We start from the raw sequence: 54,845 nt of genomic DNA on the forward strand, positions 1-54,845 counted from the left end.
GGGCACGAGCACGAGCGACCCCTACGGCACAAGCACCGGCACCGGCACGGGCACGGGCACAGGCACGGGCGACGGACCCCACATCAACCCCGACAGCGCCATCGAACTCTCCGTCCACACCGCCCTCCAGAACCACCTCAACCCACCACCCTTCTGACACACACAACGCAGAGGTGAGCGACGCGGCGACGCGTACGCGGTCAGGTGTCTGATGTGTCGGCAGCCCAGGTCGAGGGACCCGGCACCTGTGAGGCCAGCGAAAGTCTGACGGCGAGGGCGGCGAAGGTCTCCCTCAACTCATCCGGCGACTCGACGACGAATGGGCCGGGAAGTCGGGCCAGGTACCAGGCGAGAACCTCCAGGTCGTCCGCTCCTGTGTCCAGCCTGCATGCGGGGCCATCTGGGTGACTGGCGTCCCGGACGGGCATCACGGTGCCGTAGGCGGGAGGGAAACGCTCGGACACCTTCTCCGCGCGTGCATGGACCACGACTCTGGCCTGATATCTGTACGGCGCCAGCGTGACCGACTGCTGCACGTGCAATGCAGGATCGGGGACGTCCGACCGAGGAGTGAAGCGCCACCGAGAACGGTGGACGTCGCCCATGCGGTCCAATCGGAACGTTCGCCAGTCCTGTCGGTCGAGGTCGTATGCCAGCAGATACCAACGACGGCCCAGCACCACGATCCGATACGGCTCGACCCGGCGCTCACTGTCCCTGCCGGCCCGGTCCCGATACTCCAGACGCACCTGCTCCGTCCCGCGCACAGCATGGCCCAAGTCGATGAGCAACTCCGGCTTGACCGGGGTATCCGCTCCGGGCACCGTGACCATCGACTCGGTGACATCCGCGACCCGCTCACGCAGTCTGCCCGGCATCACCTGGTCTAGCTTGGTCAACGCCCCCAACGCGTGCTCACCAACCCCCGCCACCGCGCCCCCGGCAGCCAGGCGGAGGGCGATGGCCACGGCGACGGCCTCGCGGTCGTCGAGCAAGAGCGGCGGCAGCCTTCGGCCCGAGCCCAACCGGTACCCGCCGCCGGCACCGCGCTCGGACTCGACCGGATAACCGAGATCACGCAGCCTGTCGACGTCCCGTCGCACGGATCGAATCGTCACACCCAGCTCGTCGACCAACTCGGAACCGGTCCACACGGATCGTCTCTGGAGCAGGTCCAGAAGGGTCAACACTCGCTGCGTCGTAGGCGTCCGGTCCGTCGCTGGTGTCCGGTTTGTGGTCATGCTCAGGAGTCTTCCACGCACAGAGGACAGTAACTGTCCGGTTTACGTGTGATGCTTCTGCTTGACCGCAAAGCCACACATCACGAGACGCTCGATCAGCCCGGGAGGATCCGATGAACACCAACCTCACGATCGACTGGACGACTCAGCTCGTCGACCAACTCGAACGCCACTGGACCGACCAACTCCGCCCCCGCCTGGACGGGATGACCGACGATGAGTACCACTTCTCCCCTGCGCCCGATGAGCGGACGTGGGGCGTGCGCCCCCGGGGCACCGGCCTCGCTGCGGTCCAGGGAGGATCCGGCGACTTCACGATCGAGTTCGCATTTCCTGAGCCCGATCCGGCCCCGTTGACGACGATCGCGTGGCGCATCGGTCACGTCGTCGTCGGCGTCCTCGGGGCACGCTGGCACTCCCACTTCGGGGGACCACCGCACGACTACATGACCCACGACTACGCCGGCGATGCCGCCGGCGGTCTGGCCCAACTCGACACCGTCTACGCCGGCTGGATGGACGGGTTACGGGGCCTGGACGCCGAAGCACTCGCCGCACCCGTCGGCCCCGACGAAGGACCGTGGGCCGACGCGCCCATGGCGATGCTCGTGCTCCACATCAACCGGGAGGTCATCCACCACGGAGCCGAGATGTGCCTGCTACGCGACCTCTACGCCACGACCCACTGACCACGTCGGCGCGTCAGTTCGCCGGCGCCTCGCCCCGTCGACGAACCGTCCCGGCGACACGTCGGCAGGCCGCGAACTTCACGCTCGAACACCCCACCACGCCCACATCAGCACCACCGACACCAAGGAGTAGTCATGCCACTATTCGCAGCAACGACGACCACCGAGCTCGACAGCCTCATCGAATGGGTCGATGTCACGCTCACCAACGCACGATCAATCGTCTCCGGGCTCACCGGCGACCAACTCCGAGCCCGCCCGATCGGGACGAGCGAGCTCACACTCGGATGGCTGATCCTGCACATCGGTGAGGTGGCCGAGACCTGGATCGCGCGCGCCGCCGCCGGGCCCGGACCGCTCGAGACCGGCCGGACGCTCCTCGAGTCCTTCGAGCACGCGGCCACCGTCAACGAGGTCGCGCCTGACGCGACCGCCGAGGACATCCTCGCCGAGTTCGACCGACGACATGCTGCGGCGCTCGAGCATCTTCGACGCGTCGACCTCGACGTGGCCGTGCCCGTTCCGGCTGAGATGCCGTGGTTCCCGCCGGACCTCCCGGCGTTCAACGGACGCTGGGCAGTGCTGCACGCCGTCAACGAGATCGGGCGGCACAGCGGACATGCCGACATCTTGCGGGAAGCGATCGACGGCAGCACGATGTACGAGCTCATCGCCAGCGACCAGGGTATCGACATGTCCTACATCGGCACGTGGTTCGCCGAGCACCCCGAGGTCCCGGCGCCGCAATGGTGAGGAGTTCTGCGGGGGCTCGGGACCAGCGACGGTGAGGGTCGGGGGTCGGTGAGGTCCGAGAGCCTGTGAGAGCTGATCCGCTTTGTGATCTCCGACGGGCTACTCGTTCCACCCGGCGAAGGTCTCGAACTGCTCGCCGATCATGCGCGCCAGGACGCCGGGCTCGGGAACGAGTCCGGCATCGGTGGCGATACCCACGGAGACCTGGCCGTTGTAGCTGTAGATGCAGACGCCCAGGGACTGGTCACCTGTCATCGGCACCCACCCCAGCAGACCGCCGACAGGAACACCGCCGAACGTCACCGGCCCCGACGGACCCGGAACCGAGGTCAGCTGCCCGATCGACTTGTTGGCCACCACATCGACGAGTGAATTGGTGAGGCCGCTCGGAACCGCTGCCGAGCCGACGATGGCCGCGTAGGTGGCGTGCGGCTCGAACGAGTACTGCACTCTGGTCATGGACGACGTGATCTCGTTGATCAACTGCTGCGAGTCGTCGACCCCGAGAGGCAGCCGGAGCAGGATGAGCGTGATGTGGTTGCCCAACTCCGCGGGAGCGCCCTCGCCGACCGGGGCCACCGACATCGGGATCATGAGGTTGATGGCCGCAAGGGGCTTGTCGCCCTGTGTCCTGAGGTACTCGGTGAGGGCACGTGACACCGCTGCGGTCATCACGATGGTCACGGTGGAATCGTGTGCCTTGGCGACCCGCTTGACGCCGGCCAGGTCGACACCAGAGATCCACGACACCCGCTTCTCGGCTCCCGGACGCCCACTCCACGAGCGGCGCGGCGTCCTGGGTTCCCACAGCAACCGGAAGAGAGCTCGGTAGGTATTGGCCGTCTTGTTGGTGGGGCCCACGATCGAGGTGAGCGACTCGACGACCCGCGTGGGCACCCGGGTGACCTGGAAGCCCGGGGCAGCAACGTCCTTGACGAGCTTGGTGAGCGTCAGCGGGAACACTGCGGCAGCTCCACCGAGCCCCGTGGCGATTCCCAGCGAATCCTTCACGAGACCTGCGCCGGCCTCGGTCGCGGTCCGCAGGAGACCTCCGCGTGGGGCGAGATCCCGTCCGACCTTCGGAGGCAACGCATCGTCATCGATCTCGCACAGGCTGAGCAGGAGTTGGGTGAGACGGACACCGTCGACGAGTCCGTGTTGGACGCGGAAGAGGACGAGGGCACCTTCCTGCCCGTCCGGGCCGTCGTGTCCGTGGTAGTTCTCGATGTACTCGATGCTCCACATCGGCCGCCCTGCAGGCAGCGGGACACTGATGCGCTCCGAGATGAGCTTCTCCGCCTCGTCACGCCCTCCGTCACCGGGAAGCGTGGAGCGGGAGAAATGGGCATCAAAGTCGAACTCCGGGAAATCCACCCAGTACCACCGGCGGCCACGCCGCTCGGAGACACGACGGAACACCGGATACGGATCGACGATCTTCTTCGCGATCACCGTCGTGATGGCATCCCAGTCGGGAATCTCTTCGAACCACATCAACGAGTTGATGTACATCAGGTTGTCCGGAGTATCCATCTGCAGCCAGAGCTGATCCCGGAACGGAATCTTCACGCTCGCCTTCTCCGCCATCCCCGGCCCCCTCTTGCGGTTCGCGTCACGCATAGTCGTACTCGACCCACTGCACCCCGAGCGTAAACAAGCAATGACGACCACCACATCGCCACCGTGGGATCCGCGGCAGAATGTCTCCATGCGCATCGTCCACTCGCCGGAGAACCCGCCGTCCAAGGGAATCTACGCGTTGCTCACCGCGTCGATCGCGCCGCGCCCGATCGCGTGGATCTCCTCGCTCTCCGCGGACGGCACCCCCAACCTGGCGCCGTACTCGTTCTTCACCATCGCCTGCACGGATCCGGCGATCCTCTCGATCACGTCGGTCGGCCACAAGGACACCTTGAGCAACGTCGAGGCCACGGGCGAGTTCGTCGTCAATATCGGCACCGAATCACTCATGGAGGTCATGAACGCCACCTCCGCGCCGTTCGAACCCGAAGTGGACGAGTTCGCGAAGGTCGGCCTCACCGCCGCGCCCTCGGACGTGGTGTCAGCGCCCAGGGTCGCCGAAGCGCCGATCGCATTCGAGTGCGTGCGCCACGACGTCATCGACCTGGGCACCAGCGCGATGATGCTCGGCCGCGTGGTGAGTGTCTCGGTCGAGGACGAGGTGCTCGCCGAGGACGGCCTGCCCGACTTCGGCTCACTGCTGCCGCCCTCCCGCCTGGGCCGTCACGAGTGGGGATACGCCCCGCGGACCCGCGAACTCCCGCGGCCGCTGAAGTAGGCCGAGCCGGCCGGACCCGAGCGGCGGGGTCAACACGCCGGGGCACCCGAGCTGAGGGGTCCCGAGCTGCGGGGTCCCGAGCAGCGAGATCAGATCAGCGGGGTCAGAGCAGCGCGAAGCAGCGACGGATCCGCTCCGTCCACCAGTCTCTGCGGTCACCGTCGGCACGGAGCGAGCCCACTCTGGCCGGATCCGGACACACCGGCCCCACCGGGAGATGTCCGTCTACCAGAGCGAGAGTGCCCGGATTCACGACGTCCTCGACGAAGAACCCGCCTGTGCCCAGTCCTGCGGCGGGGATGGTGTCGTCGTCGTCAGGACTAGCACCGCCATGACCAGCACCTCGGCCGGGCAGAGCGGCGGCCGCCGCGATGCCCGCCGCGACCCCGACCGCCGAGTCCAGCGCACTCGAGACCGTGACCGGCACGCCGAGCCGGGCGGCCACCGACACGAGGCGCCGCGGCCCACCCAGGGGCGCGGCCTTGACCACCGCACGGTCCGCACCGCCGGCCCGCACGACGCGGAACGGGTCGTCGGCGCGACGGATGGACTCGTCCGCGGCCACGTCCACTCGGACGCCATCGGAGGCCAAGCGCGCGCGCAGCTCGACCAACTCGTCCACCGTCGCGCACGGCTGCTCCACGTACTCCAGCCCCGGCCCGTCCAACGACACCGGTCCCGTGCCGGGCGTCCTCGAACAGTCGGCCGCCCGGACCGCCTGGTCCAACACCCGCACCGCGTGCGCGGCCTCGTCGACCGACCACGCGCCGTTGGCGTCCACGCGCACCCGGGCACCCGGTCGGGACTGGAGGACGGCGGCGACGCGGGCGACGTCATCGGCTAGATCCTCCCCCGCCTCCGCCACCTTGACCTTCACCGTCGTGCAGCCCGGGAACCGCTCGAGGATCCCCTCGACCTCCCCCGAGGAGACCGCCGGGACCGTCGCGTTGACCGGCACGCGCGTGCGCACCGCGGGCGGCGGGCCCTGCCAGGCCATCTCGATCGCCGACGCCAGCCAGGCCGCGGCCTCGGCGTCCGGATACTCGGGGAACGCACCGAACTCGCCCCACCCGACCGGACCGTCGACCAGCACCACCTCACGCTCGGTGATCCCGCGGAACCGGACCCGCATGGGCAGCGTCACCACGTGGACACGGTCGAGCAGATCGTCGATCGACTCGGGACCCGGAACGGATGTCATATGACCACGCTAACGTCGAACCCATGACAGAGCAGAGCAACACCGGGCAGGGCACCACCGAGGACGCAGCGCAGGACGCCGGCAACCCGTTCGATCCGTCGCAGTGGCGGGAGATCGAGGGCTTCCGAAACGGCGTCGACCTCACGGACCTCACGTACCACCGCCACGTGGGTGATGGCCGCGCCAACGGGATCGTGCGCATCGCCTTCGACCGGCCCGAGGTGCGCAACGCGTTCCGCCCGCACACCGTGGACGAGCTGTACCGGGTGCTCGACCACGCCCGTCGCACGCCCGACGTGGGCACGGTCCTGTTCACCGGGAACGGCCCCAGCCCACGCGACGGCGGCTGGGCGTTCTGCTCCGGCGGCGACCAGCGGATCCGCGGCCGCTCCGGCTACCAGTACTCGACCGAGCACGACTCGGACGTTGAGGCCGCGACCGCCGACAAGGTGGACGAGGCACGTGTGAAGGCCGAGGGCGGGCGCCTGCACATCCTCGAGGTGCAGCGGCTCATCCGCACCATGCCCAAGGTCGTGATCTGCCTCGTCAACGGGTGGGCCGCGGGAGGCGGGCACTCCCTGCACTCTGTCTGCGACCTCACGTTGGCCTCGCGCGAGCACGCCCGGTTCAAGCAGACCGACGCCGACGTGGGCTCGTTCGACGCCGGCTACGGCAGTGCCTACCTGGCGAAGCAGGTCGGCCAGAAGTTCGCGCGCGAGATCTTCTTCCTCGGCGAGGCCTACACCGCCGAGGAGATGTTCCACATGGGCGCGGTCAACCGGGTGATCGACCACGCCGAGCTGGAGAACACCGCCATCGAGTGGGCACGCAAGATCAACGGCAAGTCCCCCACCGCGCAGCGCATGCTCAAGTTCGCATTCAACCTCACCGACGACGGCCTGATGGGCCAGCAGGTCTTCGCCGGCGAGGCCACCCGACTGGCGTACATGACCGACGAGGCCGTCGAAGGTCGCGATGCGTTCCTCGAGAAGCGCGAGCCGAACTGGGACGACTTCCCGTACTACTACTGAGCCAGACTCGTACAGAGCCCAACCCGGAATCCGCTACCCTCCCGCCACATCCGCTACCCCTACAGCGGTAGCGGATCTCGAGCGGGAGTAGCGGATTTCGCAGAGAGGGAGAGAGGGAGAAGGCTGTGCCCACTTCCCGCGAACTACGCAGTCTGCCGGTGCCTGGGGGGGCCGCGGTAGCCGAATTGTTCCCCGCGTTGGAGGAGATGCTCGCCGACCGTGGCCCGGCGCTGCTGCCGGTCCCGGCCAACGACCCGGCGCGCACCCGCCTGCTCGTCGACAGCCAGCGCCCGGGCGAGCCGATCGATGACCGCGCCGCGCTCGTGGTGAGCACCTCGGGGTCCACGGGGACGCCGAAAGGCGCCATGCTGACGGCGGACGCGCTGGGGGCGTCGGCTGCGGCGACGGACCTGTTCCTCGGCGGGCCCGGCCGCTGGCTGCTCGCGCTGCCCGCCCACCACATCGCGGGCCTGCAGGTGATGCTGCGGTCCCTTCGCGCCGGGTACGCACCGACCGTGATGGACGTGACCAGCGGATTCGACCCCGCCGCGCTGCCGAGCGCCGTGGAGTCCGCGCTGGCCGGGGCGCCGCGCGTGTACACCTCACTCGTTCCCGGCCAGCTCGCGAAGGTCCTCGACGAAGGGTCACCGGAGGCCGTTGAGGCGCTGACGCGGGTGGAGGCGATCCTGCTCGGCGGGGCCGCGACCGCGCCCGGACTCCTCGCGCGCGCGTCTGACGCCGGACTCCGCGTCGTGCGCACGTACGGGATGAGCGAGACCGCGGGCGGGTGTGTGTACGACGGCCTCCCGCTCGAGGGGGTCGAGGTCCGGATCGAGAGTGACGGCGGCGGGGTTGACGGAGACAGAGCCGACGATCACCCGACCGGCCGCGTCTGGCTGCGTGGCCCCCAGGTCGCCCTCGGCTACCGGAACGCGCCCGCCCACCCGGCATTCGCGCGACCCGGCTGGTTCCGCACCGACGACGCCGGTCGGATCGGGCCCGACGGACGACTCCGCATCCTGGGCAGGCTCGACGAGGCGATCAGCGTCGGTGGTCTGACGCTCCTGCCGCAGACCGTGGAGGACGCACTCCGGGGGCATCCTGCGGTGGTCGACGTCGTCGTCGTCGGGATCACTGATGCCCGGCTGGGCGCCCGGCCAGTCGCCGCGGTGACCCTCCGCTCCCCCGCCACTGCGGAGGACCTGCGCGCCCACGTCCGCGCCGAGCTCGGCGCGCACTCCTCCCCCGCCCGCGTGGCGGTCCTGACAGAACTCCCGACCCTGCCCGGCGGCAAAGTGGACCGTCGCTCCGTCGCCCGGGCCTTCGCCGATGGGACAATCGACCAATGACCCGCCAGACCGCCCCGTCCACAGACCTCCCCGCCGAGCACGGCCGCGCCACGCTGGCCCAGTGGTTGGAGGGCGCCCGACCGCGGACCTGGCCCAATGCGTTCGCGCCGGTCCTGGTCGGCTCCGCCGCTGCGCACCTGGCCGGCGGATTCGCGTGGTGGCAGGCGCTGTTGGCGTTGGTGGTGGCGTGGTCGTTCATCGTGGGCGTGAATTACGCAAACGACTACTCCGACGGCATCCGCGGCACGGACGACGACCGCGTGGGGCCGCTGCGACTGGTCGGCTCGGGGCTCGCCCGGCCGGCCACCGTGAAGCGCGTGGCGTTCGCCTTCCTCGGACTGGGCGGTCTCGCCGGGCTGGTCCTCAGTGCCACGTCGGCGCCGTGGCTGATCCTCGTGGGGTTGGTCTGCATCGCCGCCGCCTGGTTCTACACCGGCGGGTCGCGGCCGTACGGCTACCGCGGTCTCGGAGAGGTGGCGGTGTTCGTGTTCTTCGGGCTGGTCGCCGTGCTCGGGACCCAGTTCACCCAGCTGCAGGGCTCAGGGGCCGGGACCATCACCTGGTACGCGGTGGTGGCGGCCGTGGCCGTGGGCAGCTTCTCCTGTGCGGTGAACCTGACCAACAACCTGCGCGATATCCCCTCGGACACCGAGGCCGGAAAGATCACGCTCGCGGTGCGACTCGGCGATCCGGGCACACGCGGGTTGCACGCGCTGCTGGAGATCTTCCTGCCGCTGATCGCGACCCTCGCCCTGATCCCGGCGACCCCGTGGGCGCTGCTGGGACTCCTCGCGATGCCGCTCGCGTGGAAGGCGAACGGCCCTGTCCGGGCGCGCGCCACCGGCGCCGATCTCATCCCGGCGCTCGGGATGGCGGGGCTCGCGATGCTCGCGTGGAGCGTGCTCGTCAGCGTCGGATTCGTGATCTCGACGCTGTAGTCGCCACAGCCCAGACCAGCCTAGTCCTGCTCAGTCCTGCCCAGTCCTGCTCAGCCCTACTCAACCCGGCTCGTGTAGCTGCTCCTGCGGCGACGCCGGGACCTCCACGACCAGGGGCGGCACCTCCGGCACCTCGGGCGACTCGGTTTTACCCGCCACGTACCCGGCCCCGCACATCGCCACGAGCACGATGGCGGATACGACGACCGAGCGTGAGAAGTGCACGGGGACCTTTCGACGAGCGACGGCGGGCGGTGACGCGACCCCCCCTACGCTAACCCCACCAGCACGACACCCCGGCGGTCACCTCAGATGTAGAGGTGACCGCCGGGGTTCACGTGGTCACCGACGGCCTACCCGGCCGCCGGGAGTTCCGGTGGGATCAGCCGCGACCGTTGGCGACCGTCGGTCCGGGGGCCTGCTTGGTCGGCGAGCCGGCGGCGACGATCGGGGCGACGGGCTGCGTCGAGCCGCTCGAGCCCTCGGTCGAGCCGGTGGTGCCGCCGGTCGTGGTGGACGAGCCCGGCAGCGACGGCAGGCTCGACGAGACGCCCGGGGTGGAGGAACCGCCGTTGAGGATGATGCTCAGGCCGGCGATACCCAGCAGCGCGGCACCGGTCAGCGCCAGGCCGGGGGCGAGGTCGCCGAGCGAGCCCGTGGTGCCGGTGGTCGACGAGCCCGGGATCTCCACACCGGGGACGGAGGAGCCGGGGACGGCCAGCTCGCCGCCGATACGTCCGTCGGTCTCCCCGGTGACCTCTCCGCCGGTGGTCGACCCCGGCATGGTGGTCTCGGAGTCGAGTACCGAGCCGAGCGGGCCGGTCGGTCCCAGGCTGTCGGTGGTGACGGTGCCGGTCGCGTCGCCGCCGGTCTCCCCGGTGGTGACCGAGCCGAGCGGGCCGGTCGGGGTGTCGGTGGTGGTGCCGCCGGTCGAGCCGGTGGCGAGCTCGCCCGCCGACCCGGTGTCGACGCCGAGGGCCGCGACGATGCTGGTGACGGCGCCGAGGAGCGCGTCGGTTCCGTCGGAACCGGTGGTCAGCTCACCGCCGGCGGTGGCCTCTCCGCCGAGGCTGCCCTGGACGGCGCCAGCCGAGCCAGCCGAAGCTCCGGCCTCGACGACGGTCAGGGGGATGACGTAGCTCCTGGGCTCGCCGTTCAGCGTGCCCAGGAACGTGATGTCGAAGGTGCCCGACTCGGTCGGGGTACCGCTGATCACGCCGTTCTCGTACGTCAGGCCCGGGGGAAGGCCCTCGACGCCGGTCACCTCGAAGCCGGCCATCTCACCGGCCCACTTGATGGTGCCAACGTCGAACGAGAAGCCGGCGCCTGCCTGGAAACCGGAGATGGTGGCGGCGACGGTCTGGATGTCCTGTCGGACGGTCGGGGTGTCAGGGGTGGCGACGACGACACCGCCCACGAGTGCGACTGCGGCGGCGGCAGCGACGGGGGCGACGAGGCGACCCCGGACGATACGACGGGGACGGGCGAGGCGTGCACGCATCGGCTGGTTCCTTCCGGAGGGGGTTCGGATCGCTCACTCCCCGGAATGGGAGCGGACCATTACTCGGGCCACTCTAGCCACTCACATAACTTCTGTCTACTTTTGCACCACCATTAACTTATGTCTCACTAATCACATCAGTAACATACCCCGCTACGTATAAGCGCTGGGCCCGGCGTGTGCTCTCGCGAGAAAATGCCGAACGCCCGACCCCACAGGGATCGGGCGTTCGGATGTCGGACTGTGCGCCGGCTGTACGCGAGCTGTGCGTCCGCGGCTGCCGGCGTCAGCCGACGGGGACCGGAACAGTGGTGGGGAGCGGAACAGTGGTGGGGAGCGGAGCTTCGGCCTCAGCCTCGTCGCCGACTGTGTCGCCGACCTCGGCACCATCGACGGCGCCGTCGACCGTGGTCGAGGCATCATCGGACTGCTGGGACGACACCGCGGTCGACGTCGAGGTCGCCTGCGCCGGCTTGGCCGCGATGGTGCCGGTGACCGTGGTGACCGGGTTTCCGTCCTGGTCCACGATCACGGTGACCGGGGGCATGACCATCTCGCCCCCGAAGATCGAGCTGCACAGCACGCCGTTCAACGAGCCCGTCTGACCAAGGAGAACCGTGCCCGCACCCTCGCCCGCCACCAGGTCGAGAAGGTTGGGGAACGAGTCGAGCGCGTCGGTGACCATGGCGATCACGCTCGTGGGGATGCCGGTGAGGCCGAAGAGCGGATAGAACTTGGCGACCGACCCACCGAGATCCGGCAGGTCGCACACCTCGCCCGTCTCTGGGACGACACTGGACAGCCCCTCCCCTTCCGAACCGAGCGAGCCCTCTCCCTCGGATCCGAGAGAGCCCTCCCCCTCCGAACCGAGCGAGCCCCACTCCAGGCTTCCACCGCCGAGTCCCTCGACCGACAGCGCGCCGGTATCGGCGACCTCGTCTTGCGCGTTGACGACTGGAGCTGCGGCCGCCGCAAGTGCGAGGGCTGCGACTGAAGCGGTGACGACCTGACGTACAGACATGGACTGCAGACCTCTCACGGATCACGATCGGTGGCGATGCCGCGGCCACACGGAAACGCTCTCCGAGGTGTCGGCGACGACACCCCTGAGATTAACGCCACCGGGGCGACCCTGGATAGAGGATCGCCCCGGCGGGGGAGAGTGAAGTTGTGCGTCCCGTACTCGGACCCTTGTACTCGGACCCTTGCACTCGATCCCTTGTACTGGACCCCTTATTACTCGCCGAGACTCCCCGTCGCGGTAGTGAGGAGCCCCGCCAGAGCCGACGGGTCGATCGGGAGCCCGGCGGCGCCGGTGGCGGTGGTCGCGGTGGCACCGTGGCCGGTGGTCGCGGTGGCACCGTCGCCGGTGGTCGCGGTGGTGCCGTCCACCGCAGTGGGCGCCTCACCCTGGCTGCCCAGCAGCGACGGGGCGAGCGTGCACAGCATCGTCCCGGCGGAGCCGAGGTCGCCGAGGGATCCGTCCTCGCCGAGGACCGAGGGCAGGAGGCTGACGACCGCATTGAACAGCGTCAGGACCAGGCCCGTCGAGGCGGAGTCCTCGTCACCGACAACCGCGGGGACCAGTTGCGCCAGCGAGGCGGCGTCGAGCTGCCCGTCACCGAGTGCGGCACACAGATCCGGGCTGGTGCCGACCTCGTCGTCGTCGGACTCGAGCCCGTCACCCGCGCCGTCGGTGCCACCGGTCCCGGCGTCATCTCCGGCCTGGGTGGTCCCCTGCGTGGCCGTGGCCGCGCCCTCGTCACCACTGCGCGCGGGATCCCCCGCGCGGGCGGAGAGAGTCGGCTCCGTCACCTCGGGGGACTCGCCGGACTCGCCCGTCTCCGGCGCCTCCGTGGACTCGGTCGTCTCGGGAGACTCGGCGGTCTCGGCTTGCTCGGTGGTCTCCGTGGTGGCGCCGGTCCCCTCGTCGGTGACCGTGATCGCGACCCTCTGGGACTTGGACACACCCGAGTTGGACACCGTGACGAGGACGTCGTAGTCACCCGCACGGGTCGGGGTGCCGGAGATGACCCAACCGTCCTGAGTCAGGCCGTCCGGCAGTCCGGTGATCTTGACGGTCGTTCCGGCCGGGATCGTTCCGCCGGCGGCCTCGGCCACGACCGGCTCCAGGTCGACGTTGACGGGCTCGCCGAGCGGCATCTCCTGCGCGGCCGCCTGATCGGTGGCGTTCTGGGCGAGGAGGATGTCGCCGGCGTCGACCTGCGCCGGTGAACTGACGACGGCCGCCGTGCCGCCGCCGACCACGGCGAGTGCGGCGACCACGCCGCCGAGCGCGAGGGAACGAGAGCGCGGAGCGTTGCGGAACGGGCGTCGCTGGAACATGGGGCCACCTTGTCATCGAGAAGCGAGGGCGGGGCGTGGCTCTGCACGCCAAGTCACTCTGGAACCATACGTCACTTCAACCACACAGACCACAGTCGCCACAGGGTTTCGCTCATCGTCGTGTCCGATCAGTCCTTCACGAAGCCTGATCAACCGCCGCCGCGGGGGGGGATTGCTGTGGCCCCACTGAGAAAGCAACCATCGGTAACATTTCTATCGTCATGCCCGATCACAGGAGTGAACGCCGACCCGGGCCCAACTCCGGGCCGGCACGGTCACGGATGCCGTCCCTCGGACTATCCGAAGTCTTTAACTATTGACCGGTAGCCATTCTTTGACAGAACTGAGACACTATCGTTATGCGAAATCGGGTGCTCCTGTCCGCCGGCGCTGTTGCGCTGCTGGCAGCGTCGTGCGCGCAGCCGGAACCGCAGGTCCTCTCCGAGGCGCCATGGTCCGCCTCCACGGCCGAACTCACGTCGCCCAGCCAGTCGGCTGAGGCCGAAGCCCAACAGGGCCGCTTCATCGCCCGGTGCGCCACCGAGGCCGATGGCGGGACCCCGGGCATGACGTTCTTCACCGACGGCTCCCAGAACGTGACCGACCACTGCCTCAGCCGCTACTACATCGGCGTGCAGCCCGCGCCCGGCGCCCTGTACGTCCCGGACGAGGACGCGGGCAGCCTCGCGCCGTCGACGCGGGAGTCGGAGAACTCCCCCTCGTCCGACACCTCGTCATGGACACCCGCTCAGCCGCGGACCGATTCCGGGTCGGAGTCGATCACGGACGCGGAGGACGACCCGGATTCGCCGGACGGCGACTCGGACGGAGACGAAGAGACGTCGACGACGGCCACCTCCGAACCCGGCGACCCGGACTCGCCCACATCTCCGGACGAGTCACCGACCTCGCCCACCACGACCACTCCCGGCACCAGCGAACCCGACACGAGTGAGCCCGACGACTCCGACGCCGGCACGACACCGCCGGTCGACGAGGGGACCTCTCCGACGGGCTCGACGGAGACCACCAGGCCCACCGAGGTGCCGACCGAGACGGCGCCGGATGCGCTGGCGCCGAACACCTCCCCGAGCACCGCGCCGGGGAGCACGCCGACCTCCGTGCGGTCCGCCAGGTTTCCGATGCCTTTCGGGTCGTTCGGCTCCCACTCCTGACCTACGGCGCTCGCGGCCCGGCCCGGCCCGATCTGACGCGGACCGGCCGGGCGCGCATCGACGCGTATCGGCGTGGCTCGGCGCGGTTCAGGCCTCGTTCATGCGTCGCCGCAGGTCGTCCCGCTTCTCCCGACGGTTCTCGTCGACGGCCGCGATATCCGAGTTGATCTGCGAGCGCAGCTTGCCGAACAGCACCATCGACAGCGGAAGCGCGATCACGACCGCGATGATCGCCGCGACCAGAACCGGGATCTGCACGTCCGCGAGCAGGCCGATACCGATGATGATCAAGGTCAGCGCCAGCACGACGAGCAGTCGTACGATCGTGTAGAAGATCATGTTCCGCGCCAGGCGAGCACCGGGAGAGCCAGCCCTGGCGTTCGCAGGTGCCGGTTCCACTGACTCGTCTCGCTCGCTCATACTCATCAGGATACGTATCGTGGTGGAAAGGAGGTTCGAGTGATCTGGCTGTTCGCTCTCATCGGGGTGGTGACCGTGGTAATTCTGCTCTGGCGGGCCTTCGGGCCCTCGTCCCGACCGGCGCCACCGCACGTGATCGCGCCTGACGACGACCCGGATTTCCTCCGGGACCTGGACCGGCGGAAACCGCTCGATCCGTAGGCACTCACTCACCGCGTCACTCACTCACCGCGCCACTCACTCACCGCGCCACTGCGGGGATCGCTTCTCCAGGAACGCGCTCATCCCCTCCTGCGCGTCGCAGGTCATGGCGTTGGTCGCCATGGTCTCCGCCATCTCCGCGTAGGCCTGCTCCTGCGGTAGATCAATCTGCCGATAGAAGGCCTGCTTCCCGATCTTCAGGGTCAGGGAACTGGCGTCGGCGATGCTCAGCGCCAGTTCGTCGACGCGAGCACGGAGCCGGTCCGCCGGGACCGCCTCGTTGACCAGGCCCCAGTCCACCGCTGTGGCGGCGTCGATCGTCTCGCCCGTGAGCAGCATCTGCAGCGCGCGCTTGCGTCCGATGTTCCGCGAGACGGCGACCATGGGCGTCGAGCAGAACAGCCCGATCTTCACCCCCGGCGTGCCGAAGCGGGCGGTGTCGACCGCCACGGCGAGGTCACACGTCGCCACGAGCTGACAACCGGCCGCGATCGCATGCCCCTGGACCTCGGCGATCACGGGCTGGCGGATGGACTGGATGCTCTCCATCAGGTCCACGCAGGTCGCGAACACCTCACGCTCGTGCTCGAGTGTGCGGTCGACCATCTCGCCGAGCTCGTGTCCCGCCGACAGTGCGGGCCCGGAGCCGGTGAGGACGACGACTCCGCACGAGTCGTCCTCCCCCAGAGAATGGATGGCAGCGGTCGCCTCGCGCATCATCTGCAGCGAGAGGGGGTTGCGACGCTCGGGACGATCGAGGATGACGCGCGCGATCGGGCCGCTGCGCTCGACGAGGACATGCGGGGACGAGGGGTCGATGCCTTGGTTCTACCCCTCAGCGGGCGGCGTCGGTAGCGAAAGCTCCGTGCCGCTCCCCCGTCACGGTGCGCCCGGCGGCGGAGACGGGCGTCACCGCACTGCGCGAGTCACCGCACGTACATCGCCTACTGCGCGGTGTCGTGCTCCCCGCCGCACCACTGGTCGGCGGGCACGTTCGCCTTGACGTCCTCGATGTGCTGGCCGCAGCCGTCCCAGGTGGTCTTGCCGCAGACGGTGCAGGTGACGGGGTAACACATGGTGATCTCCTTCAGGTGGTGCTTGTTCCAGCTGACGCTAGTTCCAGTTGCTGCTTGCTCGTCGGTGCGCCGCGCGCCGGGTGGCGGGTGCCGCGCGCCGGGTGGCGGGTGCCGCGCGCCGCTGCCTTCTATCCGGCGCCGCCCACACGACCGCTGTTCACGACGACGGACGCCACAGTCCGTCGGCCCGCGGGGTGGCCTCGCGCAGAGAGTCCACATAGGCGACGCAGTCGTCCCACTTGGGCAGGCGACCGGCGGCGGCCACGTCCAGCAGACTCGGGGCAGCGCGGTCCCGCTCACTCATGACGTGCTCGATCGGGGTGCCGTCCAGCGCGACGGCGGGCCAGTCGATCGCGATCTTGGGGTCGAATGCGTCGATCGGGTGCTCGGCGCCCGGCCGCCAGCCCTCCGAACAGAGGTAGGTGACCATCGACTGCGGCTCCAGCGCGAGGAACCCGTGCGCGACGCCCTCGGGAATGTAGACGGCACGGTTGTCGACGGAGTCGAGGATGACCCCGGACCACTCGCCGAACGTCGGCGAGCCCACCCGGACGTCCACCACGACGTCGAACACGGTGCCCGACGGGCACGAGACGTACTTGGCCTGACCGGGCGGCACCTCCGCGAAATGCAGGCCGCGAAGGACGCCCTCGCCCGAGACCGACACGTTGACCTGCGCGAGGTCGAACCGGTGACCGGTCATCTCCCGGAAGGCGGAATCGGTGAACGCCTCGTGGAACACGCCACGGTCGTCCGCGATCTGGCGCGGCGTGATCTCCCACGCGCCGGAGACGCTGAGTTCGCGAAGCTGCACTTCAGGGGTTCCTCTCGTCGGGGTGGCCGGTCCCGTCCCCGGATGAGGACGGGACGTGAGGACGCCTGCCACCCTAGCCGCGCATCGCGTCCACGATCTGTGCCGCGGTCCACTCGCCGATCAGCAGGCACTCCAGCGCGTGCTCGTGGAGATCGGCGTCCTCGCTCCACCCGGTCACGACGAACTGGAAGACGTACGTCGCCTCGGAATCGCTCCAGCCCACGATGAGGCTGGAGGTGGCCAGTGCGCCCGGCTCGGCCGTGTAGGTGCCGCGGAGGTAGCGGTACACGCTGCGCACGGCCCCGGCGCTCTCGTCGCCCTCACCTGCCACCTCGTCGAGCAGGGTCCAGTCGGCCAGCGCGTCGGCGGTCGAGACGATCATGTCGACCGCCGTGTCCGTGGCCATCGCCGGCGCCACGCGCGCGCAGGTCGCCACGGCGTTGGGCGAGAACCCGTCGCGGTGGGCACCCGGGTCGACGAAGATCACGGCCGCTGGTTCGGGCGACTCGATACGCTGCCATGGCGCGCTGTCCACCCAGGTCAGCGGCTGGGCGGCGACCGCCATCGGCGGGCTCGCCCCGAGTTCACGTCCGGTCGAGGCGCAGTACTCCTGGATCGAGGTCATGTCAGCCCTGCAATCCCGCGCCGACCATGTGGGCGCCGCCGTCGACGACCAGTGTCTGCCCGGTGATCCAGTGCGCGTCGTCCGAGAGGAGGAACGACACCGGTCCGGCGATGTCGTCCGGAACCCCCAACCGACCGGTCGGCAGCGCCGCCGACATCGCCTCCTCGCGTCCGGAGTACAGGGCCTCGGCGAACTTGGTCTTGACCACGCCCGGCGCGACCGCGTTGACCCGCACAGCGGGCCCGACCTCCACCGCCAGCTCCTGCGTCAGCCGCATCACAAGCGCCTTGGTCGCGCCGTACCAGCCGATTCCCGGTGAGGGCGCGAGTCCGGCGATCGAGGCGACATTCACCACGGCTCCGCCCCGCTCCCCCAGACCGGAGTGGTAGACCTTCTGGGTCCAGGCCAGGGTGGCCAGGTTGTTGACCTCCGCGATCTTGCGGGCGGCGTCCAGGTCGATGTCGATCGTGCGACCGAACACCGGATTGATCCCGGTGTTGTTCACCAGGAGGTCGACCGGGCCGAACTCCTGCTCCGCGCGGGCCACGGTGGCGGCGCGATGCTCGTCGTCGTCACTCTTCCCCGCCACGGCGACGACACGACTGGGCGCGTCGAGCTCGGCCAACGCCGCGTCGAGTCCCTCCTGACCGCGGGCGGTGATGACCACCGAGGCCCCCTCCGCGAGGAGACGGCGGGCGATCCCGAGGCCGATACCCCGGCTCGCGCCGGTGACGATCGCGGTCTTGCCGGCGAAGCGGTCGGGCACCACCGGCCCTGTACGGGGGGAGGGAAGTGGGGGGTTGGTCACGGGCCGGCTCCTTCGTCAGGTCACTGTCGTGTCGCGGGTATGTCCAGCCTAGATGCCGCGGGATCACCGTGGCGTGCCGGATCGCCTCCACAGATCGTGCCTGTAACCGGTCGGTGCCCGGGCCGGTCGCGCTAGAGTCTGCCCCAGGTTCACGCCGGTTGCTCAGCTCGACCTCGCATCCACATCAAGGGGGTATCCGTGTCTCCACTCGCTCCACGCGACGGTGCGGACGCCCGGGTGTGCACGGTGCTCGAGGTCCCCGGTCCGCGGTGGTTCTCGCCCGGCGACCCGATCTGGCGCGCGCACGGCGACGTCGCCACCCCGCTCGGCATCACCACCGCGCTGCTGATGCTGCTGGCCAACCCCTCGTTCGCCGCGATGGTGGAGTCCAGCGGCGCGATCGACAATCCGTGGCTGGTGGACGACTACCTGCATGACCTGGTGGAGATCACCACCTTCGGCACGGTCGACGACGCGATGGTGACCATCGAGCACGCCTACCGCGATCGCCGCTCGATGTCCGGCACCACCGAGCACGGGGACTACTACTACGGCACGGACCCCGACCTCCAGACATGGGCGCAGGCCGCCACCGCGTGGTCCCTCCTCGCCGCCTTCCAGCGGTTCACCACCCAGCCGCTCACCGCGACCGAGACCGACGAGTACGTCCGCCAGTGGTCCGGCATCGCCCACCTGCAGGGCGCCCGGAACTTCCCCCGGTTGGTGCGTGAGCTCGAGCAGCTCCTGCGCGGGTCACGCGGTCGGGCGCGGGCCACGGATACCGGTCGGCTCGCGGCCCGGAACCTGCGCGAGAGGGCCACAGCGTGCCCCGGCGTCGCCGAGAACTCCGTCACCGCGCACCGGTCCTGCACCACGGTCGTGGACGCCGCGGCCAGCCTCGTCCCCTCGGACGTGCGCCGCGCCCTGGACCTGCCGTACCGCCCGATGGATCGCGTCGCCGTGTTCGGCCGGATCTCCAAGGCCCACGAGGGTCTGAGCATGCCCCGCCTCGCCACGCGGGCCCCCATCGCGGCGCCGTCGGCGATGCGCTCGCACCCGGCTTGACCGGGGGCGGTCGGGCACGGCCCCGCGCCGCTCAGCCCGTCACCGTTCAGCCCCTCACCACTGCCCGTTGAGCTTGCCCTTGATCCAGCCGGCCGCCTCCCACACCAGGTGCACCGGCAGCATCGTCGTGTCGAGTCGCTGAACGGGTGTCACGCGCACGTCGAGGCCGGTCACGGTGCGCATCCAGGTCTTCACGCGCACCGTGTGCGGCCGGTTGGTGACCACCAGGATCCGCTCCCAGCCGCGCCGCTCGGCGATGGCCGAGACCATCTGCGCCTCGCCCCACGTCGTGCGCGGGTCGGGGCTGAAGCACACCACCTCGGCGTCGGCGGGCAGGGCGATCCCGGTGCACAGTCGACGCGCGACCTTCTCACTGTTGCCGCCGGGATTGCTCACCAGCAGGGTGTCGGCATAGCCGGCCTCGACGAGGTCGCGGGCGTAGAGGTGTCGGCCGTCGTCGGCGCCGGCGAGCATGACCACCGCGTCGGCGGGAGCGGGGTCGTCGCCGTGCGGCCGGAGGAGGAACGCGCCCCAGGTGGTGAGGACGGCGGCACCGGTCACCGTGAGCACGACGGCGACCACCGCCACGCGACGGAGGTGTCGGTTCACCGCGTCCCGTCACCGCCGGTGGGGGCGGAGGTGTCGGGAGACGACGACGACCCAGCATCCGTCAACCCCGGTGAGTCCTGCGCACCCAGCACCGACATCCCCCGCGCGAGCGAGGTCCGCCAGTCCTCGACCGGGGTCAGTCCCAGCTCACGCCAGCCGGAATCGGCGAGCACCGAGAACGCCGGCCGCGGCGCGGGCCGGGGGAATTCCTCGCTGCTGCACGGTCGCACCCGCTCCGGGTCGGCGCCGAGCTCGCGGAAGACGGCCCGGGCGAGCTCGAACCAGGTGGCCCGGCCCGCGTCCGTGACGTGGTGGACGGCGCCGCTGGTGTCGATCCGCTTGGCCTTCTCGGCGGCGAGCATCTCGAGGATCTGCGCGGTGAGCGTGGTGACGTCCGTGGGCGATCCCCACTGGTCGTCGACGACGGTGAGCGTCTCCCGCTGGGCCTCCAGGCGGATCATCGTGGCGACGAAGTCGCCGCCGGGGATCTCCAGGGCCACCCTGCGGGCACCGGTGTAGAGCCACGCCGTGCGGAGGACCGTCGCCTCGGGCAGCTCCTCGAACACGGCCCGCTCCCCCGCGAGTTTGGTGCGGCCGTAGACGGTGACCGGGCCCGTCGGGTCGTGGGGCTGCAGACCGGGCGCGGTGGCGGGATCGCCGCCGCCGGGCACCCCGCCGGGGAACACGTAGTCGGTACTGATGTGGATCATCCGGATCCCGCGGTCGGCACATCCTCGGGCCAGGTTGCGGGCGCCGTCGATGTTGATCTCGGCCGCGCCGTCCTCATCGGACTCCGCACCGTCGACATCGGTGTATGCCGCGGCGTTGACCACCACGTCCGGCGCGAAGTCGTCCAGCACCGAGGCGATCGACCACGGGTCGGCGATGTCCATCTCGTCCCGCCCCGGTGCGACGGCCCGGTCGCCGGCCTGACGGGCGAACTCCCGCCCGAGCTGACCGCGGCCGCCCGTCACCAGGATGCGCGGCAGTCCGCCCCGGTCGGTGAACTCCCCGCTCGTCGCACTCGTCATCGGCTCCCCCTCTGTCACGGCCGCCGACCCTGTTCCCGTCGCAGTATCTCCAGCAGATATCCGCCGTACCCCGACTTGAGCAGGTCATTCGCGCGGGCGGCGAGCTCGTCGTCGTCGATATATCCCATCCGCCACGCGACCTCCTCCGGTGACCCGATCTTCAGGCCCTGGCGGTCCTCGATCGTGCGCACGTAGTTGCCCGCGTCGAGCAGCGAATCGTGGCTGCCGGTGTCGAGCCACGCCGTGCCGCGCGGCAGCACCTCGACGTGGAGGCGGCCCTCGCGGAGGTAGTGGCGGTTGACGTCGGTGATCTCGTACTCCCCGCGCGCCGACGGCTCGAGCCCGCGGGCCACCTCCACCACGTCGGGGCTGTAGAAGTACAGGCCCGGCACCGCGAAATCCGAGCGCGGGTTCTCCGGCTTCTCTTCGAGGCTGGTCGCGCGACCGTCGGCGTCGAAGTCGATGACGCCGTACTCCTGCGGGTTGGACACCTGGTAGGCGAATACCGCGCCGCCGTCCGGATTCGCGAAGCGCCGCAGCTGCGTGCCCATGCCGGGGCCGTAGAAGATGTTGTCGCCCAGCACCAGCGCCACCGGCTCGTCGCCGATGTGATCCGCGGCGAGGACGAACGCCTGCGCCAGACCGTTCGGCTCCGGCTGCACAATGTAACTGAGCGAGATGCCGAACTGCGCCCCGTCCCCGAGCAGTCGGCGGAACTGCGGCGCGTCCTCGGCGGTGGTGATGAGGAGGATGTCGCGGATCCCCGCCAGCATCAAGGTGGACAGCGGGTAGTAGATCATCGGCTTGTCGTACACCGGCATGAGCTGCTTGCTGGTCGCGAGCGTGAGCGGCCGCAGGCGTGTTCCGCTGCCGCCGGCCAGGACGATGCCCTTCACCAGATCAGCTCCTTCACAGCACCCGCTCCGTCTGCGCGTATCTCGCCTCGACCCGCTCCTTGACCGGCTCCCACCAGTCGCGGTTTGCCGCGTACCAGTCGATGGTCTGCTGCAGCCCCTCGCGCAGGTCGGTGTGCCGAGGTTCCCAGCCGAGCTCCTCGCGCGTGACGGTGGCGTCGATCGCGTAGCGGAGGTCGTGGCCGGGCCGGTCGGTGACGTGGTCGAAGCCCCGGTCCCCACCTGATCCCGCGACTCCCATGAGCTCGCAGATGGCCGTCATCACCGCGAGGTTGGAGTGCTCCCCGTCCGCCCCGATGAGATAGGTCCGGCCCAGCTCACCGTGCGAGAGGATCCGCAGGACGGCCGAGTTGTGGTCGTCGACATGGATCCAGTCCCGCACGTTGGCACCACTGCCGTAGAGGCGCGGCCGACGGCCGTCGAGGATGTTGGTGATCTGCCGCGGGATGAACTTCTCCACGTGCTGCCGCGGGCCGTAGTTGTTGGAGCAGTTGCTGATCGTCGCGCGCACCCCGAAGCTGCGGACCCACGCACGCACGAGCATGTCGGCGCCGGCCTTGGTGGCCGAGTAGGGGCTCGACGGCTTGTACGCGGTGGCCGGGGTGAACTTCGCCGGATCGTCGAGCTGCAGGTCGCCGTACACTTCGTCGGTGGAGACGTGGTGCAGGCGGACGTCGTGGCGGCGGCAGGACTCGAGCACCGCGTACGTGCCCACGATGTTGGAGTGGACGAAGGGCCACGGGGTGGCCAGCGAATTGTCGTTGTGGCTCTCGGCGGCGAAGTGGACCACCGCGTCGTCCGGCCCGGTCAACTCGGCGATCAATCGGTCGGTCACCGCCGCGTCGGCGCAATCCGCCTCGACCAGCTCGACGCGGGCCGGTCCCCCGGCGAGGTGGGCGCGAACCTCGTCGTCGTCGGATCCACCCTCGCCGGGGACCTTGATCAGGTCCTCGAGGCTCGCGCGGTTGGCGGCGTAGGTCATCGAGTCGAGCACCGTGACGTGGGCGTGCGGGTGCTCGCGGATGACGGTGCGGACGAAGTTGGCGCCGATGAACCCGGCTCCCCCGGTGACGACGAGGCGCATGGCCACAACCCTACCGGGGTGAATCCGTCATGCCGTGGCCTCGGGCCCGGCGCCGGTCTCGGTCTCGGGCCCTGACTCGGCCACGGACTCAGGCTCCGCCCCGGACTCGCGTCGCAGCTCGCGGTACCGGGCGAGCATCGTCTCCCGCCGCCGGTCCCTCGCGACCTGCGCGCGTGTGTCCCGCGGCAGCACCACCAGCTCCTCTTCCGCCGGCAGACCCGCGCGGAGTTGGCGGACGCGCATCACCTCGGCGTCGAGCCGGGCGCCGTAGACCACCGCCATGTTGACGAGCCAGAGCCACAGCAGGAACACGATCACGCCGGCGAGTGAGCCGTAGACCCGGTTGAAGTTGCCGAAATTGGCCACGAAGAACCCGAATCCGACCGTGGCCACCGCGATGATCGCCAGCGCGCCCGCCGCCCCGAGCGAGATCCAGTGGAAGCGGCGCCCGGAGATGTTGGGGGCGAAGCGGTACAGCAGGGCCAGCGCGAGGACCGCGGCGATCACCGTCACGGGCCATTTGCCCAGTTCCCACAGGGCCACGGCCTCGCCGCCGAGCCCGATCCAGCCGCCGATCGTCTCGGCGATCGGGCCGGTGAACGCCAGCGCCACGCCGCCGAGCGCGACCAGGAGGATGAGCGCCGCGGTGAGTCCCAGACCAGTGGGCAGGACCCACCACAGCGGTCGCCCCTCCTCGACGCCGAACACCCGGTTCATCGCCCGACCGAGCGCCCACACGTACCGGGACGAGGACCACAGCGCGACCGCCGTGCCCACGACCAGCGCGAGACCGGCCGTGGGGGCGGTCACGAGCGCCTCGATGGGCCCGCGGACGGGGTCGAGGATCACCGGCGGCGCGATGTCGGAGAGCATCCCCATGAGCGCGTCGACGGTCTCGGCGCCGCGCCCGAACACGCCGAGCAGCGAGATCACCACCAACAGCGCCGGGAACAGCGACAGGACCCCGTAGAACGTGAGGGAGCCCGCCAGGTCGGGTCCGCGGTCGCTGAAGAACTCGGACACCGAGCGGACGAGCACCATCCACACGACCCGGATCCGTCGACGGAGCGACCGCGTGGCGCCGGCGGAGGTCATGTGGGGGTCACGTGGGGTACTGGTCGCCGCGGGGTCAGAAGCGGTTACGGGCCTGCTCCGCCTGGGCCTCGCGGCGAAGGTCGGCCGCCTGGTCGACGGTCGACTGATGCTTCTCCTCGGCCTTGTCGCTGGCGGAGGTGTCCCGCGGCGGGAGCAGAATCGCGTCCTCGGCGGGCAGGCCGGCGTTGAGCTCACGGGCGCGTTCCATCTCCGCGTCCACCTCGGCGCCGAAGAGGAAGGCGTTGTTGGTGATCCAGAGCCAGAGCAGGAACATGATGACGCCGGCGAGCGAGCCGTAGGTGGCGTTGTAGCTGCCGAAGTTGGAGACGTAGAAGACGAAGGCGACGGTGGCCAGGCCCCAGACGAGCAGGGCCACGACGGCGCCGATGGAGAGCCACCGGAACTTGGGCTTCCGGATGTTGGGAGCGAATCCGTACAGGATGGCGAGGATGAGGACGACGACGAAGACGAGCACCGGCCACTTGGCGATGCCCCACACCATGACGGCCGTCTCGCCCAGCCCGATGAGGTCGCCGATCCACGCGGCCACCGGTCCACTGACGACCAGCAACAGACCCGCGATGCAGATGAGGACCACCATCACGGCCGTGAGCAGCAGCATGGACGGCTTGAGCTTCCAGAACGGCCGTCCCTCCTCCACGCCGTAGATGCGGTTCATGGCGCGAGCGAACGCCCCGACGTAGCCGGAGGCCGACCAGAGCGCGCCGGCGACACCGGTGACGAGGGCGAAGCCGGCGGCGGGGGTGTTGACGAGGGAGTCGATGGGACCGCGGATCGCGGCGAGGGTCTCCTCGGGGGCCGCCCCCTCGATGATCTCCATCACGGCGTCGACCGTGGCCTCACCCTGCCCGAACACGCCGAGCAACGAGACCACGGCCAGCAGTGCGGGGAACAGGGACAGGACGGCGAAGTACGTCAATGCGGCGGCCAGGTCGGTGCACCCGTCGCGGGAGAACTTCCCGGCGGCACGTTTGAGGCCGAGCTTCCAGGCTCCCCGCGCGAAAGCGCTGCCCTGGGCGGCTTCGGTCGTCTCGGACTCGGTGACCCGCTCCGGGGTCGTAGAGAGGTCGCGTTCGCTCATGCGGTGAACCTTTCCATCGTCTGAGCATCCGCGCAGCACGACCCGCCTAAACGGCAACGGGAATTCACCGTATGAACACGGCCCGGGGCCGAGCGGGGGCCCGACGCGGATTCCGGGATTGAAATCGGGCGATCGTGCGTTACCCTGTTCGGTGTCACGTCACCTATGTGGCGTATCAACCATCACAACAGATCACATCCCCACCCGGACATGGACGCGAGCACCGGTCCGACCCCGGGACACACACTGACAGAAGGAGCCCTTCATGAGCCTGTCCAACGCGATCCTCCGCGGCGTCACCGGCGCATTCGTCCTCAACTCCGGCCTGGGCAAGCGCGGCCTGCCCACCGAGTCCGCCCAGGGCCTTCAGGGCTTCGCCTCCACCGGCATCCCCGCGGTGACCAAGCTGGACGCCGACACCTTCGGCAAGGTCATCGCCTACTCCGAGATCGGCGTGGGCGCGGCCCTGCTGACCCCGTTCGTGCCGAAGAAGGTCGCCGGCGCCGCACTCGGAGCGTTCTCCGCTGGCCTGCTGAGCATGTACTTCCGCAATCCGGCCATGACCGAGTCCGACGGCATCCGTCCCAGCCAGGAGGGTCTGTCGCTGTCCAAGGACGTCTTCATGCTAGCGATCGCCGGCGCGCTGGTCACCGACAAGTGACGCTGCCCGCCAGCGCCTGACGTCCCACGGCGCCGCGCCCCGGCCCGGCCCCGCACTGTCGGGGCCGGGCCGGAGTCATTCCCGCTCGTCGACCTCGTCCGCGGCGCGGTGCTCGCGATCCCGCTCGACCTTCCACCCGTCTTTGATCCTTTGAGACTTCCGCGAATGCCGGACGGCGAGTACCGCCAGGGCCACGCCGATCACCAGCGGGACCCACACCTTCGAGTACTCGAGCAGGAACTCCACCCAGCCGGGCAGTTCCACCGCGGGCAGGTCGATCGCGGGCAGAGTGATGTCCGGCCACGGGATGGCCGGCAACGAGATGTCGGGCCACGGGATATCGATGTCCGGCATCCGCTCGGCGATCCAGTCGATCACCGGATCGAACAGCGGTCGCAGCAGCGGAAGGAGCAGGATCATCGCGATCGCCCAGCCCGACTTCCCGACGCCCGCGGCCAGTGGATAGACCACGCGTTTCCACGGCGACGCGGCGATCGCGTCCAGCCGCGCCTCCGCCGCCGAGTCGGGCGGCGGGTCGAAGTGGACGAGTTCCGAACCGTCGCGGAAGGTCACCTGCCGCATCTCGCCGGAGAAGGTACTGCTGCGCAGTTGTACTCGAGGGCCGGAGAGCGCGGTGAGCACCGTGGTGAACTCTCCGTGGGCCGGCGGCTCCGACTCCAGCGCGACACGGTGGTTGCCGATCTGGCGGATGCGGGCCACCACCTCGCCGCCCTCCAGCACCACGCATCCGGGAGTCGTGGGCTCGTCCGCACCGGACTTGAGGCGGGGAAAGCCCTCGTCAACGAGCCGCAGGGTGTCCGTGGCGCCCACCGCGACCTCGATAACCCCGAGATCGGGATGGTCCAGTCGCCAGACCTCGGGCTCCGGCACCGGCCCGGCTGGGGCACCGTCGTCCGACGGCCCCTCCTCGCGATGATCGCCCACGCCCCGCACGGTACCCGACTGATTTCAGCAACTGCACAGCATGCCGGGCGTACGCTCGCGACCATGAAGCTGAACGACGAACTGGAAGCCCAATTCAACGACCAGATCACCCTGGAGTTCGAATCCAGCCTGGTCTATCGGCAGTTGGCGATCGAGATGGATATGGCGGATCTGCCCGGTATGGCCTCGTGGCTGCGTCGGCAGGCCGACGAGGAGATCGTCCACGCCAACAAATTCATCGACCATCTCAACGCCCGCGGCAACCACCCGCGCATCGGTGACATCTCCACCGGCAAGCTGTCGGTCTCGCAGGACCCGGTCAAGGTCTTCACCGCGGCGCTCGAGCATGAGCAGCGCGTCTCGGAATCGGTCCGCGAGCTCTACCGTGCGTGCGCCAAGGCGGACGACATCGACTCGAACCCCCTGCTCAACTGGTTCCTCGCCGAGCAGATCGAGGAGGAGGCCACGGTCGACGAGATCCTGGGCCGCCTCGAGCACACCGGGGACGACGGCCCGGGCCTGCTCCGCCTGGACGACGAGCTCGCCGGACGCCCCAACACCGGCACCGAGGCCTGAGTTTCCCGGCCGACCCGGGCTGGCCTCGGCCGACCACCACGACTGTGCCCGGCCCCGCGATCGCGGGGCCGGGCACGGTCATGCAGGACACAGAGCCGGATGGCACATGATGCGCATAATGGGCGGCAGCCCCAGCGATCCCCGGATCATGTCGGTGAGCCAGAAGGTGAACGCCTCCCAGGGCGAACTCGGTCCGACCAGTCCTTCGGCGTACTGCGACATCGTCAACCTCCTCATAGCAGCGTGAACTGACCTCACCCTGTACATCGCGCCGACACCGCGAGGTGTGACAACGCGAGGTGCGACATCAGACCGCGAGGGCGCCGCCGCCTCAGACGGATGCGATGGCCGCGAGGATGTCGTCGGCCAGATCCGCACGGCAGACGACGAGGTCGGGCAGGTACGTGTCGGCGACGTTGTACTCCAACGAGTCTCCGTTGACGCGAACGGCGACGAACCCGCGGGCCAGCGCCACCCCGGCGGGCGCCGCGGAATCCCACTGGTACTGCCCTCCCGCGTGGATGTAGGCGTCGGCCTCACCGCGCACCACAGCGGCGGTCTTCGCCCCCGCCGAGCCGAGCGGGGTCAGATCACCGTCGACCGCGCGGGCGACCGCCTCCGCGAACGCCGGAGGGCGGGACGCCGAGAGAACGATGCGCGGGCGGGAGTCGGTGCGGGGCGGGAGCAGGCCACCGCCGACCACTCCGTGGTTGCCCACCGGGTCGGCGTAGTTCTCGTCGTCGTCGACCCCCAGGACCACCCCGAGCGCGGGGAGGGACACCGCTGCGGCGGTGAGTCGTGACCGCGCCGGATCGCCGTCCCGCTCCCACAGGGCGACGTGGACGGCCCAGTCCGGGCGGTCGCCGAGACCGTACTCGCGGGTTCCGTCGACGGGGTCGATGATCCACACGCGATCGGCGTCGACGCGCGCGAGGTCGTCCTTCGACTCCTCCGACAGGACCGCGTCACGGGGACGCTCCTCCGCGAGGCGCTCGAGCAGCATGGTGTTGGCCTGCGCGTCCCCCAGATCGCCGAGCTCACGACCCGTCGGACCCGACGCCCTCAGGTCCACGAGGAGCCGGCCGGCCTCCGCGGCGAGATCCATGGCGAGCTGCTGGTCCGGAGTGCGTATGACGGTCATGCCCCCAGCCTAGAAGCCCCGACCCGGCCCCGTGCCGACCCCGCCCCGAGAGTCGGTAGACAGATCGGTCTAGACAAGTCGGGTTGAGTATGTCTACTGTTTTAGTCAACTTAATCAACTCACTAACCTGAAGAGGCTCTCGTGAAGACACTCATCGTGCTCGGCGTGGTCGGCGCCATCGCCCAACTCATCGACGGATCACTGGGCATGGCCTATGGCGTCACCTCCACGACGCTGCTGGTGGCGGCCGGGATCGCCCCCGCCGCGGCGTCCGCCTCCGTGCACTTCGCCGAGATCGGCACCACGCTCGCCTCCGGCGTCTCCCACCACCGACTCGGCAACGTCGACTGGAGGATCGTGCGCATCCTCGCCGTGCCGGGCGCACTCGGCGCCTTCGCCGGGGCCACGATCCTGTCGAGCCTCCCCGCCGACGTCGCCAAGCCCGTCGTGGGCGCGATCCTGTTGGCCCTCGGCATCTATGTGCTGTACCGCTTCCTCGCACTGGGCGGACGACGTCCCGAGTTCCGCGGACGCGTGCGCACCGGATTCCTCGTCCCCCTCGGTCTGGTCGGCGGCACACTCGACTCACTCGGCGGAGGCGGATGGGGCCCGGTCGGCACCACGTCCCTGCTCTCCTCGGGACGCGTCGAGCCGCGCAAGGTCGTGGGCTCGATCGACACCTCGGAGTTCGTCGTGGCCGTGGGCGGCTCGCTCGGCTTCCTCGTGGGACTCGGCGCGGCCGGCATCAACTGGGGCTATGCCGCGGCGCTGCTCATCGGCGGCGTGCTGGTGGCGCCGATCGCGGCGTGGCTGGTCAAGCATCTGCCGGCGCGCGTGCTCGGTACCGCCGCGGGCGGACTGATCGTGGTGACCAACACGCGGACCCTGTTGCTCTGGGCCGAGGCGCCGACTGCGCTGGTCACGGCCATCCTGATCGGACTCGTCGTGGCGTGGATCGCCGGGATCGCCTGGGCCGTGCGCGCCGAGAAGATCGCCCGGGCCCTGGAGGACCTCGGCGAGGACGCCGTGCAACCCGAGGTGGCGCGGGCCTGACCCTGTCGGTCTCGCGAGTGGCCCGGCGGTGTCGGTTCGTCCGACCTGCCGGGCCTCAGCGGCGCCGGGTCGTCCGCCGACGGCCCGGCGCCTCTGGGACACTGGTGGCCATGAGGGTCACCGCCAAATCGGACTATGCGCTGCGGGCACTCGTCGAACTCGCCGCGGCCCAGCGCGACAGCGCGGACGGCGACGCCCGCGACGCCCCGATCAGCGCGGAGGAACTGGGGCGCCTCCAGGACATCCCCCACGGCTTCCTCCAGGCGATCCTCTCGGACCTCCGCCGGTCAGGGATCGTGTCGAGTCGGCGCGGTAAGACCGGCGGCTGGTTCCTGAGCAGGGACTCCTCCGAGATCACGGTCGCCGACGTATTGCGGGCCGTCGACGGCCCGCTGGTCAGCGTCTACGACGTTCGGCCCGAAGCGGTGGAGTACAACGACCGCGCCGACATCCTCCAGCACGTGTGGATCGCCTCCCGCGCAGCACTGCGCCGGGTAATGGACGCGGTGACCCTGGCCGACCTGGCGGAGAAATCGTTGCCGGAGGCGGTCCACGAACTCACGCTCGATTCGGACGCGTGGGAGGCCCGCTAGAGCGAAGCGCGACCTGACCGCCAGCGGCTTGTCGACATCACTGCGAAGCGTGATGCCACCACTGCGAGAAACCGCCGCGGAACCCGCAGTGAGGGCAACAAACCGGGCCACGGACGGCGGGCCGCGGGCCGAGCGCAGAGGACGACCGGCAGTGATCGGCGGCCGCCCGAACTCAGTTCGCGGCGGACACCGAGCTCAGTGCGCGGCGGCCGCCGGCGCTCAGCTCACGGCCGACTTGCCGGATGCTGGCGCTGCGCCCGGCCCCGCCGCGGCATCGCCGAGATGCACCGAGTAGCGACGGACCATGGCGGCCCAGGCGACAGGTCCACCCACGACGAGCACCACGGCGATCGCCGCGACCAGCAGCGGCGGGGCACCGAGCATCGACGCCGCGGTCACGGCCAACACGATCGTGATGCCCCGACGGATGAGCCCCTGCGGGAGTCGGCCGGCGAACCGGGATCCGACGTAGGTGCCGATCGCGCCGCCGATGAGCAGCGGGATGAGCAACGCCCAGTCGACGCCGGTCACCAGCACGTGGCCGATGGCCGCGGCGATCACCAGGGGGACCGCCTGCACGAGGTCGGTCCCGACCAGCCGCAGCGCGGACAGCGTCGGGTACAGCAGCATGATGCACATCATGATGACCGTGCCGGACCCCACGGAGGTGATGCCCACCATGAGCCCGCCGATCACCCCGACCAGCAGCGTCAGAACGGGTTTGACGGGCGGGTTGGGGTCGTTGCCGGTGCGGATCCGCCCGGACATCTCGAAGAACGCCCGCAGGAAATAGGCGCTGGAGGCCACGATGAGGGTCGCCCCGATCGCCTTCTTGAGCATCCCCTGCACGTCCTCGGCGCCCACGGCGTGTACCAGCCAGGCGCCGAGGTAGGCGGTCGGCACCGAGCCGATGATCAGCCAGAAGGCGATCTTGAGGTTCGGTTTGCCGTGCCTCCAGTGCACGCCCGCGCCGATGACCTTGTTGACCGCGTTGACCACGAGGTCGTTGGCCACCGCCGCGGTGGGCGGGATCCCGAAGAGGATGAGCGCGGGCGTCATCAGCGCGCCGCCGCCCATCCCCGTCAGTCCGATCACCACGCCGATCAGGGCGCTGACGACCAGCAGGCCGAGCGAGTCGTAGGTCCAGAGGGCCTCGGGCACGCGCTCAGACCCCGAGGAGGGTACTGACGATCCGCTGCGCGACCTCCTCCGCCGTCCCGTCCTCGGGACGGATGTGCAGGTCGGGGGTCAGCGGCGGCTCGTACGGCGCGGAGACGCCCGTGAACTCGGCGATCTCACCGGAGCGCGCCTTTGCGTACAGGCCCTTGGGGTCGCGCGCCTCGCACTCGGCCAGCGGCGTGTCCACGAACACCTCGGTGAACGGCAGGTCCGCAGCGGCGTGGACCTCGCGCGCCTTGTCGCGGTCGGCGCGCATCGGCGAGATGAGAGAACAGATGACGACGACGCCGGCGTCGGCGAACAGTGCGGCGACCTCTGCCGTGCGCCGGATGTTCTCCGCACGGTCCTCGGCCGAGAAGCCGAGGTCGGCGTTGAGGCCGTGACGCAGGTTGTCGCCGTCGAGGATGTACGCGCTCTGCCCGGACTCGATGAGCAGGCGCTCGACCTCGGAGGCGATCGTCGACTTGCCCGAGCCCGACAGTCCGGTCAGCCACAGGGTGCGGCCCTGGCCGCGGTCGCCGCGCTGGACGGATCCGGCGTGCCAGACCACGTTGGAGCCCTTGGCGGCCGGCCCGATGATCATGCCGGCGCCGACGGTGTTGCCCGTCACCTCGTCCACCACGATGAACGCGCCGGTGTCGCGGTTGCGGCGGTACTCGTCGTACATCAGCGGCGTCTGCGTGCGCAGGCCGATGCGGCCGATCTCGTTCAGCTCGAGCTCGGTGGCCGCCTGGTCGCGGTGCAGCGTGTTGACGTCGAGCCGGTACTCGAGGCCGGTGACCACGGCCTTGGAGTCGCGGGTGGTGTGCTTGATGATGTAGCGCTTGCCTGTGGTCAGGTTCGAGTCGTCGGCGAACCAGCACACCATTGCCTCGAGCTCGGTGCCCTGGTGCGGACGGTTACCCGGCCGGGCGATCATCTCGCCGCGGACGATGTCGATCTCGTCGTTGAGGGCGATGGTCACGGCGGCGGGGGCCGCAGCCTCGTCGAGCTCCGAGCCGCCGGGGCCCCAGATCGCCTTGACGGTGGACTGCCGGCCGGACGGCATGACCACGACGTCGTCGCCCGTCTTGATGATCCCGCCGGCGATGGTGCCCGCGAACGAGCGGTGGTCCAGACCGTCGGCGCGCTGGGGCCGGATCACGTACTGGACCGGGAAGCGCACGTCGGTGAGGTTGCGGTCGGAGGCGATGTGCACGTTCTCGAGATGATCGAGGAGCGCGGGCCCCGTGTACCACGCCATCGCCTCGCTGCGCTCGACGACGTTGTCGCCCTTGAGCGCCGAGAGCGGGACGAAGGTGACGTTGTGGACCTCGAGCTTGGCGGCGAACTCGGTGAACTCGGTGCGGATGGCCTCGAAGGTGGCCTCGTCGTAGTCGACCAGATCCATCTTGTTGACCGCCACGACCAGGCGCGGGATGCCCAGCAGGGCTGACAGGAATGCGTGACGGCGGGTCTGCTCGAGCACACCCTTGCGGGCGTCCACGAGGATGATCGCCACGTCCGCCGTCGAGGCGCCGGTGACCATGTTGCGCGTGTACTGCACGTGCCCCGGGGTGTCGGCGATGATGAACTTGCGCTGCGGGGTCGAGAAGTAGCGGTACGCCACGTCGATCGTGATGCCCTGCTCCCGCTCGGAGCGCAGGCCGTCGGTGAGAAGCGCGAGGTCGGTGTACTCGTCGCCGCGTCCGGCGGAGGTGGCCTCGATGGAGGCGAGCTGGTCCTCGAAGATGCCCTTCGAGTCGAACAGCAGGCGGCCGATGAGCGTGGACTTGCCGTCGTCGACCGAGCCGGCCGTGGCGATGCGCAGCAGCTGCGCGTTCTCGGACATGGTGTGGCCCTCGGGCAGCACGGCGTCCCCAGTCGTGTAGTCGGTCGCGGACGCGGAGCCGGTCACGCCGGTCTCCTCGGTGGTGGGGGTGCTCATCAGAAGTAGCCCTCCTTCTTGCGGTCTTCCATGCCGGCCTCGGAGATGCGGTCGTCGGCGCGGGTCGCACCGCGCTCGGTGACTCGGGTCCCGGCGACCTCGGCCACCACGGCGGCGTTGTCGGCGGCGTCGGACTCCACGCACCCGGTACAGGTGGCGTCGCCGACGGTGCGGAAGCGGACCAGCTCGGTGCGGGCCTCTTCGCCCGGGAGGGTCTCTAGGAAGCGGGTGTTCGCGAGCAGCATGCCGTCGCGCTCGATGACCTCGCGCTCGTGCGCGTAGTAGATCGGCGGCAGGTCGATGTCCTCACGCTCGATGTACTGCCAGATGTCCAGCTCGGTCCAGTTGGACAGCGGGAAGACGCGGATGTGCTCGCCCTTGCGGTGCCGACCGTTGTAGAGCTTCCACAGCTCGGGGCGCTGGGCGCGGGGGTCCCAGGCGCCGAAGGCGTCGCGGAAGGAGAAGACGCGCTCCTTGGCGCGGGCCTTCTCCTCGTCGCGGCGGGCACCGCCGAAGACCGCGTCGAAGCGGTTCTCCTGGATGCCGCGCAGCAGGGCGGTGGTCTGGAGGCGGTTGCGGCTCGTGCCGGGGCCGGTCTCCTCGATCACGCGGCCGGCGTCGATGTCGTCCTGGACGTAGGAGACGTGCAGCGTCACCCCGGTCTCGGCCACGACACGGTCGCGGTACTCGATGACCTCGTCGAAGTTGTGCCCGGTGTCGACGTGCATGAGCGGGAAGGGCATCGGCGCGGGCCAGAAGGCCTTGCGGGCGAGGTGGAACATCACCACGGAGTCCTTGCCGCCGGAGAACAGCATCCCCGGTCGTTCGAACTGCGCGGCTACCTCGCGGAAGATGTGGACGGACTCCGCCTCGAGCGCGTCGAGGTGCGAGAGCGTCACCGCCGTCCTGGGCGTCATGCGACCTCCATCGTCGTGTGGACAATCTCAATAGACAGAACTGTCTATCAGATCGTGCTGGAACCATCGTGCGCCGCCCCCGCCCGGATTCCCGCCACCGCGAGCGGAACGACCCTGCTATCGACGGATTATCGACGTAGAGTGTCGACTATGCGACACGAGCCCACCCGCCGCGCCGTGGAGGTGGCCACGGCACTCGCCGCGGCCGGGGAGCCGGTCACGACGACGAGGCTGGCCGCCTCGCTCGGGGCGAGCCGCTCGACGCTGCACGCCGTCCTCGCCGAGCTGCACGCGTGCGGCTGGGCCGACCGCGTCAGCGGCGCCGGGGGCGGATGGGTGGCGGGGCCGGTCCTGCGCGCGGTGGGGCGGAGCGTCGGCACGGAGCCCGACCTTGCCCGGATCGCCCGCCCGGCCCTGGATGAGGTCGCCGACCTGACCGGCATCGCCGCCGCCGCGCTGCAGCTCCGCGGGGACTTCCTCGAGGTGGTCGACGTCGTCCGCGGCGGCGTGCGCACCTCGTCGTCGTCCTCCGCCATGCCCACCGGACACACCATCCCGCTCCGGGCGCCGTTCGTGCGCGACGTCGCGGCCCGGCTTCCGGAGTCCCGCCGCGAAATGTGGCTGACGGACGGCGCGGTCCCCGCCGCCGCCCGGGCCCGGCTGGACCTCGTGATGCCACAGGTCACGCGGCGCGGCTGGTCGGTCGACCGACTCACCCCCGCCCGGCGCGAACTGCTGCGGATGGCCGACGCGCTCGAGTCCTCCGGCGTCGGACCGCTCGTGAGGGACCGGGTCTCCGAGCTGTTCGCCGAGCTCAGCACGATCGACGTCCTGGACTCCGAACTCACCCCGGGCGCCGACCTCGCGGTATTCGCGGTGTCCGCCCCGGTGATCGGACGGGGAAACGTCGCGGTCGGTTCGATCGCGGCGACCCCCGGACGGCGGATGACCGGGCGCGCGGTGATGCGGACGACCGACGCGGTCACCGTCGCCGCCGCCGACGTCTCGGCGCGCGTGGCCGCGCTCACCACGGCGGCCCCGCCCCCGCCGGCGCGACTCCGACACGCTTGAGAAATCACCGCCGCCGGTCCGGCGCTGACCGGCGACGGCCGCAGAGGGTGCGGCCGCCACCGAGTCGTGTCGCGGGGTGCCGCGGCCACCCGCCGTCGGCCTCAGTGCACGCGCCGCAGTTTGGTGTTGACGAACTCGCCCATCCCCCATCGGCCCAGCTCCCGGCCGTAGCCGGAGGCGCGGACGCCGCCGAAGGGGAGGCCGGCACGCGTGGTGCCGTGCTCGTTGACGTAGACCATGCCGGCGTCGAGCCGGTCCGCGACGCGGGCCGCCTCCTCCGGGTCGGTGCCCCACACAGATCCGGACAGGCCGAACCGCGTGTCGTTGGCGATCCGCAGGGCGTCGTCGAGATCGGTGTACCGGTAGATCATCGCGACGGGCCCGAACACCTCGTCATGGTAGACGTCCATCTCCTCGGTGATGTCCGTAAGCACCGCGGGCGCCATGTAGGCGCCGGGCCGGTCGAGGGCCTCACCGCCGACGTGCAGCGTGGCGCCCTGCTCCACGGCGGTGCGGACCTGCTCGACCACGGTGTCCCGCGCGTCCTCGCTCGAGAGCGGCCCCATCTCCGTGCCGTCCTCGTCGGACGGCCCGACGACGATACGGCCGTAGAGGTCGGTGAGCGCAGAGACGAAGTCGTCGTAGATCCCGTCCGGCACGAACATCCGCTTGGGCGAGTTACACGCCTGACCGGAGTTCGAGAGCCGCGCCCGCCCGACGGTGTCGACGAGCGCGTCGACGTCGTCACTGTCGAGGACGACGAGCGGATCCGAGCCGCCGAGCTCCAACACGCTCTTGGTGAGGTTCTTTCCCGCGACCTCGGCCACGGCGGCGCCGGCGACCTCGCTGCCCGTGAGGGAGACCCCCTGGACGCGTGGGTCGGCGATCATCTGCGCAACCTGGTCGGAGGAGGCGAACACGTTGACGTAGGCGTCCTCCGGCAGGCCCGCCTCCCGCTGGATCTGCTCGATGAGCGCAGAGCTCTTGGCGCAGATCGAGGCGTGCTTGAGCACCACGGTGTTGCCCGCCATGAGGTTGGGGGCGGCGAACCGGGCGACCTGGTAGTAGGGGTAGTTCCACGGCATCACGCCCACCAGCGGGCCGACGGGCTCCACGGTCACCGTGTTCTCGCGCGCACCGGCGACGTCCAGCGACTCCGGCTGCAGCAGATCCGGTCCGTGCTCGGCGTACCAGGCGTAGATGGAGGCGGCCAGCTCGACCTCTCCGGCCGCCTCCTCGGTCGGCTTGCCCATCTCCTCGGAGATGGCCGCCGCGAGCTCGTCACCGTGCTCCCGGAACGCGTCAGCGATCGCGTCGAGGATCCGGGCGCGTTCCCGCGGATCGACCTCACTCCAGCTGCGGTAGCCCTCGGTGACGCGGGTGAGGACGGCGTCGATGTCGCCGTCCGCCAGGCCGTCGTACTCGGCGACGGTCTCGCCGGTGGAGGGGTTGTGGGTCCGGTACGTGCTCATGTGGAGATCACATCCTGACTTCTCAAGGGGTCGGGTCCCCGACCGTACGCGCCTCGCGGCGGGGCGCACACCGGTCGCCTCACGGCGGCCGCGCAACCGCCCCTCCCCGCACCGCCGAGGCCACCCCGCCCTACGGCGTCGGCGCGCCGCCCGTCACCGAGAGCGTGTTGCCGGTGGTGTACGACGACTCCTTCGACGCCAGGTACACGTACGCGCCGGCCATCTCGACGGGCTGGCCGGGGCCGACCGAGGGGATTCTTGTGTCCGAAGGTCGGCAGAGCGTCCGGCAGCTGCCCACCAGACACCTGCAGAGCAGTCCAGAACGGCCCGGCGCCACGGCGTTGACGCGGATCCCCCGCGCCACCAGCTGCTGCGCCAGGCTCTTGGACATCGTGTTGACCGCCGCCCGCGACGCCGCGTAGTCCACCAGGCCCGGCGAGGGCGTGTACGCCTGGACCGACGAGGTGAAGATCACGCTCGATCCCGGCTGCAGGTGCCCGAGCGCCTCCTGCATCATCCAGAACGGCGCGTTGACGTTGACGTTCATCGTCTCCGCCCACTGCTCGGAGGTGAGGTCCTCCAGCTTCTCGACCTTCCGCTGCCGCGGCGTTGAGCACGAGGACGTCCAGGCCGCCCAGCCCCGCCACGGCGTCGCGGACCTCCCGACCGTATGCGCGACGCGCGCCCCCGGCTTCCGCAGCAGCCCACCCGGGACCCCCGCGCGCCTCGGGCATACCACCCGGGTTCCACGACGAGGCCTCCACCCCGGACCACGATTCGCCGCCGGGGTGTCGCGCGCTTCGCGTCCCTCTCCCCTCCCCACCCGAATGTGACACCGTAAACTCCGCAGGCCGATACACCTCATGGCGTGCCAGGTGTCGACGGGCCTCGACGCGGTCGACCGTGATCGGGTACGTCATCAGCCCGAGGTGCCCTGGGTGTGCCTCGGGTCCCGCACCGTCACCCGGACGCGCGCGATTGCCTACAGAAATAGTCGCCTGGCCGTCGAGTCAGGCCGATTTCTTGGACGTGCTCGAGGCGGAGCTGCCGGAGTCCGACTTGGAGGACGTCGACTTCTTTGCCGTCGACTTCTTTGCCGTCGACTTCTTTGCCGCCGCCTTTCTGGCGGGCGCCTTCTTCGCGGCAGTCTTCTTTGCCGGGGTCTTCTTTGCCGAGCTACTCCCGCTCTTCTTGCTGGTGGCCTTCTTGGCGGAGCCGGAGTCCTCGTCGTCGTCGCTCTCGTCGTCGTCCTGGTCGTCGGCGTCGTCCGCCTTACCACCCCGGTCCTTCACACTCGCCCGCAGCGCCGCCAGCAGATCGGCCACCTCGTCGTCACCGTCGTCGCCCGAGGTGTCCTTCTCCTCCACCGTGAACGCCTCACCGCCGGCCGCCTTGGCCTCGATGAGCTCCTTGAGCTGATTCTGGTAGTCGTCCTCGTACTTCTCCGGCTCGAAATCCGCCGCCATCGTCTCGATGAGCGACGCCGCCATCTTGACCTCCTGCGGCCGGACCTTCGCCTCCTTGTCCAGGCCCTCCAGGATCGCCGGGCGGATCTCATCCGGCCACAGCAGCGTCTGCAGCATGAGCACGTCCTTGTACACCCGGAGCGCACAGAGGCGAGTGCGGTTGCGCAGCGTGAACGTGCAGATCGCCAGGCGGTCCGTCTGCTGCAGCGCCTCCCGCATCAGCACGTACGCCCGGTTGGAGCGCGACGCCGGCTCCAGGAAGTACGCGTTGTCGAACGCCACCGGATCCACCTGATCGGCCGGGACGAACTCCGTCACCTCGATCTCGTGGTTCTGCTCCACCGGCAGGCTGGCCAGGTCGTCCTTGGTGAGGATGACCATCTCGCCCTCTTCGGACTCATACGCCTTGGCGATATCGGAGAACTCGACCTCCTCGCCATTGTCGTCCCGCACCTTCTTGTAGCGGATGCGGACGCCGTCCTTCTTGTCCACCTGCCGCGCGTGCAGATCGTGGTCCTCCGTCGCCGCGTACACCTTGACCGGCACGTTGACCAGACCGAACGAGACCTCGCCCTTCCAGATGGATCGCATGGGATGAGTATGCGACATATGCGGGGCGGCGGCAGCCGGACGAGAGCCACACCCTGAATGCAGGAGAGCCGGAGTCGCCGGCCACTGCCTGGGAGTTGATCGCCACCCGCCAGCGCACTCGTCCTACTTGTCAGATGTGGATGCAATAGTGCGTTCATGACGACGTACGGCAACGATTCGACTCCCACGATGGAGCTGATGCGGCTTGGGCCCTTCACACCCGGGCGAAACGCCGACCCCGCTATCGTCGCGGTCAAACGCGCACACGTGCGTGACCTTCACGTTGCGCCAATCAACGCTATCGCCGACGCCGTAGCTGACGCCGAAGGAATCGCCCGAGGCCTAGTTCCGTACGTCGATCCCCAACTCGGCGGAGTCGAGGCCGAGGTGCTCGCTCTACTGGACAACCCGTCGACCAAGGCGGAAGCTGGAACTGGATCCGGGTTACTGAGCCTCGAGAACGACGACGGTTCCGCCCGTCGGTGCGCCGGGATCTACAACGACTTCGGGCTGACTCCACAGCAGGTGGTGCACTGGAATGTCGCACCGGCCCCAATCTCTGGCACCAAGAATGGTCGCTCTTCCGCAGCAGAGCGCGCACGCGGCGCCCGCTGGCTCAGCGAATTACGCGCTCTCCTCCCGAACTTGAAGGTGGTGCTTCTCATGGGGGCCATGGCCCGCGACGGCTGGGTGCGATCCGGACTCTCCTCCGCGGGGTTGGTCATTCCAGCTGATGTTCCCCACCCCTCCGGCAAAGGGATGGCTAACCCGGGAGCCCCTGAACGGCTGTATCGCGCGATGACCGAGACGATGACCGTCTTGAACGGGCCCGAGTGCCCATTCCCGCTCGTCCCTACCTTGAGCACCGTCCAAAAGTCCGACGCCCCGCTGCGGCCATCGACGTCCCCAGAGGCCCCGCCCCAGCCGTCCAGCTCTGTCACTCAACCTCTCGACAGCGAGCTTTGGGGCTGGTGGCCCACTTTCGAGCACTACAGTGCGGGCTCCCCGCCGTGGGGCACCTCGAAAAACCTCGGCTCCGTCGAGGCTGCGATCGACAGCCACAGGGGCGCGCCACGAAAGAAAAGTCCGATCGCTCGCCTTACCCCAGCAGGGTGGGCCCTGATGGCGAAGCGCGGATCAGGTACCACCGAGGAGATGAAACCCGACCAAGCCGGCAAGTACGAACGCGCTCGGGCGGGCGGGCCCTGGGGAAATCAAGGCCCTATTCCGCCAGAGGCCGAGTTGCATAGGACGACGATCGACCTCGACGTTTCGCGACGTCCAAGCGGGTCAGGCGCGTAGAGCACAACATCCATCGGGCGAGGTCTCGCGAGCCCGTGAAGGAATTGCACTCGCCACCCCAGCCAGAGGTCCTCGGTCGCGTGGTGATCTCGGCTGTCCGCCCAGCCTGTTCAGCTGCGTGCCGGCGATACCGGCCAACCGGGCGGCGAATGAGGGCCGAGGTCGCTCACCTCGTCGTCGTCACCAAGAAACGGCGACCCACACCCACGCGCCAGGCGGCACCGCCCACCGATCGGCCGACGGCCACGCCGGAGGCACCTGGAAAGCTGTCCCCATGCCCGCCGACGTCGCGCCCCTGCTCCTGCTCGTGGCGGCGTCGGCCGTCATCCTCGGGACCGTGCTGCAGCGGGTCAGCGGGATGGGTGTCGGGCTCGTGGTCTCGCCGACGTTGGCCCTGCTTCTGGGGCCCGTCGCCGGAGTGCCACCGACCAACATCACAACCACCGTCTCCGCGGCCCTCATCGCGATCACGCTGTGGCGCGACATCGACTGGCGCCGCTACCTCCACCTGGCGCCGCTGATCGTCGTGGGGTCCGTGCCCGGTGCCCTCCTCGTGGGCGCTGCCGACCGCAGCTGGCTCGAGGTGGTGATCGGCACTGTTCTGCTCGGCACCCTCGTCTTTACCGCACTCGTGCGCATCCCGCCGGTGGGCGGCCGGCGGCCGGCTGCAGTGGCTGGCACGGCCGGAGGATTCCTCAACACCGCGGTGGGCGTGGCCGCGCCCGCGATGCTCGTCTACGCGCAGGCCACGGGGTGGAACCAGCGGTCCTTCGCCGCGACCCTGCAGCCGATCTTCTTCACCATGGGCGCGACCTCCGTCATCACCAAGGTCGGTCTCGAGGCCGCGCCGATCTCCGGGCTGCCGCCGATCGGCGTGATCGGGCTGGTTGTGGCTATGGTTCCGATCGGCATTCTTCTGGGTGGCGCGGTGGCCACGCGAGTGTCCGCCACCGTGGGGCGACGGGTCGCCGTCGTCGTCGTCACCCTCGGGGCTCTCACCCTCCTCGGTCGAGGGATCGGGGGGGTTGGCCGGGGTGCTCTGAACGGTGAGCGGACCTCGCCGTGACGGTCGACGCGCCGCGGGCCTGTTCGCGCCGAGGAGACACAATGGGGCCATGGCATCCCCGGTTGCCCGCAGCCGTCATCGCCACGGTCCGCGACAGCGCATGGCTTCCCCTCGGGGCGGTCGATGGACGATCTCATCAGTAGCCACGCCTGAGCGGTCAGGCTGTTACGCGGGTCTCGGCGGCGGTGGGGCGACGGGTTGCCGTCGTCGTCACCCTCGGGCTCTCAGCCTCCTGGGGCGAGGGGCCGCGGGCCCGGCCGGAATGTTCTAAGGCGTGTCTCCCATAACTGTGTGGTGACCCGCGAGACCGTGGGCCACCACACAGCTATGGGAGACACGCCCTGGCCTGGCGTCTGCGCACGCATGGCAAGCGCCAAGTCCTGTGGCCGCCGCGGGCGGGCGCTTGCTCTATGCGGGCTGCTTCTCCGCGACGACATCGAGCTGCTCGATAACGGGCTCCCCGAAAAGCTCACCCGTCTTCTCACCGAGCGCTTTCGCGACCTCACCCGACAGGTGCGCCTGGCGACCGTCGTCGGCAAATGCGTCAAAGATCCCGAACGACGAGGGGCCGAACTGTATCGCGAACCACCGGACGGTCTTGGGCTCACCCTCTACGATCGACAGGCCCTGGTTCAAGAAGTCGCGGACTTCTTCCTCCCTGCCGGGCAGTGCTTCGAGGCGCACCAGAAGCGCTTTGCTGACCTTTGTTGCTGCCATCTTGGATCAATCCTATTGGATCTATCCTTTGCTCGGTTTTGCGTTCTTCGGAATGGATTAAAACGCCGCTACAGCTGCCTCCGCGACCGTCTGATCCTGCTCGCCGCTACCCCCGCTCACTCCTACCGCCCCGACGACCAGGCCATCGCGGCGCAGCGGGATGCCGCCAGCAAACACCATGACCCTGCCATGGTTCGAGTTCTGGATGCCGTAGAACTGCTCGCCGGGCTGAGCATTTTCGGCCAGGTCCTTGGTGGCGATGTCGAAGGCGCGCGCCGTAAAGGCCTTGTTGATCGAGATGTCGACGCTGCCCACCCACGCGTTGTCCATGCGAATGTGGGAAACCAAGTTAGCACCCGCGTCGACCACCGCGATGTTGCTCGGCGACCCGATCTCTTCCGCCTTAGCCTGAGCGGCGGCGATCACGCGCTGAGCGTCCTCGAGCGATACGGATTCGAGCTTGATGGTCATGAGTACCTCCTGGTTGTGTGCCACATGCCAATCGGGTCGACCGATGGGCTAAGGCTGTCTCGCCTGAGTTAGACGTCATGCCGGTGCTTTCGCCGAGCGTACCCATTTCGGCTCGCGCTCGCGGAGAACCCATTGAGTGCGTCCGTTCTGGGGTCAGGCGAACTATCGCAGGGCTTCGCCGAGGCGAGCGGCGGGCGTGAGGTCGGCGTCTAGACCGCCGCCGGTCGCAGCCCGGGCAAGAGCGCGACCCAGCGCAGGTGCCTGCTTGAACAGATTGTGACCGGCCACAAAAAAGACAGAGCCTTCCTCCCACACGGCCACGCCGTCCTCGCTCCATGGGAGGTCGGTCACCCAGCAGTGAAGAAAGTCGCGCGGCTCTGGGTGGAGACCGGGCAGCGCCCGTGTCACGTATTCGCGTGCGCGTTCGTCCAGCGATCGAATCGCCGCAGGGTCGATGAACGTTCCGTCGTCGCGGACGCCCACGGTTTCGCTGAGTCCGACCGAATAACTGCTGTTGCCCGGTAGCGGCGTCGCGTATACGCCGACTTCGCCGAAGACACCGCTGCCGTCCTGCAGGCACGCGACTCGTGCCGGGGCGGCGCCTTTCACGTCGAAGGTCAGCCGGACGTGTGCGGCAAGGCGAACCGGCAGCGACAGGCCGACGGTGCGGGCCAGGCGGGCGGTTTCGCGGCCGGCGCACACGACCACCTTGGAGTAGACAGCCCGGTCGCTGACGCTGCGCACCTCGACCGTCCCATCGGCGCGGGGATCGATGGAGATGACCTCTGCGGTGGTGACGGCCTCTGCGAGGGCACCCGCGAGTGCCGTGATCGCGGCGCGGGTGCGGATCGCGCCGCCCGACTCGTCGAGCATCGCTGGCCCCGAGTACCCAGCGAGCAGCGGCATTCGCTGGGCGAGCTCGGCTGCATCGATCTCGTGCGCTTCCACGCCGCCGACCTGGTCGAGCACCCGCAGCCGCGCCAGGGCGCTCTCTCCGATCGCCACGACACCGTCTGATGAGACCAGCTCGACGTCGAAGTGTTCGGCCCACTCATCCCATACGCCGCGGCTTTCGCGCGCGAAAGCGACGAGTCGCGGGTCGTCGTGGGCATGCCGGAAGATCCGCGACTCGCCCGCGGACTGACCCGTTCCGGGCAGACCGGCCTCGTACAAGCGCACCGGAACGCCCTGCTCCCGCAGCGCGTACGCCGTCGACAGACCGACGATTCCGCCCCCGATCACTGCTACCTCGGGTGAACGCGTCGGGGCAACGTCGTCGTCAATTACTGTCATCGCGATTCCTCGATCTATTAGGGATGGGCGATAGGCCGTAAGAGGAGGGGCCGCTGCCACGACGTCAACGGGCTGTGTCAGCCCGAAGTCACCGCGCGCAGCGACCCTTCATGTCCGGGTCAGTAGTCCCGGTCTGTGGTGTCAGGCGGGAAGCTTGGAGCCCAACACGTCGAGCTTCTCGATCGTGGGTTCGGAGAACAACTTGCCGGTGTTTTCGCCGAGCGCTTCCGCCACGGGTCCGGACAGGTGGGCATCACGTCCGGAGTCGTCCGGAAAGACGTCGAAGATGCCGAACGAGGTCGGCCCGAGGCGGATCGCGAACCACGCGGTGGTGGCCTGCTCTCCCTCGACAAGCTCACGGCCGCTGTCGAGGAAGTCCTTAACCTCGTCCTCCTTGCCGGGCAACGCGTCAAACCTGACCAGCAATCCTTTGGTCACACTCATGATGTCTCCTCTTACTTTGTAGTGGTGTCCGCGATTTGGGACACGAGCGCGTCGGAGAACGCCGGCAGGTCCTCCGGCGAGCGGCTGGTGATGAGATTCTTGTCGACCGCGACCTCCTGGTCGACGACGTTCGCGCCGGCATTGCGCAGATCCGTGCGGATGCTCGGGAAGGACGTCAGGGTGCGACCGGTGGCCACGCCGGCCTCGATCAACGTCCACGGTCCGTGACAGATCGCCGCCACGGGCTTGCCACTCTCGACGAAGTCGCGGACGAAGGAAACGGCGTCCTTGTCGACCCGGAGCTGGTCGGGGTTCACCGTGCCGCCGGGAAGCAGCAGGGCGTCGTAATCGCCCACCGAGGCGTCGGCGACCAGCCCGTCGACGGTGAACGTGCCCGCTTCATCCAGATCGTTCTCACGGGCCTTGATCTCGCCGTCGTGGATCGAGAGGACCTCGGTCTGAGCGCCGGCCCGGTCCAGTGCTTCGCGGGGTTGCTCGAGCTCGACGCGCTCGACCCCGTCCGCGGCGAGGATCGCGACCCTCTTGCCCTGCAGATCTGCTGCCATGTCAGTTCGCCTTCTTTCCGCTGGACATACCTGGCTTGATGACGACCTTGGTCCAACCCTCGGACCTGGCGTCGAAGTTCCTGTAGGCGTCGGCGGCCTCTTCCAGCGAGATCTCGTGGGAGACGATCCAGGACGGCTTCGCCTTGTCAGCCGCGATCAGGTCCCGGAGCTGGCGGTTGTACCGCTTGACCGGGGCTTGACCGTTGCCCATGGTCTGCCCCTTGAACCAGTGGGTGCCGAAGTCGATGGCCGCCTTGCCCTGCTTGGCCAATTCGCTCTTGGCCCCCGGGTCCTGGGGGACGAACACGCCGACGGTGCCGATTCGTCCGGTGAAGCGGACCGCGTTGATGAGCATGTTCAGCGTGAGGGCGATGTCTTCGTTGCCCTGGGGATCGTGGGCCTGGTAGCCCACGCATTCGCAACCACGGTCGGCTCCGAGCCCCATCGTCTCGTCCAGCACCGCCTGCACCGGGTCGGTCTTGGAGTCGTCGATGGCAATCGCACCGATCTGCTCAGCCAGCGCGAGCCGGTCGGGGTGGCGATCGACCACCATCACCTTCGCGGCCCCCTTGATCGTCGCGGACAGGGCAGCCATCAGCCCCACCGGTCCGGCCCCGGCGATCACGACGCTGTCGCCCGGGATCACGCCGGCCATCTCGGTTGCGTGGTAGCCGGTGGGGAAGATGTCGGAGAGCATGACGTAGTCGTTCTCCTTCTCCTGCGCATCCTCACCCAGGCGCAGCGCGTTGTGGTCGCCGAAGGGGACCCGGAGCAGCTCCGCTTGGCCTCCGCCGTACGGGCCCATGTCCGCAAATCCGTATGCCGCACCGGCGGCGGACGGGTCAGGCTGCGTGGTCAGGCAGTAATTCGTGAGACCGCGCTCGCAGTTCTTGCAGAACCCGCACGAGATGTTGAAGGGCAACACGACCCGGTCGCCCACCTTGACCTTCTCCACGCCCTTACCGATTTCCACCACCTCCCCCATGTTCTCGTGGCCGAACGTGCGGCCCTGCTCGAAGGAGGTCCGGCCCTCGTACATGTGCAGGTCCGAGCCGCAGATATTGGTCGTTGTCATTTTGACCAGCACGTCGGTGGGACGTTCGATCTTCGCGTCCGGAACATCCGTAACCGCGACATCTCTGGGTCCTTGATAGACGACAGCCTTCATGCTGAGCCTCCAATGGTTGTGCTTGGCAAACCTCTGACTTCCTCACACTCACACTGAAACGACGCCGCGTCAACCAAATGGAGACCAACAGGCTATGCCTCACGCCGCCCCAACAGACGCCGTGGTCTGCGCAAAGCAGGTCTGCAGATCGCCGCTCGCACCTATCGGATGTGGACCTCCCCCGGCGGCCGGTGGACCTGGTCGACCTCACCGCCACCTACGTCGGCGACGATCTGGGCACCACGACCCTCATCGGCGTCTCGTACGTGACCGAGGACGGCACGGTCATCCAGTGATATGACCACCTCGCCGTCGTCCCCCACGCCCTGAACGGCGAGCTGTATCCCGGCGGCACCGCCACCACGCCCCAGATCGGAGCGCATGACCGCCTGGACCACCCGCGCAGAGACCGACGCCGACATCCCCGCGATCCGCGACATCATCCTGCGCGCTTTTCACACTGCCTCCGAGGCCGACCTCGTCGACGCCCTCCGCCCCTGGACGCGGCTCAGGCGATGGGCGAGAAACTCGTCGTGGTGCTGGGCCATGCCGGCTACTACCCACGATTCGGCTTCCGCCGCGCCTCCAGCTTCGGCATCCGCGCGTCATTTGACGCCCCCGACGAGGCGTTGATGGCCCTGCCCCTCGACGACTCCCCTGCCGTCCCGGGCGGCGTCATCCGCTATCCCGCGGCATTCGGAGTATGACCGCGCGCAGTCGCGGCGACCGCGGGACCGTGAGGGCGGGGTGACCTCGTCGTCGTCGTAGGCTTGGCGACCATGTCTGCGACCGCGGACCTACACCAGGAGCTCGACGCCGCCCGGGACCGGTTCGAGCAGTACCGCGTCTCCGTAAGCGCGGCGTTCGACGATCGGCCCGCAGGCGAGCTGTCCCAGGCCGTCGAGGCGGTGCTGCCGGACCTGGCGTTCCACGAGGGACAGGCGGTCGCAGCGGCAGTGGCTCTGGACCGATTGGCCGCCGGCGCCGATCTGGCCGCGGTGATCCGGGCACTGGATCTGCTGCTCCTCGAGCAGCAGGCCGCGCGGCGCAGCCTGGACTTCATGTCCGGCGTGGCCCGGGTCCTCGTCAACGTGAGGCGGCGCGAGGCGGGTTAACCGGGTGGCGCGGCGGGTAGTCGGGCGGGGGCGGCGGCATGGCGAGGCGGCTGCACGCCCAGTTCGAGCTCCTCGCCCCTCTCCTGGCCCGCGAGGGCGTCGATGTGTGGACCGCGACCGTCGCCGACCTCGACGCCGGAATGGAACGCGCCAAGCAGCGCCACGCAGCCGCCGTCGCCCGGGTCCGCGCCGTCCTGAACGCCCACTCCAGTTTCTGGCTCGACACGTACCGCCAGAACTACACCAGCACGCCCGGCGGCTGCGGCCGCCGGGCGTTCGTCGTGTTTGTTGTTGATCGTCACCACCGATAGTCGAGGAACTTTCCGTCGAGGGTGATCACCACCCGGTCCCCATCGGGGTCCGGCCGGCGCTGAAAGTCGACCTGGAAGTTGATCGCGCTCATGATGCCGTCCCCGAACTCCTCGTGGATGAGGGCCTTGAGCGCCGGACCGTACACCGCCAGCGCCTCGGTGAGCCGGTAGATGGTCGGGTCCGCCATCTGATCCGGCGGCGTCCCGCGGCTGGGCTGCAGGGCCAGGCTCTCGGCGACATCCTCACCCAGGCCGAGCAGTTCGCAGACCGACCGTGCCTGCTGGGCCGTCATCGGATGTTGGCCCAGCAACGCGGCGGTGGTCCACACCAGTGGGGCGCCCAGGTGCTCGGCCAACTCCGACCACGTGCGGCCCTGGCGGATACGCGCGGAGTCGACGAGGGCGGCGGCGTCGCGCTTGGACATGATCGGGTTCACGGGGGATTCCTCCTGGTGGGGTGTGGTCGCGGTGAGGGTCGGCCGGGTCAGGCCGGGGCGCCGGTGGGTTCCACGTCGGCCTGGGCGGACTCGGGCTTCAGCGGCCGCCGCGCCTTGGTACGGGCGTGGGTGACGTACAGGGTCAGGCCCACGAAGAGCAGGCCGCCGACCAGGTTCCCGGCGACCGTGGGGATCTCGTTCCACACGAGGTAGTCGCTCAAGGAGAAGTCGCCGCCCAACATGAGTCCGGTCGGGAACAGGAACATGTTGACCACCGAGTGCTCGAAGCCCATGTAGAAGAACAGCATCACGGGCATCCACATGGTCAGTGCCTTGCCGCTGACGCTGGTGGACATCATGGCGGCGACCACGCCGGTGGAGACCATCCAGTTGCACAGCACGCCACGGAAGAACAGGGACGCCATCCCGGCCGCGCCGTACTCCTTGTAGCCCAGGGTCCGCGCCTCGCCGATCTCCCCGAGGCGCTGGCCCACCTCGTCGGGCGCGACGTTGAACCCGTAGGTGGTGATGAACGCGATGAGGAACGCCACCGTCAGCGCACCGGCGAAGTTGCCGACGAAGACCAGGCCCCAGTTGCGGAGCATCCCGCCGACCGTGACGCCTCTGCGCTTGTCGAGCAGGGCCAGCGGTACCAGCGTGAACACGCCGGTCAGGAGGTCGAAGCCGAGCAGGTACAGCAGAATGAACCCGACGGGGAACAGCACCGCCCCGAGCAGGGCGCTGCCCGTCTGCACGGTGACCGTCACGGCGAACGCCGCCGCCAACGCCAGTATCGCCCCGGCCATGAAGCCGCGGATCAGGGTGTCGCGGGTGGACATGTGAACCTTCTTAGCCCCGGCGTCGATCATCGCCCGGGTGAAGTCCTCTGGTTGAACGTAGGACACGTCGTCTCCTCCAGCTCTGCGGTAGCCGCGCTAATGAACTGGACCAAGTCTGAACGCGCATTGTGTCGTGGCCGTTTCGCCGCGGCATCGGTCGGTAACCGTCGGCTCACTGGACGGCGGGCGTGCGGTGAGGGGCCGGCGAGGGGCCCGACCGGTGAGCGGCCAGGGTGAACTCGTCGTCGTCGACATCTCCCCAGGCCCGTCGCTCGCGGCGGCACCGCCCTGCCGGCGTGGTTAGGCTGCACGACAGAAGTCACTCGTGCCAACTACCCAGCGGACCGGCCCACCCTCGCCGGTCTGCGGGAAAGAGGAACAATGACCGTCTCAACCGCCTCCGTCCGCGCCGTCGGAGTAACGACCTACGGTGGCCCCGACGCCCTGCAGGTCGTGGAAGTCCCCAAGCAGGAACTCGGCCCCACCGAAGTCCGGGTGCGTGTCACCGCCGCGACCGTCAACCCCACCGACACCTACACGCGCAACGGCTCCCGCTCGAAGACCGGAACGCCGCGCGGAGCCGCGGACGTCCCCGGCATGGACATCGCCGGAACACTCATCGAGATCGGCGAGGACGCCGACACGTCCCTGTCCGTGGGCGACCGGGTCATGGGCATCGTGGTCCCCCGCGACGACCACGGTGCGTACCGCGAGGACATCGTCCTGCCCGCCCGGTCGATCACCGCCGCGCCCCGCAATGCCGACGACATCGCCGCGTCGACGCTCCCGATGAACGGCCTCACCGCCCGGCGCGCCCTCGACCTGCTGGCGCTGAAGCCCGGCCAGGTTCTCGCGGTGACCGGGGCGGCGGGCTCGACCGGCGGATACGTCATCCAGCTGGCCAAACACGTCGGCCTCATCGTGGTCGCCGACGCGTCCGAGGCGGACGAGGAGCTCGTGCGGTCACTCGGCGCCGATCAGATCGTGCGGCGCGGCGAGGGCGTCGCCGACCGCATCCTCGAGCTCTACCCCGACGGCGTCGACGGCCTCTTCGACGGATCCGTGCAGGAGGCCGCCGTGCTCCCCGCGGTCAAGACCGGCGGTGGGGTAGCGACGGTGCGGTGGTATCGGGGCGACGGAAAGCGCGACCTGCGGGTCCATGCCGTGAGCGTGGTCGACATGGCGGAGGAACAGGAAAAGCTCGACGAGTTGCGGCAGCTGGCCGAGGACGGCGTGCTCACCCTCCGGTTGGCGGACAGCTACGCGCCCGAGGACGCGTGGCGGGCCCACGAACGACTCGAAGCCGGCGGGACTCGGGGGCGGCTGGTCATCGACTTCACACGGTGACACGGACCGGGCTGGCCGGTGGGCGGGAGCTTGCCAGCCAACCGGCACCCACCTCGAGTCCGACCACGGGCCCCGACAAGCCCAGCGTCGAGACGTCGGTGACCACCGCCGAGGCATGAGCCACCCTCGGCAGGCACGCACCGAGGCCGGCTCTCGGTAGACGAACCACAGCCGCCCGCGCCCCGTCGGCCGGTCCCGCGCACGATGCGCGGGACCGGCCGCCGGCTGTGCGGACCCTCGTCGTCGTCACCTCTCCCGAACGGTGACCTAGCCTCCGCCCAGCTGCGCGAGGTCGTCATTGAGAATCGTGACCATCTCCCGATGGTGCTTCTCGATGGAATCCCCGTCCCACACCCCGTCGTTCTCTCTAACCTCATCAGCCATCAGCGTGAGCTTCGGACTCTGCTTGATGATGCCTTCCTTGCGCACCTTGGTCGCCGGCAGCTCATTGCTGAACTTCGAGTTGGCGCTCACGCTGACCAGGGCAAGGTTGCCGAAGAGATGAAGCCGCGGATCATCCCCGGCCAGCGCATCCCAGCCCGTGTTGTCGCGGTTAGCGTACTGCGGGAAGAAGTGCTCCACCGAGTTGCGGAACTGGAACTCGAACTTCGGATCCCGGGCACTGTCCGGGCCATAGCCCTGGGCGAGGAGATAGTCCAGGTAGGTGTACACGATCCGCTCGATGGCAAAGCCCACCGGACCGGACTCGGTCGGCATCGACTCGCGGACCTTGCCACGGATGAAGGTGCGCAGCTCGTCGGCGACCAGACGGCCCACCTGCTGGCGGGGCAACGCGGGATCGACAAGCCGCAGCACGTGAGTGATCCAGTGCATGGTCCTCGGCGAGGTATACGTGACGCGGAGGAGCGACTGGAGGAGGAGCACGTCGCGGGTCTGGTCCCCTGCCGCCGCCTCGACCTGGTCGTCGGACTCCTCCCCCGTCGGCGAGAACGCGCGAGGGTACCTCGGGCTGACCTTGCTTCTCTCGCCGGAACCACTCCGCTCGCCCCTCGCGAGTCGCTTGAGCGACCACGCGCCGTCCTCCACGTGGGTGCCCACGAACTCCCGCTTGAGAACGGCGTTGTCCAGGACGAACTTGCACCGCAGCAACGTCTCCATGAACGTCTTCACGCGGTCGGCCCGCCGTTCGGTGTTTCTGAACTCATCGTCGAAGAGCCGAACCAGCTTGGAATCGTCCAGGCGACCGTCATCCTCGTCGTCGTCCCCCGCGCGAGCGTGCATCACCTTGAGGGCGTGCAGAAGCAGGCTGGGAAAGCGGATCGGCGACTCGAATCGCTGGGTCTCCTGCAGTTCCGTCGCGGGCTCGTCCTTAGTGTGCGCATAGCCCCTAATCGCCTCAGAGAGGGCCACGGATTCCACGCTCGTCGCATCCGCGGTCCTCTGCTGGCCGCGGACCTCCACCAGTGCGTCGAACCGCGCCACCTCGAGTCCGTCCCAGTCCCGTCCGAAGATCGCCGCACGGAGATCCGTGTCACCCGGCGTCAACGCCATCTGGATGTAGCGATCCATGTCCGCGCAGGCGTCCCAGATCCACGCGAGGCACGCGCGCTGGCGCTCGGTGAGATCCGCGTCTGCCGAAACCCCCGAGCTGACGGATCCGAGATAGCTCATGAGCCGGGCCTTGACGATGTCCACCTGCTCGAGCTGCTGACCGCGGGTGTTCATCACCTCGAAGTACCTGTTGAGGTCGGTGTCCCCGGGAAGCGCTGCTCGCACCACGCAGACCTGCTCGAGAAGGAAACGCGCGAAATGCCCCAGGTCGGCGCCTGCGTTCCTCAGTCGCGCGAGCCCCTCCTTGAGCTGCTTGTACCCGGTGAGGATTCCGGACCCCTCGTCCTCCTCGGAATCCGAGAGGTTCTGCAGCGCTTGGGAAGCGGCCCGCCGCGATGCGTAGGTCAGTTGAGCGGTGGCCTCGAGGTCGCGACCGCCGAGCCCCTCCGCCTCCAGGGATTCTCGATTCAGCCGATGCAGGAGCATGAACAACGTCGTGAGTCGCTGCTGGCCGTCGACCACCTCGTACGTGGTGACGTCTTCGCTGTCGTGCTCGGACTTCGGGGCCACGATGAGATTGCCCAGGAAGTAGTCGCCGACGTTGCTCGTCGATGCGTTCCAGATGTCATCGAGGAGCTGGTCGATCTGCTCTTTGCCCCACGCGTAGTTCCGCTGATAGATGGGGATCTCGTAGTGCACGCCCTGTTGGCCGAAGAGCTCTTTGACCGTCAGCAGTTCAGGCGTCAGTTGATTGGTCATCATGCCCCCAGGCGTTCGAGAAGAGTGCGGAGTTCCTTCATGTGGTCGGGCCGGTCCTGTCGCTCCAACGGTCCCATTACGAGGCGGCGCAGATCCTCCGGCCGTTCGGCATTACGCAGAAGTCCGAAGGCAGAAGCGTTCTCGTCCGTGCTGCGTGCGTGATTATCGACCGATGTCAATTGCACCCGTATCAAAGCGGTCCGGAGGCTATAGGACCACCGGAAAAGCCGGCGTTTCGCTTCAGAGAGATCGTGGTCGCCGAACTTGTTCGTGTAATAGAGCAACGCGGCGAGGTATAGCTCGGACACGTACCGAAACTTCGCCTTGGCTGGTTGTTCGTCGAACTCCACCGACGACGAGACGAAATTCTCCCATTCCGGCTCCGTGAATCCATCGCGGCGCAAGTGCTTCACCTCGTCCAGCATGAACGAGACCATCTCGAAGAACGGGCGGCCCGCCTGCACGGGTGCCTCCAACTGAAAGCGGGTCCGTAGCCCGTCCCGGTCGGACGGGGTGGTGTCCGCGGACCATGCCGTCAGCACCGGGACGACGGACTGAGCCGCGCGGTGATAGCGGGCCATCGGGGAGCTCGCGGCCCTTGCCGTCACTCCCTTGAACTCATCGACGTGGTCGGCGCTGAACGCCGGCGCCGACATCCCCCGCGACCACCTCCGGATCCGCCACAGGTAGGTGGAGAAGAGGCGATCCAGGTCCCCGTCCGGGACGGCCTCCCACGCCTCGACCAGGGCGACCATCATGAGGCTGGATTCTCCGCGGATCTCCCGCAGGTGATAGGCCTTGAGCAGGTCGTGTGGCAGGAGGGACTTCCCGCGATAGTTCTGGGAATCGAAGACCCGGAACGCCTCGTCGGCGTCATTCGTCTCGATCCGCATCACCACGCAGTTGTCGCGGATGAAGGCGGCGAGCCGGCTCCGGTCGTCGTCGATCGCGCTGACGCGGCTGGCGAGTTCCCGCCAGACCTTCGTGATCGGTGCGGCCGGGTCGGCGCGGTCCCAGGTCTCGCGATCGACGGCATGCGGGTCCGGCTCGTCGAGAAGCTTCAGCAGCATCGTCAACGTGAGGAGCCGCTGCTGACCGTCCACCACGTCCGGAGAATGGGCGCGATCCTCTCGGTGGAGGATCACCGCACCCAGCACGTATGAGGTCTCGAACGCCCTGTCGTCATTCGTCGCCCCGCTTACGGTCTGGTGGAATGCCGAGCGAATATCGTCGAGTAGTTGCGTGGCCGTCTCCGGCTTCCACCGATAGGGCCGCTGATAGGGCGGGATGCGCAGATCCTCCGCGAGCAGTTCTCGAATTGTCACGCGCTTCACGCCGTGCTCGCGACTGATGGCCACGCGGCCCCCTTCTTAATTGACGTCCGTGAACATCTCACTTTATGTGCCGACTGTTCACGCTGTTACTCCGGATATGGTTCGTTCGACGAACCAGTAGTCCGCCTGCTCCCGCAAGCAGCGTCCGCGCGCCGAGCCGGTCGCCAGTGTCCGAGTCGGATGCAAGAGTGGTCCCATGGCGACTAAGGGGCAGAAGGAGTCGGTGAAGGTCGACGGGCGGACCGTGCGGTTCACCCACGCCGACAAGGTGCTCTACGAGGCCACCGGCACCACCAAGGCCGATGTGCTGGAGTACTACCAGGCCGTCGCGCCGCTGCTCCTCACCTACGCCGGCAACCGGCCCGTCACCCGCAAGCGTTGGCCCGAAGGCACCGGCGAGGACTCGTTCTTTGAGAAGAACCTGCCCTCCCACGCCCCTGACTGGGTGCCGCGCGTCGCGATCGAGCACTCCTCCCGCACCGTCCGCTACCCGGTGCTCGACTCCCCCGCCACGCTCGCCTGGTTCGCGCAGCAGGCTGCCCTCGAGCTGCACGTGCCGCAGTGGGCCCTGGAGAACGACGAGCCTGGCCGGACGCGCCGGATCGTGATCGACCTCGATCCGGGCGAGGACGTGGATCTGGATACGACGGCGAAGGTGGCCCTGCGCGTCCGGGATCTCCTTTCCGAGGCGGGGCTCGACTCCTTCCCCGTGACCTCCGGGTCCAAGGGCATCCATCTCTACGCCCGTCTGGATAAGGCGGTCACCGCCGCCAGCGCCTCCAAGGTGGCCAAGCAGATCGCGCAATCACTGGCCAAGCAGACCCCCGACCTGGTCACCGCCACCATGAAGCGCTCCATCCGCGACGGCAAAGTGTTCGTCGACTGGAGCCAGAACAGCGGCGCCAAGACCACCGTCTCCCCCTACTCACTGCGCGGCCGGGCCGAACCGTGGGTAGCGGCGCCCCGCTCGTGGGAGGAACTCGGCGACGGCGGCCTGGCGCACCTGCACTGGGACGAGGTGTTGAAGCGACTGGACTCCGACGGCGACCTCCTCGACGGGCTCGAAGGCACGGCCAAGAACGGCGGCTCGGCCAAGAAGAAACCCGCCACAAAGACGACGGCGAGAAAGGCCACCGCCAAGAAGTCGGCGTCGTCATCCAACTCGGCATCGCGAGCCACGAAATCGGAGGGCGGCAAGAAGAGCT

59 protein-coding genes (1 of these 59 running past the window's edge) are annotated in these 54,845 nt (G+C 69.0%); 22 read left to right on the forward strand and 37 right to left on the reverse strand.

Annotated elements, in window-relative coordinates:
- Positions 1-200 precede the first annotated feature (200 nt).
- Positions 201-1,241, reverse strand: coding sequence for a YafY family protein (locus OPF83_RS13725; protein ID WP_309297789.1), 1,041 nt, complete (start codon positions 1,239-1,241; stop codon positions 201-203).
- Between the two features lie 113 nt (positions 1,242-1,354).
- Here OPF83_RS13725 and OPF83_RS13730 point away from each other — a divergent pair, with 113 nt between their 5' ends.
- The gene (locus tag OPF83_RS13730; protein ID WP_264888082.1) at positions 1,355-1,930 is read left to right on the forward strand and encodes a DinB family protein; all 576 of its coding nucleotides are present in this window, start codon (positions 1,355-1,357) and stop codon (positions 1,928-1,930) included.
- A gap of 135 nt (positions 1,931-2,065) precedes the next feature.
- Positions 2,066-2,683 (forward strand): DinB family protein, encoded by a 618-nt coding sequence (locus tag OPF83_RS13735; RefSeq protein ID WP_264888083.1) that lies wholly within the window; start codon positions 2,066-2,068, stop codon positions 2,681-2,683.
- 99 nt (positions 2,684-2,782) lie between these two features.
- On the opposite strand, the gene OPF83_RS13740 is transcribed toward OPF83_RS13735, so the two are convergent.
- Positions 2,783-4,303 (reverse strand): WS/DGAT domain-containing protein, encoded by a 1,521-nt coding sequence (locus tag OPF83_RS13740; protein WP_264888084.1) that lies wholly within the window; start codon positions 4,301-4,303, stop codon positions 2,783-2,785.
- 88 nt (positions 4,304-4,391) lie between these two features.
- Here OPF83_RS13740 and OPF83_RS13745 point away from each other — a divergent pair, with 88 nt between their 5' ends.
- Complete coding sequence (locus tag OPF83_RS13745; RefSeq protein WP_264888150.1) at positions 4,392-4,982, forward strand: flavin reductase family protein; 591 nt, start codon at positions 4,392-4,394, stop codon at positions 4,980-4,982.
- Positions 4,983-5,085: 103 nt separating this feature from the next.
- Here OPF83_RS13745 and OPF83_RS13750 read toward each other — a convergent pair whose 3' ends face one another.
- Positions 5,086-6,183 (reverse strand): o-succinylbenzoate synthase, encoded by a 1,098-nt coding sequence (locus OPF83_RS13750; protein WP_264888085.1) that lies wholly within the window; start codon positions 6,181-6,183, stop codon positions 5,086-5,088.
- 23 nt (positions 6,184-6,206) lie between these two features.
- On the opposite strand from OPF83_RS13750, the gene OPF83_RS13755 reads away from it, so the two are divergent.
- The 3 genes from OPF83_RS13755 (at position 6,207) to OPF83_RS13765 (ending at position 9,501) form a co-directional block, all read left to right on the forward strand.
- Positions 6,207-7,214, forward strand: a complete 1,008-nt coding sequence (locus OPF83_RS13755) for a 1,4-dihydroxy-2-naphthoyl-CoA synthase (RefSeq protein ID WP_264888086.1) — start codon at positions 6,207-6,209, stop codon at positions 7,212-7,214.
- A 125-nt stretch (positions 7,215-7,339) separates the two neighbouring features.
- Complete coding sequence (gene menE / locus OPF83_RS13760) at positions 7,340-8,563, forward strand: o-succinylbenzoate--CoA ligase (RefSeq protein WP_264888087.1); 1,224 nt, start codon at positions 7,340-7,342, stop codon at positions 8,561-8,563.
- The gene (locus tag OPF83_RS13765; RefSeq protein WP_264888088.1) at positions 8,560-9,501 is read left to right on the forward strand and encodes a 1,4-dihydroxy-2-naphthoate polyprenyltransferase; all 942 of its coding nucleotides are present in this window, start codon (positions 8,560-8,562) and stop codon (positions 9,499-9,501) included. The genes menE and OPF83_RS13765 overlap by 4 nt, the downstream gene beginning before the upstream one ends.
- A gap of 60 nt (positions 9,502-9,561) precedes the next feature.
- On the opposite strand, the gene OPF83_RS13770 is transcribed toward OPF83_RS13765, so the two are convergent.
- The 4 genes from OPF83_RS13770 to OPF83_RS13785 all read right to left on the reverse strand — a co-directional run bounded on the left by OPF83_RS13770 (position 9,562) and on the right by OPF83_RS13785 (position 13,348).
- Positions 9,562-9,726, reverse strand: coding sequence for a hypothetical protein (locus OPF83_RS13770; protein ID WP_264888089.1), 165 nt, complete (start codon positions 9,724-9,726; stop codon positions 9,562-9,564).
- Between the two features lie 157 nt (positions 9,727-9,883).
- A complete protein-coding gene (locus OPF83_RS13775; RefSeq protein WP_264888090.1) occupies positions 9,884-11,002 on the reverse strand; it encodes a hypothetical protein in 1,119 nt (372 codons plus the stop codon).
- A 286-nt stretch (positions 11,003-11,288) separates the two neighbouring features.
- Positions 11,289-12,023, reverse strand: a complete 735-nt coding sequence (locus OPF83_RS13780; protein ID WP_264888091.1) for a hypothetical protein — start codon at positions 12,021-12,023, stop codon at positions 11,289-11,291.
- Positions 12,024-12,238: 215 nt separating this feature from the next.
- Positions 12,239-13,348 carry a hypothetical protein gene (locus tag OPF83_RS13785; RefSeq protein WP_264888092.1) on the reverse strand — a complete coding sequence of 370 codons (1,110 nt, stop codon included), beginning with the start codon at positions 13,346-13,348 and terminating at the stop codon, positions 12,239-12,241.
- Positions 13,349-13,707: 359 nt separating this feature from the next.
- Between OPF83_RS13785 and OPF83_RS13790 the strand changes: the two genes are divergently transcribed.
- A complete protein-coding gene (locus OPF83_RS13790; protein ID WP_264888093.1) occupies positions 13,708-14,523 on the forward strand; it encodes a hypothetical protein in 816 nt (271 codons plus the stop codon).
- A gap of 87 nt (positions 14,524-14,610) precedes the next feature.
- On the opposite strand, the gene OPF83_RS13795 is transcribed toward OPF83_RS13790, so the two are convergent.
- The gene (locus tag OPF83_RS13795) at positions 14,611-14,943 is read right to left on the reverse strand and encodes a DUF4229 domain-containing protein (RefSeq protein WP_264888094.1); all 333 of its coding nucleotides are present in this window, start codon (positions 14,941-14,943) and stop codon (positions 14,611-14,613) included.
- 39 nt (positions 14,944-14,982) lie between these two features.
- Between OPF83_RS13795 and OPF83_RS13800 the strand changes: the two genes are divergently transcribed.
- Complete coding sequence (locus tag OPF83_RS13800) at positions 14,983-15,144, forward strand: hypothetical protein (protein WP_264888095.1); 162 nt, start codon at positions 14,983-14,985, stop codon at positions 15,142-15,144.
- Between the two features lie 36 nt (positions 15,145-15,180).
- Here OPF83_RS13800 and OPF83_RS13805 read toward each other — a convergent pair whose 3' ends face one another.
- The 5 genes from OPF83_RS13805 to OPF83_RS13825 form a co-directional block, all read right to left on the reverse strand.
- Positions 15,181-15,963, reverse strand: a complete 783-nt coding sequence (locus OPF83_RS13805; RefSeq protein WP_264888151.1) for an enoyl-CoA hydratase — start codon at positions 15,961-15,963, stop codon at positions 15,181-15,183.
- 125 nt (positions 15,964-16,088) lie between these two features.
- The gene (locus tag OPF83_RS13810) at positions 16,089-16,220 is read right to left on the reverse strand and encodes a hypothetical protein (protein ID WP_264888096.1); all 132 of its coding nucleotides are present in this window, start codon (positions 16,218-16,220) and stop codon (positions 16,089-16,091) included.
- A 157-nt stretch (positions 16,221-16,377) separates the two neighbouring features.
- Positions 16,378-17,034, reverse strand: a complete 657-nt coding sequence (rfbC, locus tag OPF83_RS13815; protein ID WP_264888097.1) for a dTDP-4-dehydrorhamnose 3,5-epimerase — start codon at positions 17,032-17,034, stop codon at positions 16,378-16,380.
- A gap of 73 nt (positions 17,035-17,107) precedes the next feature.
- The gene (locus tag OPF83_RS13820) at positions 17,108-17,659 is read right to left on the reverse strand and encodes a hypothetical protein (protein WP_264888098.1); all 552 of its coding nucleotides are present in this window, start codon (positions 17,657-17,659) and stop codon (positions 17,108-17,110) included.
- A gap of 1 nt (position 17,660) precedes the next feature.
- Positions 17,661-18,467 carry an SDR family oxidoreductase gene (locus tag OPF83_RS13825; RefSeq protein WP_264888099.1) on the reverse strand — a complete coding sequence of 269 codons (807 nt, stop codon included), beginning with the start codon at positions 18,465-18,467 and terminating at the stop codon, positions 17,661-17,663.
- Positions 18,468-18,665: 198 nt separating this feature from the next.
- Between OPF83_RS13825 and OPF83_RS13830 the strand changes: the two genes are divergently transcribed.
- Complete coding sequence (locus tag OPF83_RS13830) at positions 18,666-19,532, forward strand: oxygenase MpaB family protein (RefSeq protein WP_264888100.1); 867 nt, start codon at positions 18,666-18,668, stop codon at positions 19,530-19,532.
- A 54-nt stretch (positions 19,533-19,586) separates the two neighbouring features.
- Here OPF83_RS13830 and OPF83_RS13835 read toward each other — a convergent pair whose 3' ends face one another.
- Genes OPF83_RS13835 through OPF83_RS13860 form a run of 6 tightly spaced genes read right to left on the reverse strand, consistent with a single transcriptional unit; the run spans position 19,587 to position 25,367 of the window.
- The gene (locus tag OPF83_RS13835; RefSeq protein ID WP_264888101.1) at positions 19,587-20,141 is read right to left on the reverse strand and encodes a YdcF family protein; all 555 of its coding nucleotides are present in this window, start codon (positions 20,139-20,141) and stop codon (positions 19,587-19,589) included.
- Positions 20,138-21,172: a dTDP-4-dehydrorhamnose reductase gene (gene rfbD, locus OPF83_RS13840; RefSeq protein ID WP_264888102.1), complete on the reverse strand. Its 1,035-nt coding sequence runs from the start codon at positions 21,170-21,172 to the stop codon at positions 20,138-20,140. Before rfbD ends, OPF83_RS13835 begins: the two co-directional genes overlap by 4 nt.
- Positions 21,173-21,186: 14 nt before the next feature.
- Positions 21,187-22,068, reverse strand: a complete 882-nt coding sequence (gene rfbA / locus OPF83_RS13845) for a glucose-1-phosphate thymidylyltransferase RfbA (protein ID WP_264888103.1) — start codon at positions 22,066-22,068, stop codon at positions 21,187-21,189.
- A gap of 13 nt (positions 22,069-22,081) precedes the next feature.
- The gene (locus OPF83_RS13850; protein WP_264888104.1) at positions 22,082-23,170 is read right to left on the reverse strand and encodes a dTDP-glucose 4,6-dehydratase; all 1,089 of its coding nucleotides are present in this window, start codon (positions 23,168-23,170) and stop codon (positions 22,082-22,084) included.
- Positions 23,171-23,197: 27 nt separating this feature from the next.
- Positions 23,198-24,265 carry a YihY/virulence factor BrkB family protein gene (locus OPF83_RS13855; protein ID WP_264888105.1) on the reverse strand — a complete coding sequence of 356 codons (1,068 nt, stop codon included), beginning with the start codon at positions 24,263-24,265 and terminating at the stop codon, positions 23,198-23,200.
- A gap of 34 nt (positions 24,266-24,299) precedes the next feature.
- Positions 24,300-25,367 (reverse strand): YihY/virulence factor BrkB family protein, encoded by a 1,068-nt coding sequence (locus OPF83_RS13860; protein WP_264888107.1) that lies wholly within the window; start codon positions 25,365-25,367, stop codon positions 24,300-24,302.
- Between the two features lie 265 nt (positions 25,368-25,632).
- On the opposite strand from OPF83_RS13860, the gene OPF83_RS13865 reads away from it, so the two are divergent.
- Positions 25,633-26,028, forward strand: coding sequence for a hypothetical protein (locus OPF83_RS13865; protein WP_264888109.1), 396 nt, complete (start codon positions 25,633-25,635; stop codon positions 26,026-26,028).
- A 75-nt stretch (positions 26,029-26,103) separates the two neighbouring features.
- On the opposite strand, the gene OPF83_RS13870 is transcribed toward OPF83_RS13865, so the two are convergent.
- Positions 26,104-26,973, reverse strand: a complete 870-nt coding sequence (locus OPF83_RS13870; protein WP_264888110.1) for a hypothetical protein — start codon at positions 26,971-26,973, stop codon at positions 26,104-26,106.
- 63 nt (positions 26,974-27,036) lie between these two features.
- Between OPF83_RS13870 and OPF83_RS13875 the strand changes: the two genes are divergently transcribed.
- Together OPF83_RS13875 and OPF83_RS13880 are read left to right on the forward strand one after the other, a co-directional pair.
- On the forward strand, positions 27,037-27,549 hold the full coding sequence (locus OPF83_RS13875; protein WP_264888111.1) for a ferritin: 513 nt from the start codon (positions 27,037-27,039) through the stop codon (positions 27,547-27,549).
- A gap of 106 nt (positions 27,550-27,655) precedes the next feature.
- Positions 27,656-27,796 (forward strand): hypothetical protein, encoded by a 141-nt coding sequence (locus tag OPF83_RS13880; RefSeq protein ID WP_264888112.1) that lies wholly within the window; start codon positions 27,656-27,658, stop codon positions 27,794-27,796.
- Positions 27,797-27,880: 84 nt separating this feature from the next.
- Here OPF83_RS13880 and OPF83_RS13885 read toward each other — a convergent pair whose 3' ends face one another.
- The gene (locus OPF83_RS13885) at positions 27,881-28,690 is read right to left on the reverse strand and encodes a 3'(2'),5'-bisphosphate nucleotidase CysQ (RefSeq protein ID WP_264888113.1); all 810 of its coding nucleotides are present in this window, start codon (positions 28,688-28,690) and stop codon (positions 27,881-27,883) included.
- A 141-nt stretch (positions 28,691-28,831) separates the two neighbouring features.
- On the opposite strand from OPF83_RS13885, the gene OPF83_RS13890 reads away from it, so the two are divergent.
- Both OPF83_RS13890 and OPF83_RS13895 read left to right on the forward strand, forming a co-directional pair.
- A complete protein-coding gene (locus tag OPF83_RS13890; RefSeq protein ID WP_264888114.1) occupies positions 28,832-29,743 on the forward strand; it encodes a sulfite exporter TauE/SafE family protein in 912 nt (303 codons plus the stop codon).
- Positions 29,744-29,853: 110 nt separating this feature from the next.
- On the forward strand, positions 29,854-30,336 hold the full coding sequence (locus OPF83_RS13895) for an Rrf2 family transcriptional regulator (RefSeq protein ID WP_264888115.1): 483 nt from the start codon (positions 29,854-29,856) through the stop codon (positions 30,334-30,336).
- Positions 30,337-30,555: 219 nt separating this feature from the next.
- On the opposite strand, the gene OPF83_RS13900 is transcribed toward OPF83_RS13895, so the two are convergent.
- The 3 genes from OPF83_RS13900 to cysD form a co-directional block, all read right to left on the reverse strand.
- The gene (locus OPF83_RS13900; protein ID WP_264888116.1) at positions 30,556-31,497 is read right to left on the reverse strand and encodes a sulfite exporter TauE/SafE family protein; all 942 of its coding nucleotides are present in this window, start codon (positions 31,495-31,497) and stop codon (positions 30,556-30,558) included.
- 4 nt (positions 31,498-31,501) lie between these two features.
- Positions 31,502-33,346, reverse strand: a complete 1,845-nt coding sequence (gene cysN / locus OPF83_RS13905) for a sulfate adenylyltransferase subunit CysN (protein ID WP_264888153.1) — start codon at positions 33,344-33,346, stop codon at positions 31,502-31,504.
- A gap of 95 nt (positions 33,347-33,441) precedes the next feature.
- Complete coding sequence (cysD, locus tag OPF83_RS13910) at positions 33,442-34,359, reverse strand: sulfate adenylyltransferase subunit CysD (RefSeq protein ID WP_264888117.1); 918 nt, start codon at positions 34,357-34,359, stop codon at positions 33,442-33,444.
- 150 nt (positions 34,360-34,509) lie between these two features.
- On the opposite strand from cysD, the gene OPF83_RS13915 reads away from it, so the two are divergent.
- Positions 34,510-35,430 (forward strand): helix-turn-helix domain-containing protein, encoded by a 921-nt coding sequence (locus tag OPF83_RS13915; RefSeq protein WP_264888118.1) that lies wholly within the window; start codon positions 34,510-34,512, stop codon positions 35,428-35,430.
- Between the two features lie 101 nt (positions 35,431-35,531).
- Here the strand turns inward: OPF83_RS13915 and OPF83_RS13920 are convergent, their stop codons facing one another.
- From OPF83_RS13920 to OPF83_RS13930, 3 genes are all read right to left on the reverse strand, one after another.
- A complete protein-coding gene (locus OPF83_RS13920; protein WP_264888120.1) occupies positions 35,532-36,902 on the reverse strand; it encodes an NAD-dependent succinate-semialdehyde dehydrogenase in 1,371 nt (456 codons plus the stop codon).
- Between the two features lie 130 nt (positions 36,903-37,032).
- The gene (locus OPF83_RS13925) at positions 37,033-37,449 is read right to left on the reverse strand and encodes an SDR family oxidoreductase (protein ID WP_264888122.1); all 417 of its coding nucleotides are present in this window, start codon (positions 37,447-37,449) and stop codon (positions 37,033-37,035) included.
- Between the two features lie 463 nt (positions 37,450-37,912).
- A complete protein-coding gene (locus OPF83_RS13930) occupies positions 37,913-38,959 on the reverse strand; it encodes a Ku protein (RefSeq protein ID WP_264888124.1) in 1,047 nt (348 codons plus the stop codon).
- Positions 38,960-40,535: 1,576 nt separating this feature from the next.
- Here OPF83_RS13930 and OPF83_RS13935 point away from each other — a divergent pair.
- On the forward strand, positions 40,536-41,327 hold the full coding sequence (locus OPF83_RS13935; protein WP_264888126.1) for a sulfite exporter TauE/SafE family protein: 792 nt from the start codon (positions 40,536-40,538) through the stop codon (positions 41,325-41,327).
- A gap of 408 nt (positions 41,328-41,735) precedes the next feature.
- On the opposite strand, the gene OPF83_RS13940 is transcribed toward OPF83_RS13935, so the two are convergent.
- The 6 genes from OPF83_RS13940 to OPF83_RS13965 all read right to left on the reverse strand — a co-directional run bounded on the left by OPF83_RS13940 (position 41,736) and on the right by OPF83_RS13965 (position 45,986).
- Complete coding sequence (locus tag OPF83_RS13940) at positions 41,736-42,044, reverse strand: putative quinol monooxygenase (RefSeq protein WP_264888127.1); 309 nt, start codon at positions 42,042-42,044, stop codon at positions 41,736-41,738.
- 57 nt (positions 42,045-42,101) lie between these two features.
- A complete protein-coding gene (locus OPF83_RS13945; RefSeq protein ID WP_264888128.1) occupies positions 42,102-42,515 on the reverse strand; it encodes a heme-binding protein in 414 nt (137 codons plus the stop codon).
- 162 nt (positions 42,516-42,677) lie between these two features.
- Positions 42,678-43,808, reverse strand: a complete 1,131-nt coding sequence (locus OPF83_RS13950; protein WP_264888130.1) for an FAD-binding oxidoreductase — start codon at positions 43,806-43,808, stop codon at positions 42,678-42,680.
- 141 nt (positions 43,809-43,949) lie between these two features.
- On the reverse strand, positions 43,950-44,252 hold the full coding sequence (locus OPF83_RS13955; protein WP_264888131.1) for a putative quinol monooxygenase: 303 nt from the start codon (positions 44,250-44,252) through the stop codon (positions 43,950-43,952).
- An 11-nt stretch (positions 44,253-44,263) separates the two neighbouring features.
- On the reverse strand, positions 44,264-44,818 hold the full coding sequence (locus OPF83_RS13960) for a type 1 glutamine amidotransferase domain-containing protein (RefSeq protein ID WP_264888132.1): 555 nt from the start codon (positions 44,816-44,818) through the stop codon (positions 44,264-44,266).
- A 1-nt stretch (position 44,819) separates the two neighbouring features.
- A complete protein-coding gene (locus OPF83_RS13965; protein WP_264888133.1) occupies positions 44,820-45,986 on the reverse strand; it encodes a glutathione-independent formaldehyde dehydrogenase in 1,167 nt (388 codons plus the stop codon).
- Between the two features lie 170 nt (positions 45,987-46,156).
- Between OPF83_RS13965 and OPF83_RS13970 the strand changes: the two genes are divergently transcribed.
- The 4 genes from OPF83_RS13970 (at position 46,157) to OPF83_RS13985 (ending at position 47,412) form a co-directional block, all read left to right on the forward strand.
- Positions 46,157-46,282 (forward strand): hypothetical protein, encoded by a 126-nt coding sequence (locus OPF83_RS13970; RefSeq protein WP_264888135.1) that lies wholly within the window; start codon positions 46,157-46,159, stop codon positions 46,280-46,282.
- Between the two features lie 219 nt (positions 46,283-46,501).
- Positions 46,502-46,693 (forward strand): hypothetical protein, encoded by a 192-nt coding sequence (locus OPF83_RS17545; protein WP_375546269.1) that lies wholly within the window; start codon positions 46,502-46,504, stop codon positions 46,691-46,693.
- Positions 46,694-46,765: 72 nt separating this feature from the next.
- The gene (locus tag OPF83_RS13980) at positions 46,766-47,101 is read left to right on the forward strand and encodes a hypothetical protein (protein ID WP_264888136.1); all 336 of its coding nucleotides are present in this window, start codon (positions 46,766-46,768) and stop codon (positions 47,099-47,101) included.
- A gap of 38 nt (positions 47,102-47,139) precedes the next feature.
- Positions 47,140-47,412, forward strand: coding sequence for a hypothetical protein (locus OPF83_RS13985; RefSeq protein ID WP_264888137.1), 273 nt, complete (start codon positions 47,140-47,142; stop codon positions 47,410-47,412).
- Here the strand turns inward: OPF83_RS13985 and cynS are convergent.
- Positions 47,400-47,849 (reverse strand): cyanase, encoded by a 450-nt coding sequence (cynS, locus tag OPF83_RS13990; protein ID WP_264888138.1) that lies wholly within the window; start codon positions 47,847-47,849, stop codon positions 47,400-47,402. The genes OPF83_RS13985 and cynS overlap by 13 nt on opposite strands.
- A 47-nt stretch (positions 47,850-47,896) precedes the next feature.
- Entirely contained in the window at positions 47,897-48,754 is an 858-nt protein-coding gene (locus tag OPF83_RS13995; protein ID WP_264888139.1) for a formate/nitrite transporter family protein, read from the reverse strand.
- Positions 48,755-49,069: 315 nt separating this feature from the next.
- On the opposite strand from OPF83_RS13995, the gene OPF83_RS14000 reads away from it, so the two are divergent.
- Complete coding sequence (locus OPF83_RS14000) at positions 49,070-50,035, forward strand: NADP-dependent oxidoreductase (RefSeq protein WP_264888140.1); 966 nt, start codon at positions 49,070-49,072, stop codon at positions 50,033-50,035.
- Between the two features lie 267 nt (positions 50,036-50,302).
- Here the strand turns inward: OPF83_RS14000 and OPF83_RS14005 are convergent, their stop codons facing one another.
- The gene (locus OPF83_RS14005) at positions 50,303-52,306 is read right to left on the reverse strand and encodes a DUF262 domain-containing HNH endonuclease family protein (protein WP_264888142.1); all 2,004 of its coding nucleotides are present in this window, start codon (positions 52,304-52,306) and stop codon (positions 50,303-50,305) included.
- Positions 52,306-53,664 carry a DUF262 domain-containing protein gene (locus OPF83_RS14010; protein WP_264888143.1) on the reverse strand — a complete coding sequence of 453 codons (1,359 nt, stop codon included), beginning with the start codon at positions 53,662-53,664 and terminating at the stop codon, positions 52,306-52,308. Before OPF83_RS14010 ends, OPF83_RS14005 begins: the two co-directional genes overlap by 1 nt.
- Positions 53,665-53,836: 172 nt before the next feature.
- Here OPF83_RS14010 and OPF83_RS14015 point away from each other — a divergent pair, with 172 nt between their 5' ends.
- A protein-coding gene (locus OPF83_RS14015) for an ATP-dependent DNA ligase (RefSeq protein WP_264888145.1) crosses the window boundary here: on the forward strand, positions 53,837-54,845 show its 5' end (the start). Its footprint extends 1,610 nt past the window's final position; only the first 1,009 of its 2,619 coding nucleotides appear in the window; the start codon lies at positions 53,837-53,839; its stop codon lies beyond the right edge, outside the window.

Origin of the sequence: Dietzia sp. NCCP-2495 (assembly GCF_026011735.1) — a bacterium.
GTDB lineage: Bacteria > Actinomycetota > Actinomycetes > Mycobacteriales > Mycobacteriaceae > Dietzia.

What these genes read in the sequence shown, in the direction of transcription:
- OPF83_RS13930 (WP_264888124.1), bottom strand. Translation starts at nt 38,959, where the DNA reads ATGCGATCCATCTGGAAGGGCGAGGTCTCGTTCGGTCTGGTCAACGTG.
- rfbD (WP_264888102.1), bottom strand. Translation starts at nt 21,172, where the DNA reads ATGACGAGTGCGACGAGCGGGGAGTTCACCGACCGGGGCGGACTGCCG.
- OPF83_RS13865 (WP_264888109.1), top strand. Translation starts at nt 25,633, where the DNA reads ATGAGCCTGTCCAACGCGATCCTCCGCGGCGTCACCGGCGCATTCGTC.
- OPF83_RS13795 (WP_264888094.1), bottom strand. Translation starts at nt 14,943, where the DNA reads ATGAGCGAGCGAGACGAGTCAGTGGAACCGGCACCTGCGAACGCCAGG.
- OPF83_RS13790 (WP_264888093.1), top strand. Translation starts at nt 13,708, where the DNA reads ATGCGAAATCGGGTGCTCCTGTCCGCCGGCGCTGTTGCGCTGCTGGCA.
- OPF83_RS13850 (WP_264888104.1), bottom strand. Translation starts at nt 23,170, where the DNA reads ATGCGCCTCGTCGTCACCGGGGGAGCCGGGTTCATCGGCGCCAACTTC.
- OPF83_RS13810 (WP_264888096.1), bottom strand. Translation starts at nt 16,220, where the DNA reads ATGTGTTACCCCGTCACCTGCACCGTCTGCGGCAAGACCACCTGGGAC.
- OPF83_RS13945 (WP_264888128.1), bottom strand. Translation starts at nt 42,515, where the DNA reads ATGACCATCAAGCTCGAATCCGTATCGCTCGAGGACGCTCAGCGCGTG.
- OPF83_RS13915 (WP_264888118.1), top strand. Translation starts at nt 34,510, where the DNA reads ATGCGACACGAGCCCACCCGCCGCGCCGTGGAGGTGGCCACGGCACTC.
- OPF83_RS17545 (WP_375546269.1), top strand. Translation starts at nt 46,502, where the DNA reads ATGGGCGAGAAACTCGTCGTGGTGCTGGGCCATGCCGGCTACTACCCA.
- OPF83_RS13785 (WP_264888092.1), bottom strand. Translation starts at nt 13,348, where the DNA reads ATGTTCCAGCGACGCCCGTTCCGCAACGCTCCGCGCTCTCGTTCCCTC.
- OPF83_RS13965 (WP_264888133.1), bottom strand. Translation starts at nt 45,986, where the DNA reads ATGAAGGCTGTCGTCTATCAAGGACCCAGAGATGTCGCGGTTACGGAT.
- OPF83_RS13745 (WP_264888150.1), top strand. Translation starts at nt 4,392, where the DNA reads ATGCGCATCGTCCACTCGCCGGAGAACCCGCCGTCCAAGGGAATCTAC.
- OPF83_RS13820 (WP_264888098.1), bottom strand. Translation starts at nt 17,659, where the DNA reads ATGACCTCGATCCAGGAGTACTGCGCCTCGACCGGACGTGAACTCGGG.
- OPF83_RS13955 (WP_264888131.1), bottom strand. Translation starts at nt 44,252, where the DNA reads ATGAGTGTGACCAAAGGATTGCTGGTCAGGTTTGACGCGTTGCCCGGC.
- OPF83_RS13875 (WP_264888111.1), top strand. Translation starts at nt 27,037, where the DNA reads ATGAAGCTGAACGACGAACTGGAAGCCCAATTCAACGACCAGATCACC.
- OPF83_RS13775 (WP_264888090.1), bottom strand. Translation starts at nt 11,002, where the DNA reads ATGCGTGCACGCCTCGCCCGTCCCCGTCGTATCGTCCGGGGTCGCCTC.
- OPF83_RS13920 (WP_264888120.1), bottom strand. Translation starts at nt 36,902, where the DNA reads ATGAGCACGTACCGGACCCACAACCCCTCCACCGGCGAGACCGTCGCC.
- OPF83_RS13895 (WP_264888115.1), top strand. Translation starts at nt 29,854, where the DNA reads ATGAGGGTCACCGCCAAATCGGACTATGCGCTGCGGGCACTCGTCGAA.
- OPF83_RS13885 (WP_264888113.1), bottom strand. Translation starts at nt 28,690, where the DNA reads ATGACCGTCATACGCACTCCGGACCAGCAGCTCGCCATGGATCTCGCC.
- OPF83_RS13740 (WP_264888084.1), bottom strand. Translation starts at nt 4,303, where the DNA reads ATGCGTGACGCGAACCGCAAGAGGGGGCCGGGGATGGCGGAGAAGGCG.
- OPF83_RS13755 (WP_264888086.1), top strand. Translation starts at nt 6,207, where the DNA reads ATGACAGAGCAGAGCAACACCGGGCAGGGCACCACCGAGGACGCAGCG.
- OPF83_RS13855 (WP_264888105.1), bottom strand. Translation starts at nt 24,265, where the DNA reads ATGACCTCCGCCGGCGCCACGCGGTCGCTCCGTCGACGGATCCGGGTC.
- OPF83_RS13880 (WP_264888112.1), top strand. Translation starts at nt 27,656, where the DNA reads ATGATGCGCATAATGGGCGGCAGCCCCAGCGATCCCCGGATCATGTCG.
- OPF83_RS13925 (WP_264888122.1), bottom strand. Translation starts at nt 37,449, where the DNA reads ATGAACGTCAACGTCAACGCGCCGTTCTGGATGATGCAGGAGGCGCTC.
- cysN (WP_264888153.1), bottom strand. Translation starts at nt 33,346, where the DNA reads ATGTCCGAGAACGCGCAGCTGCTGCGCATCGCCACGGCCGGCTCGGTC.
- OPF83_RS13860 (WP_264888107.1), bottom strand. Translation starts at nt 25,367, where the DNA reads ATGAGCGAACGCGACCTCTCTACGACCCCGGAGCGGGTCACCGAGTCC.
- OPF83_RS13985 (WP_264888137.1), top strand. Translation starts at nt 47,140, where the DNA reads ATGGCGAGGCGGCTGCACGCCCAGTTCGAGCTCCTCGCCCCTCTCCTG.
- OPF83_RS13765 (WP_264888088.1), top strand. Translation starts at nt 8,560, where the DNA reads ATGACCCGCCAGACCGCCCCGTCCACAGACCTCCCCGCCGAGCACGGC.
- OPF83_RS13735 (WP_264888083.1), top strand. Translation starts at nt 2,066, where the DNA reads ATGCCACTATTCGCAGCAACGACGACCACCGAGCTCGACAGCCTCATC.
- OPF83_RS13725 (WP_309297789.1), bottom strand. Translation starts at nt 1,241, where the DNA reads ATGACCACAAACCGGACACCAGCGACGGACCGGACGCCTACGACGCAG.
- OPF83_RS13780 (WP_264888091.1), bottom strand. Translation starts at nt 12,023, where the DNA reads ATGTCTGTACGTCAGGTCGTCACCGCTTCAGTCGCAGCCCTCGCACTT.
- OPF83_RS14000 (WP_264888140.1), top strand. Translation starts at nt 49,070, where the DNA reads ATGACCGTCTCAACCGCCTCCGTCCGCGCCGTCGGAGTAACGACCTAC.
- OPF83_RS13980 (WP_264888136.1), top strand. Translation starts at nt 46,766, where the DNA reads ATGTCTGCGACCGCGGACCTACACCAGGAGCTCGACGCCGCCCGGGAC.
- OPF83_RS13960 (WP_264888132.1), bottom strand. Translation starts at nt 44,818, where the DNA reads ATGGCAGCAGATCTGCAGGGCAAGAGGGTCGCGATCCTCGCCGCGGAC.
- OPF83_RS13935 (WP_264888126.1), top strand. Translation starts at nt 40,536, where the DNA reads ATGCCCGCCGACGTCGCGCCCCTGCTCCTGCTCGTGGCGGCGTCGGCC.
- cysD (WP_264888117.1), bottom strand. Translation starts at nt 34,359, where the DNA reads ATGACGCCCAGGACGGCGGTGACGCTCTCGCACCTCGACGCGCTCGAG.
- OPF83_RS13730 (WP_264888082.1), top strand. Translation starts at nt 1,355, where the DNA reads ATGAACACCAACCTCACGATCGACTGGACGACTCAGCTCGTCGACCAA.
- OPF83_RS13940 (WP_264888127.1), bottom strand. Translation starts at nt 42,044, where the DNA reads ATGGCAGCAACAAAGGTCAGCAAAGCGCTTCTGGTGCGCCTCGAAGCA.
- OPF83_RS13950 (WP_264888130.1), bottom strand. Translation starts at nt 43,808, where the DNA reads ATGACAGTAATTGACGACGACGTTGCCCCGACGCGTTCACCCGAGGTA.
- OPF83_RS13750 (WP_264888085.1), bottom strand. Translation starts at nt 6,183, where the DNA reads ATGACATCCGTTCCGGGTCCCGAGTCGATCGACGATCTGCTCGACCGT.
- OPF83_RS14005 (WP_264888142.1), bottom strand. Translation starts at nt 52,306, where the DNA reads ATGACCAATCAACTGACGCCTGAACTGCTGACGGTCAAAGAGCTCTTC.